The 57,671-nt window shown below is 51.5% G+C and carries 47 protein-coding genes, 4 tRNA genes and 1 pseudogene (2 of these 52 only partly in view); 46 read left to right on the plus strand and 6 right to left on the minus strand.

All coding sequences use genetic code 11. The features are described from left to right. The 19 genes and pseudogenes from G614_RS0103285 to G614_RS0103385 form a co-directional block, all read left to right on the plus strand. Positions 1-45: the 3' portion of an ABC transporter ATP-binding protein gene (locus G614_RS0103285; protein WP_027640783.1), read on the plus strand. 954 nt of this gene lie to the left of the window's left edge; 45 of the gene's 999 nt are visible here — the last part of the coding sequence; the start codon falls outside the window, past its left edge; its stop codon occupies positions 43-45. After that, the gene (locus G614_RS0103290) at positions 45-1,031 is read left to right on the plus strand and encodes an ABC transporter ATP-binding protein (RefSeq protein WP_027640784.1); all 987 of its coding nucleotides are present in this window, start codon (positions 45-47) and stop codon (positions 1,029-1,031) included. Before G614_RS0103285 ends, G614_RS0103290 begins: the two co-directional genes overlap by 1 nt. A gap of 4 nt (positions 1,032-1,035) precedes the next feature. After that, positions 1,036-1,488: pseudogene (locus G614_RS0103295) on the plus strand (hypothetical protein); the annotation flags it as partial. A 100-nt stretch (positions 1,489-1,588) separates the two neighbouring features. Continuing rightward, positions 1,589-2,524, plus strand: a complete 936-nt coding sequence (locus G614_RS0103300; protein ID WP_027640786.1) for a S66 peptidase family protein — start codon at positions 1,589-1,591, stop codon at positions 2,522-2,524. A gap of 202 nt (positions 2,525-2,726) precedes the next feature. Beyond that, positions 2,727-2,800, plus strand: a tRNA-Arg gene (locus tag G614_RS0103305). A gap of 36 nt (positions 2,801-2,836) precedes the next feature. After that, positions 2,837-2,910 (plus strand) — tRNA-His (locus G614_RS0103310). A 207-nt stretch (positions 2,911-3,117) separates the two neighbouring features. Further along, complete coding sequence (locus G614_RS0103315) at positions 3,118-3,756, plus strand: orotate phosphoribosyltransferase (RefSeq protein ID WP_027640787.1); 639 nt, start codon at positions 3,118-3,120, stop codon at positions 3,754-3,756. A gap of 266 nt (positions 3,757-4,022) precedes the next feature. Then, the gene (locus G614_RS0103320; RefSeq protein ID WP_027640788.1) at positions 4,023-4,895 is read left to right on the plus strand and encodes a tyrosine-type recombinase/integrase; all 873 of its coding nucleotides are present in this window, start codon (positions 4,023-4,025) and stop codon (positions 4,893-4,895) included. Between the two features lie 451 nt (positions 4,896-5,346). Then, positions 5,347-6,594: a bacterial transcriptional activator domain-containing protein gene (locus G614_RS0103330; RefSeq protein ID WP_027640789.1), complete on the plus strand. Its 1,248-nt coding sequence runs from the start codon at positions 5,347-5,349 to the stop codon at positions 6,592-6,594. Positions 6,595-6,783: 189 nt separating this feature from the next. Beyond that, complete coding sequence (locus G614_RS0103335) at positions 6,784-12,123, plus strand: Cna B-type domain-containing protein (RefSeq protein WP_027640790.1); 5,340 nt, start codon at positions 6,784-6,786, stop codon at positions 12,121-12,123. Next, a complete protein-coding gene (locus tag G614_RS0103340) occupies positions 12,116-12,775 on the plus strand; it encodes a hypothetical protein (RefSeq protein ID WP_027640791.1) in 660 nt (219 codons plus the stop codon). Before G614_RS0103335 ends, G614_RS0103340 begins: the two co-directional genes overlap by 8 nt. Positions 12,776-12,778: 3 nt before the next feature. Further along, on the plus strand, positions 12,779-13,531 hold the full coding sequence (locus tag G614_RS0103345) for a BsaA family SipW-dependent biofilm matrix protein (protein WP_242827991.1): 753 nt from the start codon (positions 12,779-12,781) through the stop codon (positions 13,529-13,531). Positions 13,532-13,548: 17 nt separating this feature from the next. Next, complete coding sequence (locus G614_RS0103350; protein ID WP_027640793.1) at positions 13,549-14,514, plus strand: BsaA family SipW-dependent biofilm matrix protein; 966 nt, start codon at positions 13,549-13,551, stop codon at positions 14,512-14,514. A gap of 117 nt (positions 14,515-14,631) precedes the next feature. Further along, positions 14,632-15,567, plus strand: a complete 936-nt coding sequence (locus G614_RS0103355; protein WP_027640794.1) for a BsaA family SipW-dependent biofilm matrix protein — start codon at positions 14,632-14,634, stop codon at positions 15,565-15,567. Positions 15,568-15,582: 15 nt separating this feature from the next. Further along, positions 15,583-16,080: a signal peptidase I gene (locus G614_RS0103360; RefSeq protein ID WP_027640795.1), complete on the plus strand. Its 498-nt coding sequence runs from the start codon at positions 15,583-15,585 to the stop codon at positions 16,078-16,080. A 50-nt stretch (positions 16,081-16,130) separates the two neighbouring features. Further along, complete coding sequence (locus G614_RS0103365; RefSeq protein WP_027640796.1) at positions 16,131-17,777, plus strand: BsaA family SipW-dependent biofilm matrix protein; 1,647 nt, start codon at positions 16,131-16,133, stop codon at positions 17,775-17,777. Continuing rightward, the gene (locus G614_RS0103370) at positions 17,774-18,505 is read left to right on the plus strand and encodes a class B sortase (RefSeq protein ID WP_027640797.1); all 732 of its coding nucleotides are present in this window, start codon (positions 17,774-17,776) and stop codon (positions 18,503-18,505) included. Before G614_RS0103365 ends, G614_RS0103370 begins: the two co-directional genes overlap by 4 nt. A 154-nt stretch (positions 18,506-18,659) precedes the next feature. Continuing rightward, positions 18,660-18,731, plus strand: a tRNA-Gln gene (locus tag G614_RS0103380). Positions 18,732-18,858: 127 nt separating this feature from the next. After that, positions 18,859-19,926, plus strand: coding sequence for a P1 family peptidase (locus tag G614_RS0103385; RefSeq protein ID WP_027640798.1), 1,068 nt, complete (start codon positions 18,859-18,861; stop codon positions 19,924-19,926). On the opposite strand, the gene G614_RS0103390 is transcribed toward G614_RS0103385, so the two are convergent. Continuing rightward, positions 19,923-22,052 carry a sigma 54-interacting transcriptional regulator gene (locus G614_RS0103390; protein WP_027640799.1) on the minus strand — a complete coding sequence of 710 codons (2,130 nt, stop codon included), beginning with the start codon at positions 22,050-22,052 and terminating at the stop codon, positions 19,923-19,925. The two genes, G614_RS0103385 and G614_RS0103390, sit on opposite strands and share 4 nt — an antisense overlap. A gap of 234 nt (positions 22,053-22,286) precedes the next feature. Between G614_RS0103390 and G614_RS0103395 the strand changes: the two genes are divergently transcribed. The 12 genes from G614_RS0103395 to G614_RS0103455 all read left to right on the plus strand — a co-directional run bounded on the left by G614_RS0103395 (position 22,287) and on the right by G614_RS0103455 (position 34,021). Next, positions 22,287-23,972, plus strand: coding sequence for a glutathione ABC transporter substrate-binding protein (locus G614_RS0103395; protein ID WP_027640800.1), 1,686 nt, complete (start codon positions 22,287-22,289; stop codon positions 23,970-23,972). 100 nt (positions 23,973-24,072) lie between these two features. Continuing rightward, positions 24,073-24,993 (plus strand): ABC transporter permease subunit, encoded by a 921-nt coding sequence (locus G614_RS0103400; RefSeq protein WP_027640801.1) that lies wholly within the window; start codon positions 24,073-24,075, stop codon positions 24,991-24,993. Positions 24,994-25,009: 16 nt separating this feature from the next. Then, entirely contained in the window at positions 25,010-25,888 is an 879-nt protein-coding gene (locus tag G614_RS0103405; RefSeq protein ID WP_027640802.1) for an ABC transporter permease subunit, read from the plus strand. An 11-nt stretch (positions 25,889-25,899) separates the two neighbouring features. Further along, the gene (locus tag G614_RS0103410; protein ID WP_027640803.1) at positions 25,900-26,895 is read left to right on the plus strand and encodes an ABC transporter ATP-binding protein; all 996 of its coding nucleotides are present in this window, start codon (positions 25,900-25,902) and stop codon (positions 26,893-26,895) included. Next, a complete protein-coding gene (locus G614_RS0103415) occupies positions 26,895-27,887 on the plus strand; it encodes an ABC transporter ATP-binding protein (RefSeq protein WP_027640804.1) in 993 nt (330 codons plus the stop codon). The genes G614_RS0103410 and G614_RS0103415 overlap by 1 nt, the downstream gene beginning before the upstream one ends. Then, positions 27,884-28,684 (plus strand): M55 family metallopeptidase, encoded by an 801-nt coding sequence (locus G614_RS0103420; protein ID WP_027640805.1) that lies wholly within the window; start codon positions 27,884-27,886, stop codon positions 28,682-28,684. The genes G614_RS0103415 and G614_RS0103420 overlap by 4 nt, the downstream gene beginning before the upstream one ends. Positions 28,685-28,712: 28 nt before the next feature. Continuing rightward, positions 28,713-29,801: a M42 family metallopeptidase gene (locus G614_RS0103425; RefSeq protein ID WP_027640806.1), complete on the plus strand. Its 1,089-nt coding sequence runs from the start codon at positions 28,713-28,715 to the stop codon at positions 29,799-29,801. Positions 29,802-29,814: 13 nt separating this feature from the next. Continuing rightward, on the plus strand, positions 29,815-30,558 hold the full coding sequence (locus tag G614_RS0103430) for a gamma-glutamyl-gamma-aminobutyrate hydrolase family protein (RefSeq protein WP_027640807.1): 744 nt from the start codon (positions 29,815-29,817) through the stop codon (positions 30,556-30,558). Between the two features lie 110 nt (positions 30,559-30,668). Next, positions 30,669-31,280: a GTP pyrophosphokinase gene (locus G614_RS0103435; RefSeq protein WP_027640808.1), complete on the plus strand. Its 612-nt coding sequence runs from the start codon at positions 30,669-30,671 to the stop codon at positions 31,278-31,280. 123 nt (positions 31,281-31,403) lie between these two features. Then, on the plus strand, positions 31,404-32,297 hold the full coding sequence (gene rfbD, locus G614_RS0103445; protein WP_027640809.1) for a dTDP-4-dehydrorhamnose reductase: 894 nt from the start codon (positions 31,404-31,406) through the stop codon (positions 32,295-32,297). After that, a complete protein-coding gene (locus G614_RS0103450) occupies positions 32,287-33,567 on the plus strand; it encodes a dicarboxylate/amino acid:cation symporter (RefSeq protein ID WP_027640810.1) in 1,281 nt (426 codons plus the stop codon). Before rfbD ends, G614_RS0103450 begins: the two co-directional genes overlap by 11 nt. 142 nt (positions 33,568-33,709) lie before the next feature. Then, entirely contained in the window at positions 33,710-34,021 is a 312-nt protein-coding gene (locus G614_RS0103455; protein WP_027640811.1) for a hypothetical protein, read from the plus strand. A 68-nt stretch (positions 34,022-34,089) separates the two neighbouring features. On the opposite strand, the gene G614_RS0103460 is transcribed toward G614_RS0103455, so the two are convergent. Beyond that, positions 34,090-34,163 (minus strand) — tRNA-Arg (locus G614_RS0103460). A gap of 430 nt (positions 34,164-34,593) precedes the next feature. On the opposite strand from G614_RS0103460, the gene brnQ reads away from it, so the two are divergent. Continuing rightward, positions 34,594-35,952 carry a branched-chain amino acid transport system II carrier protein gene (gene brnQ / locus G614_RS0103465; protein ID WP_027640812.1) on the plus strand — a complete coding sequence of 453 codons (1,359 nt, stop codon included), beginning with the start codon at positions 34,594-34,596 and terminating at the stop codon, positions 35,950-35,952. Between the two features lie 35 nt (positions 35,953-35,987). Then, the gene (gene recJ, locus G614_RS0103470) at positions 35,988-37,718 is read left to right on the plus strand and encodes a single-stranded-DNA-specific exonuclease RecJ (RefSeq protein WP_027640813.1); all 1,731 of its coding nucleotides are present in this window, start codon (positions 35,988-35,990) and stop codon (positions 37,716-37,718) included. Between the two features lie 84 nt (positions 37,719-37,802). Here recJ and G614_RS0103475 read toward each other — a convergent pair whose 3' ends face one another. Then, positions 37,803-38,162, minus strand: coding sequence for a hypothetical protein (locus G614_RS0103475; protein WP_027640814.1), 360 nt, complete (start codon positions 38,160-38,162; stop codon positions 37,803-37,805). Between the two features lie 266 nt (positions 38,163-38,428). Here G614_RS0103475 and glyA point away from each other — a divergent pair, with 266 nt between their 5' ends. The 4 genes from glyA to G614_RS0103505 all read left to right on the plus strand — a co-directional run bounded on the left by glyA (position 38,429) and on the right by G614_RS0103505 (position 43,289). Next, positions 38,429-39,676 (plus strand): serine hydroxymethyltransferase, encoded by a 1,248-nt coding sequence (gene glyA / locus G614_RS0103480; RefSeq protein ID WP_027640815.1) that lies wholly within the window; start codon positions 38,429-38,431, stop codon positions 39,674-39,676. Between the two features lie 147 nt (positions 39,677-39,823). Continuing rightward, complete coding sequence (locus G614_RS0103490) at positions 39,824-40,984, plus strand: CdaR family transcriptional regulator (protein ID WP_027640816.1); 1,161 nt, start codon at positions 39,824-39,826, stop codon at positions 40,982-40,984. 157 nt (positions 40,985-41,141) lie between these two features. After that, complete coding sequence (locus G614_RS0103495; protein ID WP_027640817.1) at positions 41,142-42,287, plus strand: glycerate kinase; 1,146 nt, start codon at positions 41,142-41,144, stop codon at positions 42,285-42,287. A 324-nt stretch (positions 42,288-42,611) separates the two neighbouring features. Then, positions 42,612-43,289 carry a hypothetical protein gene (locus G614_RS0103505; protein WP_027640819.1) on the plus strand — a complete coding sequence of 226 codons (678 nt, stop codon included), beginning with the start codon at positions 42,612-42,614 and terminating at the stop codon, positions 43,287-43,289. 150 nt (positions 43,290-43,439) lie between these two features. On the opposite strand, the gene G614_RS0103510 is transcribed toward G614_RS0103505, so the two are convergent. Together G614_RS0103510 and G614_RS0103515 are read right to left on the minus strand one after the other, a co-directional pair. Beyond that, a complete protein-coding gene (locus G614_RS0103510; RefSeq protein WP_027640820.1) occupies positions 43,440-44,615 on the minus strand; it encodes an amidohydrolase family protein in 1,176 nt (391 codons plus the stop codon). A gap of 106 nt (positions 44,616-44,721) precedes the next feature. Then, positions 44,722-45,744, minus strand: coding sequence for a 2-keto-3-deoxygluconate permease (locus tag G614_RS0103515; protein WP_027640821.1), 1,023 nt, complete (start codon positions 45,742-45,744; stop codon positions 44,722-44,724). 315 nt (positions 45,745-46,059) lie between these two features. Between G614_RS0103515 and G614_RS0103520 the strand changes: the two genes are divergently transcribed. The 5 genes from G614_RS0103520 (at position 46,060) to G614_RS0103540 (ending at position 52,460) form a co-directional block, all read left to right on the plus strand. Next, a complete protein-coding gene (locus G614_RS0103520; RefSeq protein ID WP_044917380.1) occupies positions 46,060-48,045 on the plus strand; it encodes a sigma 54-interacting transcriptional regulator in 1,986 nt (661 codons plus the stop codon). 311 nt (positions 48,046-48,356) lie between these two features. Continuing rightward, positions 48,357-49,361, plus strand: coding sequence for a PdxA family dehydrogenase (locus G614_RS0103525; protein ID WP_027640823.1), 1,005 nt, complete (start codon positions 48,357-48,359; stop codon positions 49,359-49,361). Positions 49,362-49,379: 18 nt separating this feature from the next. After that, positions 49,380-49,829, plus strand: coding sequence for a tripartite tricarboxylate transporter TctB family protein (locus tag G614_RS0103530; RefSeq protein WP_027640824.1), 450 nt, complete (start codon positions 49,380-49,382; stop codon positions 49,827-49,829). A 15-nt stretch (positions 49,830-49,844) separates the two neighbouring features. Then, positions 49,845-51,350, plus strand: a complete 1,506-nt coding sequence (locus tag G614_RS0103535) for a tripartite tricarboxylate transporter permease (protein ID WP_027640825.1) — start codon at positions 49,845-49,847, stop codon at positions 51,348-51,350. Between the two features lie 117 nt (positions 51,351-51,467). Continuing rightward, complete coding sequence (locus G614_RS0103540) at positions 51,468-52,460, plus strand: Bug family tripartite tricarboxylate transporter substrate binding protein (protein ID WP_027640826.1); 993 nt, start codon at positions 51,468-51,470, stop codon at positions 52,458-52,460. Between the two features lie 84 nt (positions 52,461-52,544). Here the strand turns inward: G614_RS0103540 and G614_RS0103545 are convergent, their stop codons facing one another. After that, positions 52,545-53,489 (minus strand): sugar phosphate isomerase/epimerase family protein, encoded by a 945-nt coding sequence (locus G614_RS0103545; RefSeq protein WP_236945725.1) that lies wholly within the window; start codon positions 53,487-53,489, stop codon positions 52,545-52,547. A gap of 335 nt (positions 53,490-53,824) precedes the next feature. Between G614_RS0103545 and G614_RS0103550 the strand changes: the two genes are divergently transcribed. The 4 genes in view from G614_RS0103550 to G614_RS0103570 are tightly spaced (at most 54 nt apart) and all read left to right on the plus strand, a layout consistent with a single transcriptional unit that may run on beyond the window. After that, positions 53,825-54,940 (plus strand): Bug family tripartite tricarboxylate transporter substrate binding protein, encoded by a 1,116-nt coding sequence (locus G614_RS0103550; RefSeq protein WP_027640828.1) that lies wholly within the window; start codon positions 53,825-53,827, stop codon positions 54,938-54,940. A gap of 54 nt (positions 54,941-54,994) precedes the next feature. After that, complete coding sequence (locus G614_RS0103560) at positions 54,995-55,447, plus strand: tripartite tricarboxylate transporter TctB family protein (protein ID WP_027640829.1); 453 nt, start codon at positions 54,995-54,997, stop codon at positions 55,445-55,447. Between the two features lie 16 nt (positions 55,448-55,463). Then, complete coding sequence (locus G614_RS0103565; RefSeq protein WP_027640830.1) at positions 55,464-56,948, plus strand: tripartite tricarboxylate transporter permease; 1,485 nt, start codon at positions 55,464-55,466, stop codon at positions 56,946-56,948. 4 nt (positions 56,949-56,952) lie between these two features. Then, positions 56,953-57,671, plus strand: the 5' portion of a protein-coding gene (locus G614_RS0103570) for an NAD(P)-dependent oxidoreductase (protein ID WP_027640831.1). 241 nt of this gene lie beyond the right edge of the window; 719 of the gene's 960 nt are visible here — the first part of the coding sequence; its start codon is at positions 56,953-56,955; its stop codon lies beyond the right edge, outside the window.

Below are 57,671 nucleotides of genomic sequence, written 5' to 3' on the forward strand. Positions count from 1 at the left end.
CACAATGAATCGGTGAAAGCCCGGATAGGGGAGGTGAAGCTGTGATGGCTCAATGTGCTGATACCAATAACTGTATTGAAGTAAATGATTTGAAGATGCATTTCAGACTGAAAAGCGGTCTTTTTTCCAAGCCAAAGGTGTTAAAGGCAGTGGACGGCGTATCTTTTTCCATTGCGAAGGGCCGCACCATGGGATTGGTGGGGGAATCCGGCTGCGGCAAGACCACGGTGGGCCGCACCATCCTTAAGCTGTACCAGGCAACGGCGGGTCAGATTCTGTATCAGGGAACGGACATCACCGGACTGAGCGACAGCCAGATGGTTCCCTACAGGAAGAAGATGCAGATGATATTCCAGGACCCTTACACCTCCCTGGACCCAAGGAAGAACATAGGTGACATTATAGCCGAGCCCATATGGGCCATGAAGCTGCACACGGGGAAGGATAAGAATGACCGCGTCAGGGAGCTGATCGAGATGGTCGGCCTGAAACCGGATCACTTAGGCCGGTATCCCCATGAGTTTTCAGGCGGACAGAGACAGAGAATCGGCATTGCCAGGGCATTGGCTGCGGAGCCGCAGTTCATTGTCTGTGATGAGCCCATATCGGCTCTGGATGTATCCATTCAGGCCCAGGTCATCAATATTCTGGAGGAACTGCAGGATAAGTTCCATTTCACCTACCTGTTCATTTCCCATGATTTATCCATGGTGCGCCATATCTCGTCGGAGGTAGGGGTCATGTACCTGGGCAGCCTGATTGAGTACGCCCAGGTGGATGAGCTGTATGACAACATGCTTCATCCTTACACCCAGTCCCTGATTTCCGCAGTGCCTGTGGCGGATCCGAAGCTGGCTAAGGGGAACCAGAGAATCATTCTGGAAGGGGATGTGCCCTCGCCCATTAATCCGGCTCCCGGCTGTCCCTTCAGAAGCAGGTGCCGCTACGCAAAGGATATCTGCTCCCAGGTAAAGCCGGAGTTAAAAGCAGTCAATGGCAATCATAAGGTGGCCTGCCATCTTTTTGATTAGACCAATGTGGTGCATGGCTGTTTCCATGCTGGCAGGGTGCGGCGGACAAGTTTCTGAGAAACCGGCTGAGAGCGGGGCAGCGGGGCAGACCACCCAGGCTTCGGGCGGGAAGGAAGACGGCTTCGGCAGCGAGGGCGGAAAGGTCATGACCTGCGCCATGCAGAAGGAGCCCGAGACACTGGAATCCCCTCTGACGGCCGGCGACTTCGAGTATGCCTGGAAGCGCACCCTGGCGCAGGATACAGTCTCTCCCGGCGCATGGTATCTGTTCTATCTGAAGAACGGCGAAGCATATAATGAGGGAAAAGCATCTGCCGGGGATGTGGGCGTCAAGGCACAGTCGCAGTACGGCGGAAGCGACGAGCTTAAGTCCTATGATCTGATAGGAACCTGCTATTATGACTTTAACTGCGGGAAAGACTACCTGTCGGATGCGCGGGTGAGGAAGGCGTTAGCCTCACGGCATTCCCACCAATCTGGACTGCTTCCTTTTCCGCATGGAGTAAAATTGCTTTCTGACACGCTCCGGATTAAAATGAAAGGACGGATTGAGACAGATGGTATTTCCGGAGAGATTGAGGGAAGGGGACACGGTGGGTCTGGTGTCTCCTGCATTTCCTGTAAAGGAAGAAGATAGGGATGGCTGCGTAAAGCTGCTGGAGGACATGGGGTACCGGGTAAAGCTGGGGACATGTCTTGAGAACATGTATAATTTCCACAATTATCTGGCGGGGGATGCCTGTGCCCGGGCAGAGGACATAAACCGCATGTTTGCGGATTCACAGGTGAAGGCGGTTTTCTGCGTGCGGGGAGGCTATGGCAGTTCTCAAATCATGAAATACCTGGATTTTGAACTGGTGAAGCGAAATCCCAAGATTTTCGTTGGATACAGCGACATAACAAACCTTCACTCTGCATTCCAGATGTTTGGGAATCTGGTTACCTTCCATGGTCCAATGGTGTGCTCCAACATGCTGAAGGACTTTGACGCCTACACCAGGTCCAGCCTGTTTGCGGCCCTCAATATGGAGGGGAAGCTGGAGTTTCGGAATCCGCCCGGGGAGGAAGGCTTTAAGACCATCCGGGGAGGGATGGCAGATGGCATTCTGGCAGGCGGCAATATATCCGTACTGGCCAGGGCCTGCGGCACCTTCTATCAGCTGGACACCAGGGATAAGATTCTGTTTCTGGAGGATGTGGAGGAAGGAATCGCTTCCCTTGACATGTATATCACGCAGATGGAATATGCGGGGATGTTTGAACGCGCGGCGGGAATTCTTCTTGGAGATTTTACGGACTGTACCAATGACCGGTATGACGGCACCTATCAGATTGAAGAATTCCTTCATGACCGCTTTGGAACCTGTGACTTGCCTGTGATGTATCATATCAGGTCAGGCCACGACAAGCCCATGGGAACCCTGCCCTTTGGCACCATGTGCCGCATGGATGGGGACAATAAACGGATTCAATTTTACCGGCAGCCACGGTAGATTTCGCGGTAAAATATGGCTTTGGCGCAGCCTTTTTCAGCTCCGGAATCCGGGATTTGGAAAAGGCTGCAAAAATGACTGCAAAAAAGGACAAAAATTTAAAAAAAGTGCTTGCAATCTCCATAGACATATGATAAACTATAGCTCGTTGACAGCAGTCGGCATGAAAGTGCAGGGTCACATCAATGCTGTCAGAAGTTGTGAGTCTGTAGCTCAGCTGGATAGAGCAACGGCCTTCTAAGCCGTGGGTCGGGGGTTCGAATCCCTTCAGGCTCATTGAGCGTAAGCTCTGATGTTTCATAACTTAATATGGTGGGTATGGCGAAGTTGGTTATCGCGCCAGATTGTGGCTCTGGAGGCCGAGGGTTCGAATCCCTCTACTCACCCTTTTCCCCTTTCCGGGTACGGAGAGGGGATTTTTTTATTTGATATTCCGGTATGCTGGCGTACGGTTTACCAGCTGGAGATACATCCCTTTATTACCCTGAAGGAGACAGCTGCTTACTGCATACAACCCTTGTATCAGACGTGATTCTCTAGTATAATAATAGATAGATACTGATGTTTAGAACCACTGAAAGGGGGGCGTCTTTATGGATAACAAGTATGTGAAGATACATGCAGCGGGCTGTGAGGCACCGCTTAAGGTCACACCCGGACACTTTGCCACCAACCATGCCCATATCAATTATTATATTGATATGACTACTCTGAAGACAAGGCTCAGTGAGGCGCAGGAAATTGCCAGAAGCCTGGTGGGGATGTTTCTCTATGACACGGCTGTGGACACCATTGTGTGCCTGGAAGGAACCCAGGTGATCGGAAGTTTTCTGGCCGAGGAGCTGACCAGCGCCGGAGTTCTTTCCATGAATGCCCACAAGACCATCTACATCGTGACGCCGGAGTACAACAGCAACAGCCAGATGATATTCAAGGAAAATATACTGCCCATGATACGGGGGAAGAATGTGATCCTGCTGACTGCATCGGTCACGACCGGGCTTGCCCTGAATAAGAGAATTGAGTCTGTTCTCTATTACGGAGGTGTACTGAGAGGGATCACGGCCATATTCAGTGTTCTGGATGAGATGAACGGGTATAAGATCACTTCTATTTTTAATAAAAAGGATGTTCCGGATTATGCGTTCTATGATTACAGGGACTGCCCGTTCTGCAAACAGGGGAAGAAGCTGGAAGCCCTGGTGAACTCCTATGGGTATACCAGCCTGTAAGAATAAAGCGCCATGATAGGGAATCATACCAATCAGCATATGCCGGACCTGTGTCCGGCATTTTCCTTTGATCGCGTTTCCTTTGCAAAGGGAATCCGCTGCTTGATTTTTTTGACATCTTAATGAAATTTATTTTTACATAAAAAGCGGAAATGCAGGTATGATTTATGAAATAAAAACCAAGCTAAAAGGAGGCCTTACACGGGCTTCCTTTTCTATATTTGCCCGGCAGGGGAAGGAACATAAACAATCAAGGAGGAATGGATATGCCGAAGAGAATGATTTCAGGCGGAGAAATCGATGAGTACTGTCTCTGGCTGCAGCATAATGAAATGAGTCAGGGGACCATCCATAAATACAGATATTATCTGAAACAGTTTGAGCTGTTTATGGACGGGGGAGCGGTTACCAAAGAAAGGGTTATGATCTGGAAAGAAAAACTTAAGGGAAATCTGTCGCCGGTAACTGTCAATGGTGCGCTGGCTGCTGTCAATGGATTCTTCCGGTACCTGGGATGGAATGACTGCCTGGTCAAGTTTATAAAAGTAAAGCACCATGTATTCTGTTCCAGACAAAAGGAGCTGAACAGAGAAGAATACTTTCGGCTTGTGGAAGCTGCCCGGGAAGATGGGAATGAAAGATTGTGTCTTCTGATTCAGACCGTGTGCTCTACAGGTATCCGCATATCGGAGCTTTCCTATATCACGGTTACGGCAGTGGAAAAACAGATTGCAGAAGTGGACTGTAAAGGAAAGGTCAGGACCATCTTTCTCACGCAGCAGCTGTGCAGGCTTCTTAAGGAGTATGCAGAGAAAAGAAAGATCCGATCCGGCACCATCTTTGTGACACGGAATGGAAAACCCCTGGATCGCAGCAATATATGGCGTGAGATGAAGAAGATCGGAATAAAGGCAGGAGTTGATCCGGAAAAGATATTTCCCCATAATCTGCGCCATCTCTTTGCAAGGGTGTACTACAGCCAGGAAAAAGATCTGCTGAGGCTGTCGGACATACTGGGACACAGCAGTGTCAACACGACGCGGATCTATACAATGGAAAGCGGGGAAAATCACGTCAGACAGTTGGAGAGAATGGGCCTGCTCATAGACCGTTACAACAGAATTCCTCTTTTGTTGTAAACAGAGGGGTAGCATTTACGATTATTATACTACATATTTTTTATGTTTGCCATAGAAATGTGATTGGCTTATATATTTTTTTAAATCATCGGCACAATAAATAAGCTGGTTAAATCCAAATTTTTTCCAGCCTGTTTCTTGTGCTCTTTTTTATTTTTTTCCCGGATGATCCGGAGGATTGAAAGGATGGGAGAAGGTGACAATAAGGAATTTTACAACAAAAGAGGAATTCTGTTGTAATTGGTAGCCAGGGTACTTTAAGTGAAGGGGAAGAAGAGATGGGCAGTGAATGGTTTAGCGGAGTGGGTGACATGGTGTTGAAGCTAGTGGTAAATTTCAGGAGTGCCCTGGAACTGATGCGCATGATCAGCATGATACAGCTGTAGACCAGGAGCGCGGAGCCTTCCGGCGCAATAAGCTCCGGCATATGATGATAAAGGAGGCGGACCGTATGGGCGGTAAGATTCTGCGTGTACAGATGCTGGGTAAATTTACAATGCGTTATGGGGAGGACCGCATACTGTTTCATAAAACAGGCAATGCAAAATCCGTGCGTCTTCTTCAGATGCTGCTGCTGTCCGGTGAGCAGGGCATTGCAAAAAGTGAGATCATGGATTTCCTCTATGGGTGGAGCGAGGTGACTGACGCGGGAAACCGCAATAAAAATTTGAACAATCTATGCTACCGGCTCAAAGGACAGCTGGCGGCTTCCGGCCTTCCGGAGGAGGAATATGTGGTCATACAGGATGGGGTATGCAGTTGGAAGAGCAGTTTTAAGGTTGAACTGGATGCAGCCTATTTTGAAACGCTGGTCCATAAGGCAGAGGGGAGCCAGGGCCGGGAACGGACCGCGCTGTTCCTTCAGGCCAATCAGAGCTATTACGGAGAGCTGCTTCCCATGTACCAGTCCGATATGTGGTTCTATGAGAAGAGTGAGTCTTTTAAGCGCCTTTATGAAGAGACGATCCGGGAGTTGGAGCAGGCATTTAAAGCCGATAATGACTACCAGAACCTGCTGAAACTTTACACCAGGGCATCTGCGGTCTATCCCTTTGAGAATTGGCAGACAGAGCAGATACGGTGCTGCCTGGAAATGTACCGGTATGAGGAAGCCATCGATATTTATAACAGGACCATGGAACTCTACGCAAGGGAGATGGGGAATCCTCCGGCGGAGGAGATGCAGAAGTGTTTTGAAGACCTGGAACTTTTTGAACGGAAGCACAAAAGAAGCATTCAGGCATGGCACACAACGGACCGGCATTTTATGGGCAGGGAAGGGGATATCACCAGGGCCATATTTGAGGAAGGCATCATCACGGGGGCGTATTACTGTACCTATCCAAGCTTTATTGACTACTGCCGCCTGCTGCTTCGGGCCAGGGAGCGACATGACCTGAACCCGGTGCTGATGTTCCTTACTCTGGGTCAACAGGAAAAAAGAAGAGGGCAGGACAACCGCATATACCAGATGGAGCTGCTGAAAGACGTGATCGGCAGTTCCCTGAGAAAAGGGGATGCGTATACACGGTACGGAAACCGCCACTATATCCTCCTTCTCACCAGGATCAGCAAGGAATCCTGCAGCATTATATTTCAGCGGATCGAATCCGCCTACAATAAGGTACCGGGCAGCCGGGGAGAGCTGTGGTACCACGTGAACATGACCCAGGAACTGGAAAAGAACATGCTGGAATAAAACTTATATCGCCATTGCAATGTGGCGATATTTTTGAGCCGTATATAGAAAAATGGGAAAATGCACCAGATGTGGCAGGTTGCAGGATACCCCCTTTGATAAAATTAACATTATGGAAAGATCACTTTGTCCATTAAGGGTAATATTAAGGAAAATATAAGAGTTTGCAAAACATACAGGAGGTAAATGATGAATCGGAGATTGAAAGCGGGCTGGAAGAGGATAACGTCTGTTTTTTTGGCGTTTACCATTGTAAGCATACTGATACTGGGCAATTCCGGGATTGCATTTGCCGAAGGATATGACGACAGGTTTTACCGGGAGGAGACGGATCTGTCGGAGCTTGGCGATTTTTCCAAGGCCACGGTCAGCAATGCCAGCTTCAGAAATACAAAAAAGGATGATGTTGTTATCAGCATATTCTCAGAAGAGGGGGATTATCGTTCCGGAGGTCTGGTTACCCTGGATGTACACCTTAAGAATGAGACGGGAACCATGATCACAGATGGCTCCCTGACATATAGCGCCAAGGGAATTCAGGAGGGTTCGGCGGAGTTTCTTCTTTTGGAGGAATCAGGAGAGGATGAGTTTGATGCCGGCATACCGGACAATGGTATTTTGGATGATGGAGCACCGGAAAATGATATGCTGGATAATGAAACACCGGAAACGGGTATGCCGCAGGAGCGTGACCAAGATGAAGGTCTGGCTGGAGAAGACTCCGGTGAAAGTGAGGAGCGCAGGGAAAGTCAGGTTGAGATCATACCTGAGGATACGTTAACGGATCAGGGTATTCCGGAAGAGGAGGATAGCACAGAGGGACTGGAGCGGATTGAAGGGATCGAACTGGTTCCCGGACAGATTTATTCAGTATGTTTTACATTTGCCATTGATGAAGATATTGAGGGGGTACGGAACCAGCAGGTAAAGTTCCAGTTTAACGGAAAAGGTGAAGAAAGAAGAATACGTGTCCGCGAGAGTTTTTTATATACGGTCAATTATCTGAACATAGATTCGGTTGAATTTCATGATGGAAACCGTATAGGAACAGGTGAAACGGTCACCATGGGAATCCATGCAGCCATGTTTGATTTTGACGCAATTCTGGAGGATTCCTTTAAGGATGTGGCAGATGCTGCGCCTGCTACACCGTCAGTGGCTGTTCCAATCGTTCCACCGGCTACGCCATCTGAAGCATTGCCGGCCACACCGTCGCAGGCCCGGCCGGATATATCTTCAAAGCCGGTACCAGAGACGCCGGAAGTAGATCAGGGCATACCGCAGGAAGCTGAGTCCCAGGCGCCCACGGAGGCAGTTGCAACAGAACCAGAGGAAAACGTGACTCAGGTACCCACAGAATCGTCACCAGCTGATCCGGAGGAACAGGCACCCACAGAGGCAGTGCCAGCAGATCCAGAGAAAACCACTGCCCAGGCGTCAGCCGAAGCAGCACCTACGGAAGCAGCAGCCACAGAAGCAGCATCCACCATGTCATCAGAACCCGTCCAAGAGGTTTCAACAGAGACAGGAGTGACAGAGCATGACCAACGTGAAAAAATGGGGTCTGAATCCATAGTTAAAATTGAAACAAAGTTGGAAGAACCGGTATCAAGCGCCCAACCGGAAGACAAGACTGATAAGACCGGAAACGAGGTGACTGACAATGACGCAACCGGCGATGATGCGACTGACAATGACGCAACCGGCGATGATGCGACTGACGATGACACAGCCGGCGATGATGCAGCTGACGATGGCGCAGCCGGCGGTGACACGATTGAGAGCAATACGATCCAGAGCGCCCCAAATGAGAGCGATCCGTCAGGAGGACGTAAAGACACAGCTGCGGAAGATGCCAGGGAAACTCAGGAAGATGCAGATGAGGAGGAAAGCGAAGATTATACGGTAGACCTTGGAAAAGTAAATTACAGGATTGAAATGTATAACGCCAAGTTAAATAGCTTTAAGGTGAGAAAGGCATTGGTGGATGATGTAAGGGAGAATATGCTGATCTGTTCCTTCCGCGTGTCCGGGGATGTGAACCCTGGGATCTACTTTGGCAAGATCACCCAGGAGAGCAGGGTAAAAGGAAAGACCTGTAAATCCACCCAGGGATTCTCACTGATCGTAACAGGTGATGGGGAGATCTCCCTGGAAGACCAGATTGGGGATGCTGCTGTAACGGTCAGCGGGCCAGTGGATTCCTTCCCTGAGGCAGACCAGCTGGCTGTGAGAGTCTCCGAAGTAGAGCAGGCTCAGATGACCCAGGTGGATGAAGCACTGGAGAAAAAGTCTCAGGAAGAGGGGATCTCCATTCAATCCTACAAAGCCCTGGATATTAAGCTCTACGCGGATGGCGTCGAGGCTGAACCGGTAGGCCCCATCAATGTAGCCTTTAAAAACCTGGAGCTGGAAAAACGTGATCCTGCGGCTGCGTCTGACGCGCTGCCTGATGCACCGGCCGCTGTCCAGACGCTGTCCCAGCAGGAGGAAACGGCAGATCCCAGCGAACGGATCCAATCCGGGGGAGAGGAAATCAAAGTCTATCATCTGGATGAAACGCAGGTTGTGGCAAATGAGATGAACAGCACGGTGGCATCTGACGGAACAGTGGTTATGGAGACAGACCACTTTTCCATATACATTGTGGTCAATGTGCCGGAAGTAAAAGAAGTGCCTGTGACAGTGGAACACTGGGCACAGTTGGATCAGATGACCTTTGACAGTAATGGGAAAATAAAAGAATCCGTCTCCGGGAACAGGCTGTATCCGGGAGCCCAGAGCGGAAGCACGTATGCAAAGCAGGAGGTAAAGATATACAGCGATGATAACCTGACCCTGCCCAATGGATCAGGCACAGGGGTGGATTATTCAATTGCGGTTTCCAACTGGAGTAAGGTTGCTTTGGGCGGTAATTATACGGTGAAAAGTGTGACCATAACCAATGCAAACTACCCCAATGGACAGACCTTTACGGAAAATGCAGCAGACCAGAAGATCTATCTCGCTGCCACCAACAATAAGATAAAAATCAACTATGTGCCTACTTCAGGCACCATAAAGGGATATACGGGTTTCCACGATTACAATGTTACGGTGGAGGGAAAGACCACGGATGGGAACCATGGAACCCTTAATACCAGCAAGGTGGGAATAAACAATACCTCCCTGGGCAGCAGTACCACCCGTATCGGAGTGGGGATCGGAGGGACCGGTCAGGCACAGATACGCCATGGTTATACAGGCGCACCAAACAAGGCAGGTTCCGTGGTGACAGGGATTCCCCAAGGAACCCTGGCCGCGGACAATATGATTAAGTTTAATTATCAGGATCCGGGCCTTTTTGCAACCCGGGACATTACCACCAGTGAAACATATAAGGACGGCAAGAAGGTAACCTATTATGCCAAGAAATACCTGCCAAACTATCAGCTGGGCTTTGAACGCCAGGGGGATACCTATACGCTGAAATCCGTATACGACAGTTCGGGAAAAACACTTTCAAAAAACCTGGATCAGATCGTCTATACATGTAACAGCTGGAACGGATCCAAGAAACTTTATTCCAACCTGTTCTGGCCTTTGGACAGTGTCAGTTACAACAACGCGGTTAACGGAAAAAACAGGGATCCTCTGTTTGGCTATAACCATTACGGGTTCCCTCAAAATGATGAGGATGTGAACAACAAGGGGATCACCCACAACTGGTTTTTCGGAATGCGCTATGACTTTGAGTTTGTCCTGGGAGATTACACAGGGCCCATGGACTACTATTTCAGGGGAGATGATGATTTCTGGCTGTATGTGGACGGCAATCTGGTAAGTGACGTTGATCTGGGAGGAATCCATTCCGCGGAGGGCTCCTATGTGGATCTGAAGTCATGGATGCAGAACAAGGGTCTCCTAAGCGATAAAAACCAGAAGCATACCATGTCGGTCTTCTTTATAGAGAGAGGAGGAACCGGTTCCTGCTGTTACATGAAATTCACACTTCCAAGCATCACATCAATTCCAACCCCGGAATCCGAGACGGTTTCCCGTACGGTCCAGAAGCTGTGGCTGGATGGAAACAATGAGGATAAGAAACGGCCCGAATATATCTATGTCCAGCTGAAACAAAATGGCGCTTCCTACGGAAGTGCGGTCAGGCTGGAGGCCTCCAATGGCTGGAAGTATACGTGGGATAACCTGCCCAAATATAAGGAAGTGAATTCAGATGAGGAGCATGTTTATACCGTAGAGGAAGTCGGAACAATTGTTGGTTATACATCAAGTGTCAATGGGATGACCATCACTAATACCCGGCTCACGGATATCAATGTGAGGAAACAGTGGGTTGGAGGTGCCGGAGAGGGTTCTGTTCAGGTGGGATTGTTTAAGGACGGAAGTAAAAGGACAGGAGACATTATCACACTGGACAGCTCCAACAACTGGTCCGGCGCATGGCAGAACCTGCCGGGGTATGACTCCGGAGGGTCAAAGATCAATTATGTTCCCTATGAGGTAGACTCTTCCGGTAACAAGGTGGAAGCCGGCAGCACGGTGCAGATTGGGGAGGGACAATATATTGTCACTTACAGCAGTGATCACTCTGTGATAACCAATACTTATAATCAGAAGGACCTGACAGTGAAAAAAGTATGGGTGGATTATGAAAATACCTACCATACGCGGCCTGAGATATTGGAGGTCCAGCTGTATCAGAATGAGGCAGCCTATGGCGGACCTGTAAAACTCAGTGATGCCAACCAATGGACAGCAGATTGGAAAAACCTGCCTGTAAAAGCGGATGGAAGCTCCCCGCCATATGTTTACACGGTGAGAGAGCTGGACCGGACGGGACGGCCCATAGAGGATGGCAGTACGGCAGTACTGTCCTCCGGATACTCCTACACAGCATCCTATGATTCCAGCGGTACGGGTACTTCCGCCAATCCGTTTAGAATAACCAATACCCTTTTGGCGGCAAAGCTGAGGATCAAAAAGACAGTGGAACAGAACGGACTTGAAAATGAGCCCATTGATCCCACCTATAAATTCGTGATACAGGTCCTGGACAGTAAAGGAACTGTCTATACGCAGACAGCTCTTGGAAATGGAGAGGAAAGCGGGGCAATCCTTGTAATTCCGCCGGAGGAAGGCCAGATCTTTTCCATTGCGGAGATAGTGCCCATGGAATACACCATGACACATATGGAAAGCCAGCCGGCAGGTGCGCTCTCAGAAACTGACAATGGGGATAAAGTTACAGTGAAACCAGGGGACGATATCCTGGTCATCCTTACAAACACCCCTGATCACGAGAGCTATTTCCATCACACCGCATCAGTCACAAATGTAAAGGGATTTTCAAATGGGGAGGGATCGGATTTCAGGCCGGAGAACCCGTTTACAGAATATCATGGAAGTGACAATCCGCAGTATATGGCATCGGCCTTTACCTCGGACTGCATCATGGCGTTTGTTGAGGACAAAGGTGTAGCGCGCGGCCAGAGAAAGCTGGAGAAAGGAGATGATCTTTATGGATAAAAGAAAGGTCTTATCCAGGCTGCTGCCAATGATCGTGCTGGTATCCGTATCCATTGCCGCCGGGGTAACAGGCGCCACGGTTATCCACTCCATGCAGCTGGAAAATCCCATAAAGACGCCTGTGGTAGAGGGAGGGATAACAGAAAACCTGGACCAGGGGGCGAAGGAGGTTTCTTTTACCAATAATGGGGAGGCGGATGTATTTTTAAGAGTTGCATTTGCACAGTCATGGGTTGCACATGATGGTACAGTGCTCCCTAATAATATAGTAGATGCATCCGGTCAGGCTTTGCCCGTGGCTGTTCCCAGCCTTTCATTGGACGGCAATTGGGAAGGCGGGGAGGATGGGTGGTATTACTACAAAAAGGTGCTTCCCGGTTCCGCATCAGGCATGCAGGACCGCAGTACGGAAAAGCTGGTCCGGGGCGTGGATTTTATGGATCTGACAGGGATAGAGGATCAGCGGTATAAAAATGCAGAGTATAAATTCCATTTTACGATGGAGATCGTGCAGTCCAGCGATGACTGGAATGTCAGCAGGAAGGCAGTGCAGCGGCTTTTTGACAGGGACATTTCAGTGATGCCGGATAACTGGGACGGAGATAAATATGGATGCAGTATTAACTGGAATGTTGATTCCGGAAAAAATTAGGAGGTGGTTGTTTTGAAAGGATTAGAGATCCATACATGGCTGAAAAACAAAAAGACAGCCTGTCTCCTGATACTGGTCATATTGCTCCTGTCATTTGCAGTCACATTGGCATATTACAGTGATATCCTGACCCTGGCCAATCCCCTGGGAACTTCCCACAGCGGGGCGGCCATGGTGGAAAGTTTTGACCCGGAGAGTTCGTTCCTGCCCGGGGAGACAGTGATTAAAAAAGTTTCGTTTCAAAACACAGGTAAAATGGACCTGTTCCTGCGTGTCGAAGTACCTCCCCAGGAGAACTGGTACCGGAAGGGGCAGGGGAGCAGCCCGCCTGTTATCCTTGAAAAAGAAGCTGGCTATGACACGGATCATGTGATCAAACATTGGAATCCGGGAGTCTGGGTCGATCCCGGCCAAACAGAGGGAAATGTAGATTATATGAACATGGAGACTGAGTTCTGGTCAAAGTCATACACGGATAGGAACGGAAAGAGCTACCGGTATTATAAACAGATCCTTCCGGCAGGGGAAACCACGGACTGTATCCTTGAGAGCATCAGCCTGAGCGATGAAGTGTCAAATGACCGGCATGACGTGGATTACAGCGATAAGATTTATAAACTGACCTTCCATGCAGAGGCGGTTCCTGTTGAGGAACATGATTCGGCCGTGGGGGTACAGTCACAGTGGAATATGGTGGTTCAGGAAGACAGCAGTGGTGTACTGACATGGAGTCAGGGCAGCCGGGCCGGTGAATGATACAGGAGGACAGGAGAATGAGAATAAACGGAAAAGTCATAGCAGCGGCCGCAATGCTGGCAGTGGCCGGGCTCGGCGGGACATTTGCTTACTTTAACCAGACTCTGACAGCCGCCAACATATTTGACACAGGGAAATATGATACGGAACTGGTTGAAGAGTTTAAGCCTTCGGAGGGCGAGAACTGGGGGCCTGGAACCAGTGTGAACAAGGATGTGACGGTCCGCAACACAGGCACCCTTCCCGTGGTGGTGCGGGTGAAATTCCAGGAAAAGTGGGTCAGGGGACAGGAGGAATTCTATTTTACAGACACCTCTCTGGAAAAGGAGCGGCCGGCTGCCATTGGAAGCCCATCCAATGCCAACAATGCATTTGAGAACGTTTACCAGGGTGACCCGGAAGACGGCATTGCCAATCCTGACGCGGATGACTCAGTGGTATTTAAGAGCATGGCGCCGGATGGCGGCTGGGTTTATAATCCGGCGGACGGATATTATTACTATATGTATGTCCTTCCCGGGGCAGTAGAGAAGGAGGATGGCAGCCAGGACATTGCGGAGACAACCAAGCTCCTCGATGGCGTGACCCTGGCGGAAAATGTGGATATGGGTTCATACAAGGAGACCCGGTATTATGCCACCACGGGTCAAAGGCCGGAGAATGAAAGCGGCGACTGGGTGGAATTCGCCACGGCCAGCAATGCATCCAGCCCTCTTGGATATGATTACATTTCCACCAGGGAAATGAATGAGCGCCTGAAGGCGGATGGAAGCCAGATAACCTTTATGAAATCAGTCACTGATCTCAGGGATGCCAAGCTGGCAGGGTACAGTGGCGCTGATTATACACTGGTGGTGGCAGCCCAGACCGTACAGGCAACGGACCAGGCCGTTAACACAGTATTTGGAAATGGCGGTGTCTTTGATTTTAAGCAGCTTGGATGCGATTGGAAGCTGATCAGCGAGTCAGAGATCCAGAAGTAAGTTCAGTTGTCCAAAAGAGAATGATTAAACAGGTTATTACCGCCTATGTTTTTTAGATGGACGGACCAATATAACAAAATGGAAGCATTATAATATGAAAAAGCAGGAGGAAAAGACATGAAGAAGTTAAATAAGAAAGCAGCGGCAGGAATCGGGCTTGGAGCATTAGCCCTGGTGGGAGGAACATTTGCATACTATTCACAGACAGCGTCCCTGGATAACCCGCTGAGCACAGGCAAATATACCACCCAGCTGGTGGAGGATTACACACCGCCAACGGAAGATTTAAAGCCGGGCGCTAAGTGGGATAAGAATGTAGGTGCGGAGAATACCGGAGATTATCCCGTCCTTGTCAGGGTAAGCATGAAAGAAAACTGGTCCTACAAGGGAGCGGCGGACCCCTACAAAACCATATTGAGCGATTCAGACCTGTTTGACAACGGAACCTATGCCGGCGGAATCTTTGACGCAGCCCAGGTTAATGATACCGATGGCCTGACACCGGCAGAGGACGGCACCGTGGTACATAAGAACATTCTGACTGATGCCGGCTGGATCGATGGAGGGGACGGATACTGGTACTGGAACGGCGTTCTGGAGAAAAAAGGGTCCGCCAAGTCCAGCACCACCCACCTGTTGGAAGGGCTGACCATGGCCACGGATATTGACCTTGGCTACTATGAGACAAAAGAGTACTATGCCATTGCAGCAACACAACCGGATCTGGATAATACCAATGCCTGGACATTGATTGACTGGACCCAGGTTGATGATGAGAACAATGACGGCCTTAAAGATATACGCGACTTGGCAGCTGTTACAACTATCCCTGAGGGAGAGAGTCTGTTCCGCAAATCCGAATCCAATTTAGACAGCGATAAGAAGGGCTACGGAGACTCCAACTACACACTGACCGTTACCTCTGAGTTTGTCCAGGCCACAAAGGATGCAGTGACCGATTCCTGGGCAGGATTCAATCTGGATCAGCTGACCAATGTACAGGTTAATGCAGAGGACGGCGTAAATCTTGAGAATAAAACTGTTACACCATAATACAGAGGCCGATGAATGAACGTTCTGAAACAATTGTTTAATATCCTTTCATGGCCCGTGTATCTGTGTATTGCCGGATACCTTCTGATTGCAGCTCCCATGCTGGCCGGTTACCGGCCGGTGGTGGTGCTCAGCGGAAGTATGGAGCCCGCCTTTCCTGTTGGAAGCGTGATTTACTATAAAGCGGCTTCCTTTGAGCAGATTCAGGAGGGAGACCCCATCACCTTCCATGCGGGTGAGGATGGCTCGCTGGTCACCCACAGGGTAGTGGAAAAGCAGGAGCTGAGCCGTGATTTTATCACCAGGGGCGATGCCAATGAGACTGCGGACCCAAACCCGGTTTCATATGACCGCGTGGCAGGCAGGGCGGCTGATGTGAGGATTCCTTATGCCGGATATTTTGTCACCTATGGCAGAACACCTCAGGCAATTGGGGGCATGGGAGGAATCCTGGTGATCGGGATATTACTTGATTTTATCTGCCCGGGAAAGAAGCGGGAGGAAAAGGCATAAACGCCTGTTGGCAGTATAGCTGTAATCCGTTTGGACAGGAGATTGATGTTATGAAAAAAGGCAAGATCATGTTATTGGGCCTGGCAGTTCTGGCGGCTGCATCGGTGGGAACTACCTGGGCGGCGTGGTCCCAGGTAATACGGACCGGCAATGAATACAGGGTTCCCAGGTACAAAACCAGCCTTGAGGAGCATTTCCGCCAGCCGGATGACTGGCAGCCAGGTATAACCACACAAAAGCAGGTATGGGTATCCAACAACCTGAAAGCAGAGGACGGCAGCCTGGAGAGCGGTGTGCCTGCCATTGCCAGGGCGGAGATCCACCAGAGCTGGATACGGCGGGAAAATGTTTACGTCCTGGATAAGGATGGCAATGAGACAGCGGTCCCTCCACTTGAGGGGGAGGCGCTGCCCCCTGACTTTGTGACAGACCAGGGAGAGCGCCAGTACGCGGCGGTCCCTGCTTTTAATAAAGGATCCGTTATGGTGCTCCGGTCCGGAATGGCGCAGGATGCCGGCATACGCCTGAATCTGCCCTATGCAGACAAGGTGGAGGATGCCAGGGGAAGATGGCTCCTGGTGGATGAGGATCCGTCGGAGACGGGGAATTACGTGTTGTATTACATAGGGGTGATACAGCCGGGGGAAGACTCGCCGGTGTTTCTGGAAAGCGTGACCATGAACCCCCTTCTGGAGAACACCATAACGGGAAAAGACACCTGTTATGAGAAGACAGAGGATGGTTACAAGCAGATTACCGTGACCCATACCAGCGCCAAGTACGGGTATGACAGCAGCAGGTACACCATGGATATAAAGGCCACCACGGTGCAGGCCACCAAGGCAGCGGTGGAGCATACGTTTACCGGCGGATTTAATCAGGAAGTGATCCGCTACCTGGCCGATCAGGTGGCGGATCCCGGCGTCTATGACGCCTCCGGCCTGGAAAAGAAGCTGACCCTGGTCTACAACTGGGGAAGCCAGAGACTTGAGTACGTACCCTACCGCTCCGGAACCGGGGAGGAGGAAGGAAACTGGTTCATGAGTTTTACAGACATGGTCCCGGGAGGTATCTACAAAGACCGCCTGAAGGTGGAGAACACCACATCCAACCAGACTGCCAGGGTCTATATGCGGATCGCTCCAAGAGAGCAGGAGAAGATAAAAGACGAGCTCCTGGAAAAGATCACCATGAAGGTCACATTCCAGGGCAGTGTCCTCTATGATGGAAAGGTGACCGGCGCCAGATACGGGGAAGGTGAAAACCTTCAGGAGCTGATTCCCCTGTGTTATCTGAAAAGCGGGACATCTGAGGAGATCCAGGTGGAGCTGCAGCTGGATCCCTCCATTACCTGCGACCCGGTAACGGGAGCGTGTATCTATGCCGATCAGCTTGCCAAGATCGACTGGGAATTCATGCTCCAGACATTCTCGGAAAATGGCGGTGGAGGGGGCGGCGGAGGTGGCGGCGGCAGAGGCGGAGGCGGAGGCCGAAGAAGCGTAACCACCATTGACGATGCAGAGGTTCCACAGGCTGTCATGATCCCTGATCCGGAGATACCGTTGGCCGCACTTCCAAAAACAGGGGACACCACCCCGCTGTTTATGCTGGGAGCCATGACCGCAGTCAGTTTCCTCCTGCTTTCCGCACTGGGAATCTTATGGATCAGGACGCGCAGAAAAGAGGATAAAGCGTGAAGGATAAAAAGCAGGGGATGAGGCCCGTTGTCCTGCCCCTGTCCTTCCTGGCAATCCTGGGAATCTTCCTGGTGTCCGCCGGCCTGCTGTGCCGCTCCCTGTATGAATACAGGAAAGGGGAGAAGGAGTACGGGGAACTCCGGCAGTATGCAGCCAATGCCTCTGATCCGGAAACAGATCCCCAGTCTCCGGGCAGCCTGTCTACCGGGGAGCGGGAACCCATGCTGGCCATTGATTTTGAGACCCTTAAAAAGCTTAATCCCCATATCGTTGCGTGGATCCATATTCCGGGGACACCGGTAAGCTACCCTGTGACCCAGGGGGAGGACAATTCCTATTACCTTACAAGGACATTTTCCAAGGCATATAACGGAGCCGGATGCATTTTCATGGATTACAGAAGCAGTCTGCCCTCAGAGGGCGGGAACACGGTTCTCTATGGGCATAATATGAAAAACGGCTCCATGTTCGGTTCCCTGAAGCGTTACTGGGACAATGAATATTATAGGGAGCACTCCTCCTTTTACCTGTACACGGCAGAGGGGGATATTTTCCTGTGCCATATTACGGGCCGCCGCACGATCCCTGCGCAGACCGATTTTTTTTCCGGGGTGCAGGATAAAGAGGATGAAAAGGGTAGAGACGCCAGGGTCACACTGGTGACCTGTGTGGCGGGGAAAAATGAGGAACGGCTGGCAATAGAGGCAGATGCAGAGCAGATGGAATGAAAGATGGCAATGGCGGCATTGCTGGCGTGGATACAAATCAGGAATCAAATCAGGAATCAAATCAGGAATTCTGCAAAAGTGGGTTTCAAAAACTTGCAAACCGATAAATTCTATGGTATTATAATTTGGCATGCCGGATTACTATATGGCTTGTTGGGCCGTCGCCAAGCGGTAAGGCACAGGACTTTGACTCCTGCACTCGAGGGTTCGAATCCCGCCGGCCCAGTACGATGGGGAAAGTCCGCAGGGACGCCAGTTTGAAGGCGTTTCTGCGGGCTTTTCTTCTATAATAATGTACTGCGCATGATAATATAATCCACATAAGGCCAGAGGATGTGGGAGGAGGAAAGAAGATGGAGAGAAAGAGAATCAGGGATTTTGGCATTGTGCCGGGCGTCATGAAAACCGGGCCTAAAAATAAGATTACAGACGTGCCGGGCGTGCTGGTAGGCCATAAGACAGTGAGAAATGGGGACAACAGGACCGGCGTCACGGTTATTGTACCGGGACCTGGAAATGTATTTGACCGCAAGTTTATAGCTGCGGGATACGTGCACAATGGATTCGGCAAGACCTGCGGCCTGGTACAGGTGGAGGAGCTGGGAACCCTGGAGACTCCCATTGCCCTGACCAATACCCTGAACGTGGGTCTGGCAGCCGACGCCCTGGTGGAGTATACCATCAGGCAGTGCGCAAAGGACCAGGTGGAGGTCACGTCCGTAAGCCCGGTGGTGGGTGAGTGCAATGACTGCAGGATTAACCGCATTCAGCACAGGGCTGTGTCCATGGAAGATGTGATGGAAGCATTTTCCCGGGCAGGTGAGGATTTTGAGGAGGGTGATGTGGGCGCAGGCACGGGAACCGTGTGCTATGGCCTGAAGGGAGGAATCGGTTCCGCCTCCAGAATCATGAGAATCGGCGGAAAAAATTACACGCTGGGGGTTCTGGTGCAGTCCAATTTCGGGGCAACAGAAGACTTGGTAATAGACGGCATCCGGGCCGGTGAACGGATTCTGGTGGAAAAGGAAAGGCGCAGGAAGATGGCCACCGCAGAACAGGACCAGGGCTCCATTATGACCGTCATCGCCACGGACCTGCCTGTCAGTGACCGTCAGCTTAAGCGCATTATCCGCAGGGCAGGTGTGGGCATCGCAAGGACAGGCGCCTACACCGGTCACGGCAGCGGCGAGGTGATGATTGGGTTCACCACCGCAGGCCGTCTTCAGGGAAAGGATGGTCCGGAAATCATGACAAGCACCTGCATCAGGGAGGATCTGATTAACGTGGCCTTCAAGGCAGCGGCGGAAGCTGTTAATGAAGCCATCCTGAATTCCATGACAGCAGCCGGACGTGCCGAGGGACTGGCAGGGGAGGTGTATTACAGCCTGTCGGAGTTCCTTCCGCAGATTCTTAAAAATTAATGACGAAGGGACATAAGTCCCTGCTCTGTTATCTCGCAGCCTCCCCTGGTGCGGTTGATGCGGATAAGTCCTTCTTCAGATAATTCTTTCAGCAGCCCTCGCAGGCGGCCGTCGCTTAATTCCACTCCGGCCTCTGCCAGGGTATTTTTTATGGCTCCCCGGCCGATGCGGGGGGAGGCGGCTATGGCAGCCAGCACCCTGAGGCGGACCGGGCTGTGGTCCCGGTCGGATTTTCGCATCTGGTTCCTGATATAGGAGGGAAGCTGTGCCAGTATCAGGGGATGGGCAGCATAGTGGGAGAAAAAATAACGGGTCAGGTTATAAAGCTCCTGGACATTGCCGGGGTAATCGTAGCCCAGCAGGAAGTCAAAGAGACTGGAGGACAGGATGTCCTTGGCCATAAGGCTCTTGTTGTGGAACAGCTCGCGGAAGAACTGGTCCATGAGCAGAGGGATGTCCTCCCTGCGTTTCCTGAGGGGCAGGGTGTCGATGGAAGCCGCATTCAGCAGGAAGAACAGCTCTTCCCGGAAGGTGCCCTGCTGTACCATCTCGTACAGGTCCTGCCCCGCCGTGGCGATGATGCGCACATCAAAGGGGGAGAAGTGGGTTCCGAAGACATTTCCGGTTCGGTTGTCCTGAAGAATGTGAATCAGGAGCCCCTGAATCTCGGGAGACAGGTATTCGGCGCTGTCAATGAGCAGGGTTCCGTGGTTGGCCTCTTTGAACAGTTCCAGCATCTGGGAGAGCGGATCAGAGACAATCAGGGCTGCTCCTGACAGGCCGGAGGTTCCGTCCGGGTCTGATAAAACGCCCGGGCCGGGAGCGCTGTTTGGGCCGGAAACTCCATTTGGGCCGGAAACCCAGCCTGGTCCGGAAGTCCCGTTTATCCTTGCGGCCACATTAAGCCCCATGGGCATATTCAGACAGACAAAGGGATGCTGCCTCCTGGAGGAGGTCCTGTGTATGGCCCTGGCCAGGAGCTTTTTCTGGGTTCCGCTCTCGCCCTGAATCAGCACAGGGAAGTCATAGAGGGAGAGCCTGCGGGCATATTCCAGGATGTTCTTCATGGGCTCCGAGGCAGTGGTAAAGCTGGTGAACATGCTGTCCGCATATCTGGAGTCGGAGAATACAGGGTCCGGAAGCGGAGGGTAATACGCGGTCCCGTCAGCCAGCACAGGACACGGCGTGCTGTTGAGCAGGTACAGGGGCTCGTGGTTGGGCAGCAGCAGTTCAAGGGAGCTGAGCAGGAGAGGCTTTCCGCTGCGGTTCATCACCTTGTAATCCGCGCTGTGACAGAAATCCATGCCCTTACAGGGATGTGGCAGGAACCGGGACAGATTCCGGCCCGTGATGCCTGTCTCCGGCAGCTCCAGGTCCATGGAGAATCTGCGGTTTACCATGTTGATTTCCCCGCGGACCGACAGAAGGCACAGGCCGATGGGAAGATTGCTGATAACGGTCTGGAGAAGCTGCCGGGAATAGATGTAATCCTGGTAATAGGCGCTGGTCAGCTTGGCAATCTGCATGATGCTGTTCACATAGGACTTGGTAATCTGGTTGGACAGGCTGGCGGGAAGATGGAAATACTCGCACAGCTCATTGACAGTGGAGATGTCGATGATGCGGTTGCCGATATCAATGACATTGGTGATATGGCTGGGAACCAGCTGGGGCTCGCCTACGGTGATGGCATAGTGGATGGACTCGTCAGCAAGGATGCATCCCGGATAAAAGGGCTCAAACCGGTACTGCACCACCCCCGCCTCCTTTAGCTGGTCCATGATGGTGACAATGGAGTCATAGGTGTCGTTTACTATGTAGACACGTTCACCGGGCGGTATGCGGATGATTTGGTCCAGACAGGCGTGGTTGAAGGTCCTGGTACAGATAATCTCCATGACCTCCCCTGGGATGGGGATGGGAAATTCAGACTGGACCAGGGGGCTGGAAAAAAGGATGCACTGGTATCCCTTGATTTGCTCCGGACGCTGGACCTGATCCAGACCAATTGTATCAAAGGCAATGTGGGCTCCCAATATCTTGTGGAGATAGCTCTGGAATTCAAGGCGTATGTTGGAATTGATGCTGACTATGAGTACATGGTATTTTGGTTGGCTTCTGTCCATGGTCCGTCCTCCTGTATAATATTAGGTTAATTATAACAAAAAGATTAGGATATAACAACCTAATGACTTTAAATTTTAAATTTTAACGAATGCTTTACGGAAAAAAGAATGATTTATTTGACAAGGCAGCACAGAAACGTGTAAAATTATTGTAGCAAGGATGCTTACGAAATGAGCGTGAGAGCTGTAGGTTTCCAGGCTTTTTTTGTATCATCACAAAAAGGAGGATATTCTATGAAGAAAAGCGGAAAGAAGCTGTGTGCCCTGGCACTGGCTGCAGCCATGCTGGGATTGACGGCATGTGGTTCATCATCAGGCACCACTGATACTACCACGGCGGCTGCAGGCGGGGCGGCAGCTGCGGAAGAAACGACAGCAGCGGCAGCTGTTGCGGAGGGAGAGTCTGTTTCCCAGGATACGGATATTATAGGAGCGGTCAATGTGGACTTTACCACGCTGGACCCGCTGGATACCAGCGACACCCTCTCAGGAGGTGTTCAGCGTCTTATCATGGACGGTCTGTTTGGTTTTGACGATGACATGAAAATCATTCCCATGCTGGCAACTGAGTATACGGCCAATGACAGCGCCACGGAGTTCACCATCAAGCTGAGAGAGGGCATCACATTCTCTGACGGAACCCCATGGAACGCAGAGGCTGCCAAAGCCAACTTTGACCGTTGGGCGGACAAGTCCCTGGGACTTAAGAGAACCACATTGTTATGTAATATACTGGACACCACTACGGTTCAGGATGATTATACAATCGTAGTAAAGCTGTCCTCCCCCTTTGGCGCGTTCATCGAGACACTGGCCCATCCGGCCTGCGTCATCATGAGCCCCAAGGTTATCGAGCAGGGCTCCCAGGCATGCGCACAGGCCCCCATCGGTACAGGACAGTATACATTTAAGGAGTGGATTCAGGGCGACCACCTTACGGTTGAACTGAACAAGGACTGGTGGGGCTATGACGCGGACATCTGCGGCGGCACGCCTTTGGCTGACAGGGACGCCGGCTTCAAGAGCATCACCTTAAAGCCTGTACCTGAGTCCGCCACCAGGGTTGCCATGATTCAGTCCGGCGATGCCCAGCTTATCTGGCCTGTACCGGATGAAAACCTGGCAGGACTTAAATCCGATCCTAACGTAATCGTGGGACAAGACCAGGGCCTGGTAGTCCGTTACCTGATGATGAACAACCAGAAGAAACCATTCAATGACAAGAAAGTCCGTCAGGCCATCAACTATGCTATCAATAAGGATGCCTATGTGGCAGTTGTCAAGAATGGCAACTCCGAGCCCGGAACCTCTGTCATTGCCCCGAAGCTCCAGTACTACAAGGGAAATGATCCTTATCCATACGACATCGAGAAGGCAAAATCACTGCTTGCAGAGGCAGGCTATCCGGATGGCTTCAAGACAACCCTGATGTTTGCCAACACATCTGCAAACATGAAGCAGGGCGAGTTCTTAAAGCAGCAGCTTGCCGAGGTGGGAATCGATGTTGAGCTTATCAGCCTGGAGAGCGCAATCGTGAACGAGAAGATCCAGGATACGGACGCTCCCGGCGCAGAGGCAGAAGTTGATATGTATATCATCGGCTGGTCATCCTCTACCGGCGACGCGGACTGGGGTATCCGTCCTCTGCTGGCAAAGGAGTCTGAGCCTCCTATGAGCTACAATATCTGCTATTTTGAGAACGATGAATTAGACGGATATCTGAAGGACGGCCTGAACACGGCTGACCGTGATAAGAGAGCGGAAGCATATGCCAAGGCTCAGGACCTGATTTGGGAGGAGAGTCCCCTGGTATGTCTGGCAACTGACTTCAACTCCTGGGCAACTTCCAATAAGATGGTAAATGTAAAGATGTTCCCAGATAGCTGCCTTAATATCAGAAATGGTAAGATGACGAAATAAAAGGCTTAAGGGTCTGGCGGAGGGGGATTCTCTGCCAGACCTTTTTAAGAATAAAATACAGGGTGTATACCCAATAATGATATGAAAGGTGAGAGTTTATATGCTGAGATACATATGTAAAAGAATTGTTGGAGTTATACCAACCCTGATTATCGTAGTTACATTTGTATTCTTCTTTGTGCGTCTGATTCCCGGAGATCCGGCCAGACAGGTGGCAGGACCGCAGGCAACCAAAGAGGATGTGGAACTGGTAAGGGAACAGCTTGGTCTTAACAAGCCCCTTCCCCAGCAGTATGTCAGCTACGTGACAGGACTTGTGAAGGGGGATTTGGGCACATCACTGAGAACCAAGCGTCCGGTGCTGACTGAGGTCCAGGGGCGCTACATGAATACGGTGCAGCTTACCCTTTTAAGCCTGACCTGGAGCGTGATTGCAGGCGTCCTTATCGGCGTATGGTCAGGAAGAAACAGGAGCAAGTGGCAGGACTACACAGGAATGACCGTGGCTGTCTCAGGTATATCCATGCCCTCCTTCTGGATTGGGTTCATGCTTATTATGGTCTTTGCGGTCAAGTACAGGCTGCTGCCCACCACGGGGGCCGGCTCCTTTAAGAACCTGATTCTGCCGTCCATCACGCTGGGGGTCAGCATTGCGGCTATTATTGCCCGCTTTACCCGCTCCTCCGTCATCGAGGTAATGAAGGAGGATTACGTGCGTACGGCCAGGGCCAAGGGCCTGCGGGAAAAGACCGTTATCTGGAAGCATGTGTTCCGTAACTGTATGATATCCGTGGTGACGGTTGTGGGACTTCAGTTCGGTTTTCTTCTGGGCGGTTCCGTTGTGACGGAAACTGTTTTCGCGTTTCCGGGACTTGGTTCCCTTCTGATTGAATCCGTGAACTACAGGGATTATCCTGCAATCCAGTCGCTGATTCTTATATTTTCCCTGCATTTCGTACTGATTAACCTGGTTGTGGATGTACTGTACGCAGTGCTGAATCCAGAAATTCAATTGAGCTAAAAGGGGGCGACAAAAGATGGCTATGAATAAATTGTTAACTGAAAAGACGGACATCAATACCCCGTTTTCAGAGTTTGTAAGAAAGTTCAAAAAACAGAAGACAGCCATGGTTGCCATGGTATTCCTGGTATTTCTTGTGGTGCTGGCATTTATCAGCTATAAGATTGCCCCTTATGGAATCAATGAATATGATTACTCTGCCATCATGCAGCCGCCTACGGCCGCCCATCTCTTTGGCACCGATGAATTCGGCAGGGATTTGTTTTCCAGGGTAATCTGCGGAACCAGGATATCCCTCAGCGTGGGTCTGTTTGCCGTGACCGTGGGAATGATTGCGGGAACCATTATGGGACTTCTGGCCGGATATTACGGCGGCATCATTGATTCCATCATCATGCGTATCTGTGACGTGCTGCTGGCCTTCCCGGGCCTTATCCTGGCAATTGCTATTGTGGCCATCCTGGGAAGCGGACTTTATAACGTGGTAATCGCGGTTGCGGTGTTCAACATCCCCAAGTTTGCCCGTCTGGTGAGGGGCAATACACTGGAGACAAAGAACAGCGTGTTTGTCCAGGCCGCCCGCAACATCGGAGCCGGTGACATGCGCATTCTGTTCAAGCATATCCTGCCCAGCGCCATTCCCAATATCATCGTACAGTACACCATGTCCATCGGAACCTCCATCATCACTGCTTCCAGCCTCAGTTTCCTGGGCATGGGCGCCCAGCCTCCCACGCCGGAGTGGGGACTGCTCCTGAGCAATGGACGTAACTACATGCTGACAAGCTGGCATATCACCTTGTTTCCGGGTCTTGCAATCTTCTTTACCGTGCTCTGCTTTAACCTGCTGGGCGACGGCCTGAGAGACGCGCTGGATCCAAAACTGACTGATTAGGAGTGGGACTTATGGAGAATACGAATAATAATATTTTAGAGATTAAGAATCTGCACACCTACTTCTACACGGACAGCGGTGTGATTAAATCAGTGGATGGTGTGGATATTGAACTGAGAGAGGGAAGCACCCTTGGAATCGTGGGAGAGTCAGGCAGCGGCAAGAGCGTGACCGCCCTGTCCGTCATGGGACTTCTGATGGGAACCACGGGAAAGGTGGCTGAAGGGGAAATCCTGTTTGAGGGCCGCGATTTGACAAAGCTGGACGATGAGGAGCGCAGGAAGATGCGCGGGGAAAAGATTTCCATGATTTTCCAGGAACCTATGACCAGCCTGAACCCTGTCATGAAGATTGGGGACCAGATTACGGAATGTATCCTGATGCACAATAACATAAGCAAGCAGGAGGCTTGGGACAAGGCGGTGGAGATGCTGAAGCTGACAGGCGTTCCCAGGGTGGAGCGCATGATGAAGGAATATCCCTTCCAGCTTTCCGGAGGACAGCGCCAGAGAGTCATGATAGCCATGGCGCTGGTGTGCAAACCGAAAATCCTCATAGCGGATGAACCTACCACGGCACTGGACGTTACCATCCAGGCCCAGATTCTGGATTTGATGGAGAACCTGAAGCAGAAAACAGGAACCTCCATCCTGTTCATCACCCATGACCTTGGTGTGGTGGCGGAAGTTTGCGACGACGTGGTGGTCATGTACAGCGGCCGGGTGGTGGAGAAGGGGGATGTGAGGTCCATTTTCGCCAATCCGTCCCATCCGTATACCAGGGGCCTTCTGGCATCCATTCCCAAGCTGGGAGAGTATGCGGAGGAGCTGGAATCCATACCGGGCAATGTCCCGAATCCAAAATACATGCCTCAGGGATGTAAATTCGCTCCCAGATGTTCCTGCGCCTTTGATAAGTGCAGGGAGGAAGAACCCGGCTTCTACGATGTGGGAGGAGGCCATATGAGCCGCTGCTGGCTCTGTGAAAAGAAAGGCGGTGACGCGTGATGGCAGATATCCTGCTGAATGTTGAAGGTATGAAAGTGTATTATCCTGTGAAGGGGGATTTTCGCAGCGGGCGTGAATTCGTCAAGGCGGTGGACGGCGTTTCCTTCGAGGTGCGAAGGGGCGAGGTGTTCGGCATCGTAGGTGAGTCGGGCTGCGGCAAATCCACATTGGGAAGGGGAATCTGCAAGCTGGAGACCCCCACGGCAGGGAAAATCGTCCTGTCCGGGGAGGATATCTCCTCCTATGGCAGAAAGCAGATGCGCTCCGTGCGCAAAAAGGTCCAGATGGTATTCCAGGACCCGTACGCGTCCCTGAATCCCAGGATGTCTGTATTTGACATCATCGCGGAGCCGTTAATCATACACGGTCTGACAAAGAGCAAGAAGGAACTGGAAGACCGTGTAATGGGGCTTCTGAGAAAGGTTGGACTGGATGACTACCACGCCAACCGGTATCCACATGAATTTTCAGGCGGCCAGCGCCAGCGTATCGGAATCGCCAGGGCCCTGGCAGTTGAGCCGGAGCTGATCATAGCGGACGAGCCTGTATCGGCCCTGGACGTGTCCATCCAGGCTCAGGTGTTAAACCTGCTGCACCAGCTTCAGAAGGAGTTTAACCTGACTTATATATTCGTGGCCCATGACCTGAGCGTGGTGGAGCACATCAGCGACCGGGTGGGCGTCATGTATCTGGGGAATTTTGTGGAGGTGGGGGACAAGCGTAAGCTGTACAGCAATCCGCTTCATCCTTACACCCAGGCCCTGCTGTCAGCCGTACCGGTCCCGGACCCAACGGCAAAGAAGGAGCGCATCATCCTGGAAGGAAGCATCCCGTCGGCCTTAAATCCGCCAAGCGGCTGCAAGTTCCACACCAGGTGTCCCAAGTGTATGGACATCTGTAAGGAAAAGGCGCCGGAGCGCTACCAGGTATCGGACGACCATTATGTATACTGCCATCTTTATGATGACAAAATTAAGGAGAACAAGGGATGAAACTCTTTATCAGTGCGGATATAGAAGGGTGCGCAGGGGTGGCCCTGGCATATGAGACACATAAGAATGAAGCTGCGTACAGGGAATTTGCGGAGCAGATGACCAGGGAAGTGGTGGCTGCGTGTGAGGCTGCCCATGAAGCGGGAGCTGACGAGATAGTGGTAAAGGACGGCCACGGGGATGCAACTAACATTGATCCTCTTTGCATGCCGGATTACGTGACCCTGATTCGGGGCAAGAGCGGCCACCCATATAACATGATGTCCGGCCTGGACGATTCCTTTGACGGGGTCATGTACATAGGATATCATGCCCCGGCAGGAAATCCGGGTTTTGCCATCAGCCACACCTCCACGGGCAATAGCCTGTACATCCGTTTAAACGGCAGCTGCATGAGCGAATTCATGCTGAACAGCTACACGGCTGCTTCCCACAAGGTTCCGGTGCTGTTCCTGTCCGGGGACAGGACCATCTGTGACATGGCCAGGGAAATGGTGCCGGACATCACCACGGCCGTGACAAAGACCGGTCTGGGGGCATCCACTTACTGTAAGGCGCCGGGGCAGGTGGAGGAATCCATCCGCCAGGGAGTGAAGAAGGCACTGGCCGGGAATCCTTCCCGGTGCAGGGCAGCGCTTCCGGAGACATTTACATATGAAGTGACCTACAAAGACTGGAAGAAGGCATACCAGATGTCCTTTTATCCGGGAATGAGGGCAGTGGACACATTCACCAACAGGCTGGAGACATCCAGATGGATGGATGTGGTGACGGCCCATTGTTTTGTGGTGTATTAGAGCGCGTTTGAATAAGGAGATAACAGCAATGGATATAGAGATGTTTGGAAAGATATCGGATGCATTTGGCCCCAGCGGGTTTGAAGAGGAGGTGGTGCGCACCGTGGCTGGTTACTGCGGCAAGTACCAGGTGGAAAATGACGCCATGAACAACCTGTATGTGCGCATGCCGGGCAGCGCCGGGGACAAGCCGGTGGTGCAGCTGGACGCCCACCTGGACGAGTGCGGTTTTATGGTGCAGTGCATCCACGACAACGGCTGCCTGGGAATCCTCATGCTGGGAGGCTTTCACCTGACCAGCCTTCCGGCCCACACGGTCATCATAAAGACAAGGGCCGGCAAGAAAATCAGGGGCATCATCATGTCAAAGCCGGTGCATTTCATGAATGACAAGGAGAGGGCTTCCCTGGAGCTGTGTATTGAAAATCTGTATGTGGACATCGGCGCCACCAGCCGCAGGGAAGTGGAGGAGGACTTTGGCGTATCCATCGGAGACCCCATGGTCCCGGAGGTGTCCTTTTCCTATGACGAGGAACACGGGCTCTGCTTCGGCAAGGCATTTGACAACAGGGCCGGCTGCGCCTGCATCGTGGATACCATGAATAAGATATATGACGGCAGGAATGAGCTGGCAGTGGATGTGGTGGGTGCGTTTGCGGCCCAGGAGGAAGTGGGCATGAGGGGCGCCACCGTCACCACCCAGGTGGTGAAGCCGGACCTGGCCATCCTGTTCGAGGGTTCCCCGTCGGATGACTTCTTCTTTTCCGCTGCCCAGGCCCAGGGAAGGATGAAAAACGGCGTTCAGATCCGCCGTATGGACAAGAGCTATATATCCAATCCGGTGTTCATGGAATACGCCATGGAGCTGGCCGGTAAATTCGGTATCCGGTACCAGGAGGCCGTAAGGCGGGGAGGCAGCACCAATGCGGGCAGAATCAGCCTCATAGGAAAGGCGGTTCCGGTCCTTGTGCTGGGCGTGCCTTCCAGATATGTACATTCCCATTATAATTTCTGCGCAAAGGATGACCTGGAGGCGGCTACGGAGCTGGCGGCCCAGGTCATCAGGGGTCTGGACGCGGAACGCATCCGCCACATCCTGCGCCAGGATATACTGTAGGGAGGCGGAGAAGATGGAGCGTCCGATTATCGGTATCATGGGAAATACATACATGACCCAGCCAGGCTTGTTTGACAGCATGGAAAGGGCCTATCAGAACAGCTGCTATGTGGATGCGGTCATGAAGAACGGGGGAATCCCTGTGATTTTGCCGGCGTCTGCCGTCATGGAGCAGACAGAGGAAATCATGGGAATCTGTGACGGAATCCTGTTCCCGGGCGGGGAGGACATGACGCCTTCCTACTATGGGGAGGACCCTCATCCGGCCATCCAGGTATTTAAGCCTGATATTGACGAAGCCCTGATGAGGGCAGGCCGTTATGCCCTGGAGCACGGAAAGCCCATGCTGGGTATCTGCAAGGGAAACCAGCTGCTCAACGTGCTCATGGGAGGTTCCCTGTATCAGGACCTCTCCCTTAAGGGGCCTGACTGCATCAGGCACCTGCAGCTTGGCAGGCGGGATTACCTTACCCACCAGATACGGGTGGAAGAGGGAACCAGACTGTCAAGACTTCTGGGCAGCGGCGTCTGTATGACCAATTCCATGCACCATCAGTCGGTGAAGGAGCTGGGAAAGGGGCTTAGGGCCTCGGCGTATGCAAATGACGGGGTCATTGAGGCCATCGAGGACCAGGATGGTCTGATTGTAGGCGTACAGTGGCATCCCGAAAGCCTTCTTGAGTCAGCCCCTGCCATGAACCATCTGTTCTCTGACCTGTGCGGCAGGGCCATGGAGAGAAAAGCAGGGAGTTTATAATTTCTATAGAAAACCATCACAGAATACTCACAATTTATCTGTATGCTGGATAGAAATGGAGGCTGCCCGCTGCGGCAGCCTGCCTGAGATAGAATGCGGGGGTCCGTGTGATGACAAATGAGCAGTATTATGAATTGATAAAGCCCTACGAGGATGCCAGCCGGGTACTTAGTACCCGGCTGGAAATCCTCAACCACAGTCTTTACGGGGACAGGTCTGCCGCCGGTCCCATACATAATATCCAGGGCCGGATAAAAGAAAAGAAGAGCATGGAATCAAAACTGGCCCGCCTGGGATTTACGGCGGGAGTGACCAATGTCAGGAACCATCTGCAGGACATAGCGGGACTGCGGATTATCTGTTACTTTGTGGAGGACATCTATAATCTGGCGGCGGCGCTGAAAAAACAGTCGGACCTGGTGATAATCAAGGAAAAGGATTATATCCGAAATGCCAAGCCCAACGGATACAGGAGCTATCACATCGTGCTGGGAATACCGGTGTATTTTCTGGACACCATGGAATATTTTCCGGTGGAGGTGCAGCTTCGGACCATGGCCATGGATTTCTGGGCCAGTATGGAACACCGGGTATGCTATAAGAAACAGCCCAGGAACCGGGAGCGGCTGGAACAGGATTTCTGCCGCTATGCCAGGATACTGGAGGAGATTGAAGGGGAATTCGAGACACATAATGAGAGGAGAGGGTCAGATGGAGGTTAAGCAGGCAGGAGGGGGACGCTTCCGTTCCGGTGGGTGTATGAAGTACGTGCAATTGCAGATACTACCTGATGTATATATGGAAAAAATATAGAAATTCAGTTATATATGGAAGGATGGAGCGGAATGCTGAAAGTATGGATATGCGGGGCTGGGGGACGGGTTGGCAGGAAGATGACAGATATTCTGGCGTCCAGGCCAGTGGAGCTGCTTTTGACGGATGTGGATTCGGTGGACATCACGGATTCAGAGGCTGTGATGGAATATGCCCATATCAACAGGCCCCATTATATCGTAAACTGCGCCGGACTGACCGATGTGGCTGTCTGTGAGGCGCGTCCGGAGGAGGCATACCGGGTAAATGCCCTGGGGGCCAGGAATCTGAGCGTTGCCGCCAGAAAGGGTAAGTCCAGGCTGGTCCAGATGTCCACAGACGATGTGTTTGACGGGGAAAGCCAGGTTCCTTATACGGAATTTGACCCGGCCTCACCGCGTACCGTGTACGGCAAGTCCAAGATGGCAGGGGAAAATTTTGTAAGGGAGTTCTGCAGCCGCCATATCATTGTGCGGAGTTCCTGGATATTCGGGGAGGGAAGCCCATACCTGGGACGTATTCTGGAGATGGCAAGACAGGGTAAGAACATCAGGGCTGCCTCGGACCAGATGGCATCTCCCACAGGGGCTGACGGACTGGCTGCCAAGGTCATAGAGCTGATGGAGTACGGTGAGGACGGATTGTACCATGTGACAGGCCAGGGCTGCTGCAGCCGGTATGAGCTGGCAAAGGAGGCTGTCCGGCTGGCTGGCTATCAGGTCCCGGTGGAACCTGTAAATGCCTCTGAGGATACCTTAAGCTCCATGAGACCTTCCTACAGCGTGCTGGACAATATGATGCTGCGCATATCCGATATGCGTCTCCTGCCCCATTGGAAGGAGATGCTGGAAGCGTATATGGAGGGCTGGCGGGCCGGGAGTCAGAGACGGGCTGAGGGAAAGGACGGTATCGGCTATGGAAAATAGGAAAAGGCCGGGGCTTACCACCGCTATCTTCATTGGGCTTGCGCTGGGGGCAGCTGCGGGCATCCTTCTTCATTACGTCGTTCCCGAGGGAAACGTCCGGGACGTACTGCTCATAGACGGTATGTTTTATCTGATAGGAAATGGATTCCTGCGGCTTATGCAGATGCTGGTAGTGCCATTGGTATTCTGCTCCCTGGTGTGCGGCAGCATGTCCATGGGGGATACGAAGAAGCTGGGAAAAATAGGAGTAAAGACACTGGGATTTTATCTGGCAACCACTGCACTGGCCATCACCGCGGCCATACTGACTGCCCATATCATTAACCCGGGAGCCGGGCTGGACCTTTCTGCCCTGGAAACAGCCCAGGTCGCAATCGGTGAGAAGGAGGGGCTGGCGGACACGCTTTTGGCTATCATTCCGGTCAATCCGGTGAGGGCGCTGGCAGACGGGGACATGCTGTCCATCATCCTCTTTGCGCTGATTGTGGGAACCATTCTGGCCGGCCTGGGGGAAGCTGCTGAGACAGTGGGGAATTTATTCAGCCAGTTTAATGATGTGATGATGCAGATGACAGTCATGGTCATGAAGCTGGCTCCCTACGGCGTGTTCTGCCTGACAGCCAGGACATTTTCCGGCATTGGTTTTGACGCGTTCCTGCCCCTGCTTAAATATATGGCAGGAGTCATGATTGCACTGGCCATACAGGGGCTGGTGGTTTACATGGCAATCCTTAAGGGTTTTACAGGGCTGAGTCCTGTCAGGTTTCTCAAGAAATTCCTGCCTGTGATGGGCTTTGCATTTTCCACCGCAACCTCCAATGCAACCATTCCCATGTCCATCGATACCCTGCACAGGAAGATGGGGGTGTCGCGGCGTATTTCTTCCTTTACCATACCCCTGGGGGCCACGATCAACATGGATGGCACAGCCATTATGCAGGGGGTGGCTGTGGTGTTCGCGTCCCAGGCCTTTGGAATCCACCTGTCCGTAGCGGATTATCTGACCGTGATACTGACTGCCACCCTGGCTTCCGTGGGAACGGCCGGCGTGCCGGGGGTGGGATTAATTACCCTTTCCATGGTATTTGCCTCAGTGGGCCTGCCTGTGGAGGCCATAGCCCTGATTATGGGAATTGACCGTATATTGGATATGAGCAGGACGGCTGTCAACATTACCGGGGATGCAGTGTGTACCACTGTGGTGGCATTCCAGGACGGTGGCGTGGATAGGGCCGTATTTGACGATATGGAAGCGGGGAGGGATGGATGACAAGTAGCGGATAACAAGTAGCGGATAACAAGTAGCGGATAATATGTGACGGATAACACTGAGAAACTTCTTGACGTACTTTCCTCTGGATTTTATACTTGTACTATATTGTGTTATTGGTGCGAGCGTGCAGGAGGGGAATATGAATATATTCGGATTTGAGATTAAGAGCAAGGAGGAGCGGGAGCAGGAGGAGAGGGAATATCTGCACCGCATTTTTCCGGGAGGCACAGCCCAGAAGGCGGCTGTGGAGCAGAAGCTTAGGGAAAAGCTCCCAAAGGAAGATAAAAAGGCAGTTATGCTTTACTATATTCTGGTGAAGGATGCCATGACGGCTGGTAATGGTATGAGCTTTGAGGAGGCCGTGGGGAAGGTGTCTAAAAAACAGCGGATTCTTAAGCTGACGCCGGTGATGCTGGAGAAGGTGAGAGAGGTGATGGAGGACAATCAGTAATGGTTGTCTTTTTCGTATTCGCTGAAAATAAAAACCCCGCAAGGCTTGCACCTGCGAGGTTTTCCTCATGCGCCAGAGAAGATTCGAACTCCCGACACTACGGTCCGTAGCCGTATGCTCTATCCAGCTGAGCTACTGACGCATGCTGCTGTTTGATTTGTATCTCTAACAGCGCAAGAGCTATTATAGCTTGTCTGGATAGAAATGTCAATGGTTTTTTGTAAAATAATTTAAAATTCCGTCCTTAGGAAGGGGAGAGGAAGGCTATTGGTATTAAAATAATGGGAATGGCTGACCACACAGCGCTGGCCGCATAGCTGTCACAAATATGCAACCTTCTTGAAAGATGTCGTATTTTGTGGTATTATGTTACGGGCAGAGGTAAGAAAGAGCGGGGGAAGTTTGATTCTTATCTCTTATTTTGTATTAAGCGGGGATAAAAGTTTGGAATAAAGAGGTAGTGGTTAGCCACGTTGTATTTTATCAGTAGGAAAATAAATTTAAAAGGCGAAATGCAGAGAACGGGTTTCATAGCCCCATCGGTGCCTTTCGCAGAAAGGCAGAAAATAAATATGAAGCAGAAATTATCGAAGCAGAATCTTCTGCTTGTAGGATTTACATTATTTTCCATGTTTTTTGGCGCGGGGAACTTGATTTTCCCGCCTTTTCTTGGTGCTCAGGCAGGGGTGATGACCTGGAAGGCCATGTCAGGGTTTCTTCTCAGCGCGGTGGGACTTCCTGTCCTGGGAGTGGCTGCGGTTGCCCTTTCAGGCGGCATTGACAAGCTGGCGGGCAGGGTGCACCCTGCCTTTGCATTCCTGTTTACCCTTCTTATTTATCTCTCCATTGGACCGTGCCTGGCTATTCCCAGGACCTCCAGCACTTCCTTTGAGATGACAGTGTTTCCGGTTCTTGAGCAGCTGGGCGTTTCCCTGGACAGCACGGTAAGGGGGACCGGCTTTACGGTCCGGACCATGGCGCAGTTCGGGTATTCCGTGGTGTTCTTTACGGCTGCCATGGCAGTGGCCTTCAGGCCGGATAAGCTGACGGACAGGCTGGGGAAGATACTGTGTCCCGCATTGCTGCTCCTTATCAGCGTTATTTTTATCGGATGCCTGGTGTGGCCCATGGGGCATTACGGCGCCCCCGGAGCTGTCTATAAGTTTGGCCCCGCTGTGGCGGGTTTCCTGGAAGGATACCAGACTATGGACACCATTGCGGCCCTGAATTTTGGAATTATCATTGCCATCAATATAAGGGCCAAGGGGGTGGACCAGGAGGGCGCGATTGTCAGGGAAACCATCAAGGCGGGAATCATAGCAGGTACTCTGCTGGCCCTTATTTATGCGGCCCTGGCCCACATCGGTGCGCCAGCGGGAGCTGCGGCCGGCAGCATGGATAATGGGGCAAGGATACTTACCTACGTTGCGGGAAACCTCTTTGGAAATGCCGGCATGATGATACTGGGGCTTATTTTCCTCATTGCCTGTTTTAATACATGCGTGGGGCTTCTCAGCTGCTGCAGCCAGTATTTCAATTCTATCATACCTGTAATCGGCTACAGAGTCTGGGTGTTTTTATTTGCACTTATTAGCCTGATTATATCCAGTGCGGGTCTTAATAAGATACTGGCCGTGTCAGTGCCGGTTCTGAACGCCATTTACCCAATCGCCATTGTGCTGATTGTGCTGGCGTTTTTAGGGCCGCTTACAGGAAGGTGGCCGGCCATGTATCCCGCGGCCATTCTGTTTACAGGCGCGGTCAGTGTGGTATATGCCCTGGAACAGAGCAAATTCGTGATTCCCTTCCTCACTCAGGCAACTACGTTCCTGCCCGGATACGGGGCGGGATTGGGGTGGATTGTGCCGGCATTTGCGGGGATGGCGGCTGGTATCATTTACTCCTCGGTCATGGGGGATCAGGAAGAATAGACAAGGACAGGATGAGACAAGGACAGGATGAGACAATGACAGAAGCAAGATGGATGTTATACGCCAAGAAGGCAGACTTTAATAAAATTGCAGAAAAATACCATATCAGCCCGGTTACAGCCAGAATCATACGCAACCGCGGTCTGGAGGATATGGAAGATATAGGACGGTATCTCCACGGCTCCGTGGAGCAGCTTCACGATCCGCACCTGCTGCCGGATATGGACCGGGCAGTGGAGATACTCGGACAGAAGGCGGCTAAAGGCAGGCGTATACGGATTGTGGGAGACTACGATATAGACGGTGTATGCTCCACATACCTTCTCTACCGCGCCTTAAAGAGGATTGGGGCTGAGGTGGATTATGAGATTCCGGACCGCATTAAGGACGGATATGGCATCAATGAATTGATTATAGAGGCAGCGGCGGAGGACGGAATTGACACCATCCTTACCTGTGATAACGGCATTGCCGCCATCAGCCAGATAGCCAGGGCCAAGGAGCTGGGGATGACCGTGATCGTGACGGATCATCACGACATACTGACTGAGGCAGGGGAGACGCCGGAGGGCAGGGAGATACTGCCGCCTGCGGATGCCGTGGTCAATCCCAAGCGCAGGGACAGCCTTTATCCGTTTCCCGATATATGCGGCGGCATGGTGGCCTATAAGCTGGTGCAGGTGCTTTATGAGGTCCATAAAATTCCCAGGGAGGAATGGCTCAGTCTGCTGGAAATCGCAGCCATTGCAACGGTGGGGGATGTGATGAAGCTTCAGGGAGAGAACCGCATCATTGTAAAGGAGGGGCTCTCCAGGCTGGAACATACGTCCAATCTGGGACTTCAGAAACTGATTGAGAAAAATAATCTCCAGGCAGGGACCGTCACGGCCTATCACATTGGCTTTGTCATAGGACCGTGCCTGAATGCCAGCGGACGGCTTCAGACGGCCAAGATAGCCCTTGGGCTCCTTCTGTGTGAGGATGAGGCTGCGGCGGACCGGATGGCAGAGGAATTAAAGGCCCTTAATGACCAGCGCAAGGACATGACCCAGGAGGGGATTGAACAGGCGGCAGCCATGGTGGATGAGCTGTACCGGGAGGATAAGGTGCTGGTGGTATTCCTGCCGGACTGCCACGAATCCCTGGCCGGCATTGTGGCGGGACGTCTCAGGGAGCGGTACAATAAGCCCTCCTATGTGCTTACGCGGGCTGAGGGCTGCGTCAAGGGGTCGGGACGTTCCATAGAGGCATATCATATGTTCCAGTCTCTGGTGGAGGTACAGGACCTGCTGTTTAAGTTTGGGGGCCATCCCATGGCGGCCGGGTTTTCACTGGAGGAAAAGGATGTGGACGAATTCCGGCGCCGTCTCAACGAAAACGCGCGGGAGCGGCTGACGGAAGAGGATTTCATACCCAAGGTGTGGATTGATGTGGCTATGCCTTTTGAATACATAACTGAACCGTTCATAGAGGAATTGGAGCTGTTGGAACCGTATGGACAGGGAAATGAGAAACCCCAGTTTGCCCAGAAGGGACTGTTTATACGCAGTGCCAGGGTCATGGGGCGTAACAGGAATGTGGTGCGGGTAAGCCTTGTAAATGAGCGGGGAACAGCCATGGACGGCGTGATTTTTACGGAGGGAGATTTGTTCATGGAGGAAATGGGTGACCGCCGTGTCATGGATATTATCTACTATCCGGGAGTAAATGAGTATAACGGAAACAGGAATCTGCAGATTGTGGTGAAGAATTGGAAGTTCCATTAGAAAGTTTTTAGGAAGTTTCATTCATCAGGAATAAAAAAGGGGTGCTGCCGCAGCGGACAGCACCCTTTTTTACGCGAAAGAAGATTAGTTCTGAGCAGCCTCAGTTGTTTCCTCTGCAACCTCAGCATTAGCCTCGCTGGCAGCCTCTTCCTTGGAAGCCTCAGTCTCATCAGCCTCGCTGGACTCTTCTGCGTCAGCAGCCTCGGTAGACTCCTCAGCATCAGCAGCCTCAGTGGACTCCTCAGCGTCATCAGCCTCGGCAGACTCCTTAGTGTCAGCAGCCTCAGCAGTGGTCTTCTCAACAGCCACAGTAGCCTCTGCTGTGGTCTCTACAGCAGTAGTGGTCTCAGCCTTGTTGTCGCTGCCGCCACAAGCGGTCAGGCTTCCTGCGATCATAGCTGCTGCCATAATAGCGGTCATGGATTTTGCGATTGTCTTCTTCATAATAGTATCCTCCTCTGAAAGCCTCCCGGTGAGACTTTCTAAATGAATTTTTATGGAACGAGTTTGATAATAGCCTATAATTGTGACCGAATTGTGACTAAAGTTTAAAGAAAGTACTACAATTATTATGGAATTCTTAAGAAAAACGGTGGCAAAAAATTAACAGACAAAGAGGAAGCGGCTTTGTCGTATGTCTTGCAATTTGCTGTCATATAGGTTATAATCAGCAGAAAAAGGCTGTCATTGCGAAAGGAAGAGGTAAGATAATGGTTAATGAAGTAATGGATTTTATTACCGGATATGACAAGGAAGTGGGCGAGGCCATTCAGGCTGAATGCGCGCGCCAGAGACGCAACCTGGAACTAATCGCATCAGAGAATATCGTGTCAGAGCCTGTCATGATGGCTATGGGGACGGTTCTCACCAATAAGTACGCGGAAGGATATTCGGGAAAACGTTATTACGGCGGATGCCAGTGCGTGGACGTGGTGGAAACCCTTGCCATTGAGCGGGCTAAGAAGCTGTTCGGCTGTGATTACGCCAACGTACAGCCTCATTCAGGCGCTCAGGCCAATATGGCGGTGTTCATTGCCATGCTGAAAGCGGGGGACACGGTCATGGGCATGAACCTGGACCACGGCGGCCATCTCACCCACGGAAGTCCTGTGAATTTTTCCGGCCTTTACTTTAATATCGTACCTTATGGAGTCAATGACCAGGGTTTCATCGACTACGATGAGCTGGAGCGGATTGCAAAGGAAGCCAGGCCAAAGCTTATCATAGCAGGCGCCAGCGCCTATGCCCGGACCATTGATTTCAGGCGGTTTCGTGAAATCGCTGACGAAGTTGGCGCTTATCTCATGGTTGATATGGCCCATATCGCCGGCCTGGTGGCTGCGGGCGAACATCCCAGCCCCATTCCTTATGCAAACGTGGTGACCACCACCACCCACAAGACATTGAGGGGTCCAAGGGGCGGCATGATTCTGGCAAACAAGGAGGCGGCTGAGAAATTTAATTTCAACAAGGCCATTTTCCCGGGAACCCAGGGAGGTCCGCTGGAGCATGTGATTGCGGGAAAGGCAGTGTGCTTTGGAGAGGCATTAAAGCCTGAATTCAAGTCATACCAGCGCCAGGTGACAGCCAATGCAAAGGCTCTTGCCGGGGCTCTTAAAAAACAGGGATTCAAGCTCCTTACGGACGGCACGGACAACCATCTGATGCTGGTTGACCTGCGCGGCATGGAGGTGTCGGGCAAGGAACTTCAGAACCGCTGCGATGAGGTGTATATCACCCTGAACAAGAATACGGTTCCCAACGACCCCAGAAGCCCCTTTGTCACTTCAGGCGTGCGCATCGGGACACCGGCCATTACCACCAGGGGCCTTAAGGAAGAGGACATGCCGAAGATTGCCGAGTGCATTTGGCTGGCTGCCACGGATTTTGAGAATAAAGCGGATTATATCAGGGGCGAAGTGACAAAGCTCTGTGACAAATACCCCATTTATCAGTAGATCCGGGGAAATGTGATAAACAGAAACATGAGGGAACAGGAATGAATATGGGGAGCTGCGGCGCTGGGGGTGTCCCCGGCGCCGCAGCCCCCTTTTGGCATATAGGCGGCTGCAAAGCAGGCAGGATGGTTAAGGCAGGTGGAATGGATGGAACAGACAGGTCAGGCGCTGAGGCTTTCACAGCAGGGAGCCCAGGCCATTGTGGAGGAAGTGGGGGCCATTGTGGGCCAGCATATTAATATGATGGATCCGGAAGGCTGTGTCATAGCCAGTACGGACCCGGAACGAATCGGCACACTGCATGAGGGTGCCAGGAAAATCATCAGGGAGCATCTGGATGAGCTGTATGTGAGGGACGAGGAGGCTACGTTCACCTCCCGTCCGGGGCTGAACCTGCCAGTATATCAGGCCGGAAGCATTGCCGGCGTCATCGGCATCACGGGCCGGTATGAGGAAGTGGCCGGCTATGGCCGGATTGTGAAAAAGATGGTGGAAATCCTGATTCGGGAAAATGTTTGGCAGGATGAACGCCGTATGGGGCAGCGGGTGCTGAACCGTTTTCTGGAGGACTGGGTCCTTGGAAGCGGACTCCTTCAGCCCAGGGTACTGGAGGAGAGAGGCTTTGCGCTGGGAATCGACATTTCTGTTCCCAGAAGGGTCATGGTGGCAGGCGTCAGAAACTTCCAGGAATACGCATCCACCGCGTCGGGCCAGAAGCTGCTGGAGCAGGCAGAGGCGGAAGCTGTTTCCCTGGCAGGGGCGGGATGTCTGGTGTTCCGCAATGCCGGCCGGCAGATTTTCCTGGTTCAGGGTGCTTCCGACCGTCATATGGAACAGCTGGCCGGGCGCATACGCTCCTGTGTGCAGAAGAAACTCGGCATAGGGCTGGTTATGGGAATCGACGGCAGGGCCAGGGACATCCATGTGGCATATGGCCAGGCCAACAAGGCATGGCGCTCAGCCGGTATGTCCAAACGGGACGTCATGACGTATGACAGCGTTACCCTGGAGCTGTTTACGGAGGATGTGGCTGAAAGCGTGAAGGCAGAGTACCTGCGCAAGGTATTTAAGAACTGCGGTTATGAGGAGCTGTGTCAGTGGATGGGGCTTCTCGAGGCGTATTTCGGAGCCGAGGGTTCCTTAAAGGCTGCTTCGGATGCCATGCACATCCATAAGAATACATTGACCTATAAGCTCAGGAAGCTGGAGGAATTGACAGGATATGATGTGCGTGTACTGAGCCAGTCGGCGGTGTTTTACATGGCGATGGTGTTTTTCAGGGATGTGAAGGAAATGATGCAGGATTAGGCGGCGGAACGGGAAACAGAATGGGGGATGGCCGGAAGATTTGTTGTGCTGAGGAATAATTAATGTGCCGAATATGTGTTTTCTGGAACATTGACGCGGCAGCCTGGAAACAGTACAATAGATTTAAGAAATTCAATCACAATTGGGAGGCGGAACCATGAAGTTTTTATTTGCATCAGATTCATTTAAGGGGACCTTGTCGTCAGAGCGCATTACACAGCTTCTGGAGGAGGCGGCAGGGCGTACATTTCCGGGCTGTGAGACAGCTGGCGTGCCTGTGGCTGACGGCGGTGAGGGAACCATTGACGCCGTGATTTCAGCGCTAAACGGTACATGCCGCAGGCTGACGGTCCATGGCCCTCTGATGGAGGACCAGCAGTCCTTTTACGGGGAATTTGAAGGGGACTCCGCCATCATAGAGATGGCAGCTGCTTCCGGGCTTCCTTTGGTGCCTGCGGACAAGCGCAATCCCCTGAACACCACCACCTATGGCACCGGTGAATTGATTAAGGATGCCCTGGACCGGGGGTACCGGAAGATTTCCATAGCTATTGGCGGCAGCGCTACCAATGACGGCGGTATGGGGGCCATGCGTGCTCTGGGTGTAAGATTCCTGGATGACCAGGGAAATGAGCTGGAGGGCAGAGGCCGGGATTTGACCAGAGTGGCTGATATTGACGTGAGCCGGATTCACCCGGCTGTGGCCCAGGCCAGGTTCACTGTAATGTGCGATGTGACCAATCCCCTTACGGGACCGGACGGAGCCACCTATACATTTGGAAAGCAAAAGGGCGGTACACCGGAAATCCTGGATGTGTTGGAGGGCGGAATGGTGCGGTATGCGGCCCTGCTGAAGGAAAAGCTGGGCGTGGATGTGGATAAGATTCCCGGAGCAGGCGCTGCCGGTGGATTAGGGGCGGCATTCTGCGTGTTCCTGAAGGCCAATCTTAAGTCCGGTATTGACACGGTACTGGATTTGGTTCATTTTGACAGCCTCTTAGAGGGTGTGGACCTGGTGATTACCGGAGAGGGCAGAATGGACTGGCAGTCTGCCTTTGGAAAAGTGCCAAGCGGAATCGGAAAGCGCTGCAGGGAGAGAGGCATCCCGGTGGCAGCCATCGTGGGAGGCATGGGTGACAAGGCTGAGACGATTTTTGATTACGGCATTGACAGTATTATGACCACGATAAATGGCGCCATGGATATCGAGGAGGCTCTGGAGCGGGCCGAAGAGCTGTATATCAGTGCCGCTGACCGTACATTCAGGATGCTGAAGGCCGGAATGAGCCTGGGGCGTAAATAGGCTGAAGCAGGTGTGGCATAAGGCTGCTGCCTGAGATGGATTCATTATCATATGGATTCATTTCAGACAGCGTTTTTTATTACGCCAATGTTATTTATGTCCATGCTATTGACTTGACCGGCGGTAAGTGCTATTTTACATATATAAATCTTAAGGACGTTCTGTCCGAGATAATCTTAAGGGAGTTTCTCCCCTGTATCCCTGTGTTATATGGTTGAATGTTTTTAAAATGTCAGGCGGTGGTTCTATGGATATGTGATTCAGGATATGTGATTCGTGTCTTGCAACGGAAGTAAAGCTTTTGTATAATAAAAGGAGAATAGGATGAAGAAAATGAATGACCCTGGCAGGCCTGTCATGAAACCTCTGGCAGAGCTTACCCTGCTGGACCGTTTTTTATTTGCATGTGTCATGGAGGATCGCGGGACCATGGAACTGGTCCTTTCCATCATACTTGGTGAGGAGATTAATCTGGCGGAGCATCCCCAGGCAGAGAGGGAAATGCGGACAGTGCCCTGGCTGCGTTCCATCCGGATGGAGTGTCAGGAGGAAAACGGCCTTTTTCTGGAAGACGGGGCGGTCAGGATATTTCTCAATACCCATGGAACTGTGCCGGAGGGAATAAGCGGAGAGCTGATAGAGCTGCTTCATTACATAGAGCGCACCTCTGAAACAGAGGCGGCCAAAAGCAGCAGTCCGCGGATTAAGGAACTGCACAGGCGGGTCAGCCAGGTCAAAGTCAGTGAAGAGATTGGAGTGAGATATATGCAGGAATGGGAAGAACGGATGTATCAGCTTCAGGATGCTAAGGCGGAGGGAAGGGAAGAAGGAAGGGAAGAAGGAAGGGAGGCCGGACTTGAGGAAGGTATAAGGGCCTTCGTCTTGGATAATCTGGAGGAAGGGAAAACAGAAGGACAGATATTGGATAAACTGGTGCGGATGTTCTCTTTGAGCCGGGACACAGCCGGGGAGTATTTGAAGCGCTATAAGGGGACTGCCTGAGCCGTATATCCGGGCAGCGTTCCTTTTGCATCCCGTCTTATGATGAAATGTGTTATGACAGAAGGCGCAGTTCCGGTGACAGTAGTCACTTGAAACTGCGCTTCTGAAACTGCATTCTGAAACTATACTTTCTGTATACCCAGGTGTCCCCTAAGGCTGTCTGTAAATCACGCCGCCCTTCATCACCAGTCCTACCTGTGAAAGGCGGGATACATCCTCCAGGGGGTTTCCCTCCACGGCAATGATATCTGCTTCCAGGCCGTTTTCCAGCTTTCCGATTCTGTTTTCCAGGCGGCAGACTTTGGCCGCGTGGGAGGTGACGCCCTGGATGGCGGTTACAGGGTCGGCTCCAAGTTCCACGGCATATCCTACCTCCCGGTACAGAAGGCCGTGATAAGCGTCTGTTCCCAGGACAAAGGGGAGACGGGCCTTGATGATGCGGGTCACATTTTCGCGGACCCGGCTGCGGTTCTGCCTTACCTTCAGGGCATTGGCGGGTGAGAGGAATTCCTCCCGGCTGGGGTCTAAGAAAATACCGGAGGTCAGGTCCACCACACAGCGGGATGCAGCCAGCCGCTCCACGTCCTGTTCCGTAGCCATATACATGTGCTCAATCACATCCACCCCTCCGTCAATGCAGTCTTTCAGGCCCTGGCCGCCGATACAGTGGGCGGCAGTGGGGATGCCCAGGCGTGCGCCTTCGCTGACTGCAACGGAGATTTCCTCCAGGCTGAGAAAGCTCGGCACAAAGGTGCTGAAGGGATCCGGAACACCGGGGGTTATGAAAAGCTTCAGCAGGTCTGCGCCTTTTTTCAGGTTCTCGCGGCAGGTATGCCGGATTTCCTCGGCTCCGCAGTGGGGCATTCCGATGTGGCCCGCTCCGTGGCTTCCCTTCATGCCGATGCCCGCTGCCAGGAGACGGGGACCATCAACCTTTCCGTCCTCAATCAGCTTCTTCAGGGTCACGTCTATGTAGTACTTATCCCCCATGCACCGGGCTGTGGTTACACCGCTCATCAGGTCTTCCTTAAGTCCCTTTAATGCCAGCAGGGTCAGCTGGCATTCGTTGCTCCAGGCCAGCAGTTCCAGGTGTTTCGGAAGGGTGGCATCGATGCACAGGTGGTTGTGGCACTCTATCATGCCCGGCATCAGGGTCATGTGCGGAAGGCTGATTTCTTCTGCATCTTCTATGGACAAGGCCTCCCTGGCCTCCTGGGGCAGGATTTCCCCGATTATTCCGTCCTCAATGATAAGGGAGCCGTTCTCCATGGGAGTAAGCTGTTCCCCGCATAAAATCATTCCTGCATTTAATATGGTTCGGTTCATGTCTGTCTGTTTCCTCCGTCTGTCAATATCATCTGTTTCATCACCTATCTAATGGTCCGCCTAATCATTGTACAACTAATAGGCTTATATCTAATCACTATCCGATTTAGTCAAAATCAGCAGTTGCCGCGGGCTGGGCTTTGCAGCCCTCCGGCTCAGGGGCGGGTATGTCTGTGACTATGCCGTGGGCCTTATTCCACTTACGGGACACCTTGGCCAGCCAGGATACCAGCAGCGGGCAAAGCAAGGCTGTGATTACCACGGCGGCAGCTGTCTGGGCAGTGGCAGTTTCCACCTGGGGCTGGAAGGATGGATCGGCCATGGCTACGGCTGTGGGCGTGGTAGTGGCCACCCCGGCCGTGGTGCCGATGGCAGCGCCCATGGGGTCCGCCTTCCTGCGGAGGGCGCTGTAGAGGAAGAAGGTGAGAAGGCCGGTGGCCAGCACAGTAAGGAGACCCAGCACAATTCCGGAAATACCCGCTCTGAGAATATTGTTGAAGTTCATGCCCGCACCCAGGGCAAAGCCGTTAAATGGGGGAAGAAGAATCATGCCGGTGGCCAGAATTTTTCTCCACTCGTGGTCCAGATTGCCGATGATGAACCCGATAACCATGGGGATGATGCTGGCAATGATGTCTGTAATGGGGAAGTTGCCCATGCCGGAAGCGCCCAATGCAATCATGGTAAAAAAGGGACCGTCATTGAGTGCAAGGATGGAGGTGGCTCCCACATCTGTTTCATCGCCAAATTCGCCTGCCAGGGTGGCGTAGATAACGCCGTTGGAATTTGTTACGGCTCCGATGACAGCCAGGGGCGCCAGTCCCAGGAATCCTGCTTCGCCAAACAGTGCATTGAGCAGAAGTCCCAGGCCAAAACCGATAAAGAACTTAAGGGCGGTGAGGACAACGCCTTTCCATACAGTGCTGCCGGCCATCTTTACATCAATAGTGGCGCCGCTGCAGAACAGAAACAGGCCAATCAGGGTGGGAACCCCGTTCTTGAACAGGCCTGAAGTAAAACCGCCGATGGTGAGGGCGTTGGGGAAAAAGGTATTCATTGCACATCCAAGGAGGAGGGGAATCACCATCACTCCTGCCGGAAAACGTTTCATTGTCGCTAATATCCTCATAAATCTCTTCTCCTTTACGTGGGCTGCCATGCTCACTGGCCATATGAGCTGCGTCAGCTTCTGGTTGTTTTTACATGCCATTGCAATGCTGCTGACTGATTAAAAAAGCAATTGTTGTGCCAAAAAAGCATTTGCGGAGGAAACAGAATAGAATTTTATTTAAAACAACTAAAAAAGTATGAGAGAATATGTACTATTTGCATAAGAAAAAAGGGGAAACAGATAAAAAGTTGGAATATATAAAATTGCATATAGATTGCGATTTAACAATTAAATGCAATTTTATGATTGCAAAAATACAATATACAGGATAATATGGACAATGGGAGGTATATGAACGTGATTAAAATTGTATTTTTTGCACCATATCCGGATATTCTGCCTGTCATTGAGCAGGTATTCCGGGAACGGCCTGAATCGGAAGCCATCCAGTATGAGGTAATACAGGATTTCTACAATAACAGGCTGGAACAGGTGGTGGCGGACGTGGTCATAGCCAGGGGATTTACGGCCCATACCCTGAAGCGCAAGAACATTCCATGCGCAGAGCTTAAATCCACGGGATACGATGTAATGAAGGCAGTTAATGAATGTATGCAGAAGGGGAATATTGAAAGGATTGCCGTGGTGGGAGCCTTCAATATGGTGTATGGGGCTGAGCAGATGTGCCACCTGTTTCCCAATCTGGAGCTGAGCTGTTATGCGGAGGACGACGAAACCAAGCTGGAGATGGCGGTGTACCAGGCCCTGAAGGACGGGAACCAGGCTATCGTGGGGGGATATTCCACGGTCCAGATTGCAGAGCGTCTGGGGATGCCGGCCGCCATGATTCATTCAGGAATCGAGGCAGTAAACCATGCCATTTCAGAGGCCATAGCAGTGGCCCATCTCACCCGCTATGAGAGACAGAAAAGGGATGAGATAGCAAATATCATGAATTACTCCTTCCAGGGAATCATTTCCGTCAACCGGAAGGGAATCATAACCCTTGCCAATACATGCTGCCATGCCTATATGAAGGACAGGAAGATTTCGCTGGCAGGAGAGCATATAAAGGATTTCTTTCCGGATATTGATTTTGACAGTGTTATCCGGGATAAACAGAAAATCCTGTCAGAGGTATGCAGGTTCGGAGGAAAACAGGTGCTGGTCAATTGTGTGCCTGTGGCCGGTGACTCGGAGGAGTTCGGCTGTGTGCTCACCTTCCAGGGAACGGAACAGATACAGGCAGAGGAGGGGAAGCTGCGCAAGCGGATGCATTCGGACGGCTTTACGGCCAAGTATGACTTTTCCCACATACTTTACAGGGACAGCTGCATGGAGGCGGTTATCAGCCAGGCCGTGAAATTCAGCTACTCAGATTCCAACATACTGATTCATGGGGAAACGGGTACGGGAAAGGAACTGTTTGCCCAGAGCATTCACAACTCCAGCCGCAGAAGGAAGGGGCCTTTTGTGGCAATTAACTGCGCGGCATTGCCGGAGAATCTGTTGGAGAGCGAACTCTTTGGCTATGTGGAAGGGGCCTTTACCGGAGCGTCCAAGGGCGGAAAAATGGGGTTTTTTGAGATTGCCCATAAGGGAACCATTTTTCTGGATGAGATAGGCGACATATCACCAAAGCTTCAGAGCCGTCTTCTGAGAGTCATACAGGAAAGGGAAATCATCCGTCTGGGCAATGATACGGTGATTCCCATTGATGTGCGCGTTATCTGCGCTACCAACAGGGATTTAAAGAAAGAGGTGGCACAGGGGAATTTCAGGGAGGATTTGCTGTATCGTCTGGATGTGCTTGAACTCAATCTTCCGCCCCTCAGAAGACGGAAAACAGACATCCTTTATCTGGCGGACCGGATGGTGCGTTTTGAACACGAGAGAACAGGAAGCAGGCTGGAGACAATATCCCAGGAGGGCAGGGAACTTCTGATGCGTTATGGCTGGCCGGGTAATGTGAGGGAAATGCGCAATTTCTGTGAGCGTATCTGCATTCTCTGCGAGAAAACAAGGGCAGGGGCAGAGGACGTACTCCAGGCTCTTCCGGGAGAGTGGGAAAATGGGAAACCGGCAGACAGCCGGCATGCAGATGGCAGTTCCAACGGTATGGTTTTGCCGGCATCCGGGAATCATGTACCGGCATCGGCCGCGGGCCGCCGCGTCCCCCGTCTGGAGGATGCGCAGAGGCAGGCAGTGGAGGATGCCCTTGAGATGTGCGGTTATCACAGAGGCAGGACAGCCGCGTATCTGGGGATTAATAAGAGCACTCTATGGAGGAAAATGAAAAAATATGGCATTGAAGGTTAGGCGGATGACATTGAAGGCCAGGCTGATGGGATGATTTGAAACAGAGAAACACTGTGAAACAGAAAAACGTTATGAAACAAAAATAAAACGTGGTAGAGATGATGAAACATTTATGCCGTGAAAAGTACGAATACATATGGGGATAAATGATGACGTTATATGCAAAATGCATAACGAAAATAAAGGGTTCCCGGAAGTAAAATATAAAAAATCGTTCTTCCTGAAAAGTTTGGCACGCTTTTTGCTTTTAATATAGGCATAAGTCAAGAGCAGAAATAAAAACCAAAAATAGAAGGAAGGATGATTTTTTTATGAGCGGTAAACCAATTTTAGGAATCTTATTAGGAGATGCAGCCGGCGTAGGGCCGGAAATCATTGCCAAGCTGGCAGCTTCCAGATTTTATGATGAGTACTGCCGTCCGGTGGTAATCGGAGATGCCAGGGTATTTGAGAGAGGTGCCAGGATATGCGGCCTGGAAATCCCGGTGCAGATTATAAACAAGGTGGAGGAAGCAGACTGGACCAAGGGAATGCCTGTCCTGGACCAAAGGGACGTGGACCCTGAGCAGGTTCCGTTTGCAAACATCAGCATTGACAGCGGGCGCGCATGCCTGAACATGTTAAAAACAGCCATTGAGCTTTACCAGGCCGGCAGCATTGACGGATTCTGCTTTGCTCCGTTAAATAAGCAGGCGATGATTCAGGCCGGGTGTCCTTTTGAGAGCGAACACCATTACATGGCCCACCTCTTTGGACACACGGATCCATTTGGGGAAATCAATGTGCTGGGAGATCTGTGGACCACAAGGACAACCAGCCATATTCCGATCAGCAAGGTCAGCGAGAGCCTTACCGTGGATACCATCATGAGAGCCATAAGGCTGGCAAATGTTTCTCTTAAGAATTCCGGCATTGAGAAGCCAAGGCTTGCCCTGGCTGCCCTGAATCCTCACTGCGGCGAGGGCGGAAAGTGCGGCAGGGAGGAAATCGATGTGATTGCACCGGCCATTGAGAAGGCAAGGGAGATGGGAATTGACGCCAACGGACCCTTCCCGTCCGATATTCTGTTCATCAAGGCATTTAACGGGGATTTTGACGGAGTGGTGACCATGTATCATGACCAGGGTCAGATTGCGCTTAAGCTGAAGGGATTTGACCAGGGCATCACCATTGCGGGAGGCCTTCCGGCGCCAATCGTCACATGCGCCCATGGCACGGCCTACGATATTGCAGGAAAGGGAATTGTCAAGACTTCGGCATTTGAGAATGCGGTCAAGATGGCTGCCAAGATGGCTGTCCATCTGAAAGGCTGCTGATAAAAGGGAGGGGTTTACATGAAAAAAATAGGTACAAAGCAGATTGTACCCTTGGTGTTGGCGGCAGTTGCTGTGGTATTCGCTGTGGTTGGTTTTACACAGCTGGGGTTCTGGAAGGATGTGGACGGGCCTCAGCCCGGTTTCTTCCCGGCCATCATGGCTATTGTTATGTTCCTGGCAAGCATCGCTTCTTTCTTCCGGTCCCTGAAGGAAGAGAAGGCTGCCAGGTATGAGCGGGATGAGATGGTGGTTATAGCCGGGGGAGCGGGAATCATAGCAGGTTCCTTTATCATAGGTTTGCTGCCCAGCTGCTATTTGTTCGTGATACTGTGGCTGAAGGTGTTTGAGAAGTCCGGATGGAAGGAAACCCTCATTGTCCTTGCTGTCTGTATGGCCATTTCCATCGGCGTGTTCCGGCTGTGGCTGGGGGTCCATTTTCCAATGGGGCTTTTCGAAGCATTCTTGTAGAAGGGGGTAAACAAAATGGAAAATATTCAACTGTTAATGCACGGCTTCTCCACGCTGTTCACCTTCAGCAATGTGGGTGCCGCCCTTTTGGGAGCGGTTCTGGGCCTTGTGGTGGGGGCAATGCCCGGTATCGGAAGTCTGGCCGGTGTGGCCCTGCTGCTTCCGCTGACCTACAAGTTTAACCCGACCACTGCCATCATTATGCTGGGAGCTTTGTATTACTCCAATATGTATGGCGGTGCCTTCAGCGCAATCCTGTTAAATATTCCTGGAGATTCACCGGCCATCTGCACGGCCATGGACGGCTACCCAATGGCTTCCAAAAAGAAGCGTCCCGGACAGGCGTTGTTTACGGCTAATATGGCCTCCTTTATCGGAGGAACCATCGGTATCATCATCCTGACCTTTACAGGACCTGCCCTGGCGGATATCGGCCTTAAGTTCGGCCCATCTGAGATGACGGCCCTGCTTCTTATCGCCATGACGTCCATCAGCTGGCTGGTGGGAGAGAATCCCATCAAGGGAGTGGTGATTACCATGCTGGGTATTCTGCTGGCAAGCATTGGCATGGACACTCTGTCAGGCTCGCCCAGATATGATTTTGGCAGCATGTATCTGCTGGGAGGCATTCCATTTACGCCATTCATTATCGGTACAGTGGGCTTTTCACAGGTTATCAAACTGGTCATGGAGCGCAGCAATGAGGTGAAATCAGAGCCTCACATGAAACTCACCATCCGGGGGAGCCTTCTGACAAAGCATGATTTTAAACGTCTGCTGCCGCCTGCCCTGCGCTCCGGCGTCATGGGAACCTTTGTGGGCGTGCTTCCGGGAGCAGGGGCAACCACCGGCGCCTTCATGGGATATGCGGCCCAGAAAAAGTTTAAGAACGAGGAAGAGCTGGGAACCGGCGCCATAGAAGGCATTGCGGCCAGCGAGGCTGCAAACAATGCGGCCGCGGCCGGCGCATTTGCACCGCTTTTGGCCCTGGGCATACCGGGAAGCGGCACAGGCGCAGTGCTTTTAGGCGGCCTGATGATGTGGGGACTCAATCCGGGACCTCTCCTGTTTACCAATGAACCGGAATTCACGTGGGGCCTTATTGCATCCCTGTTCCTCTCCAACATATTTGCACTGGCAGTGGCAATCGGCGTTATTCCGTTTCTGATTCAGATATTGTCCGTGCCTGTGAAGTACATGATTCCCATTATTACCATTGTGTGTGTGGTAGGGTCCTACAGTTCCAGCTATTCCATGTATGGTGTGCTGATTATGTTTCTGTCAGGCATACTGGGATATCTGCTGGTGAAGAATGATTATCCCACGGCTCCCATGCTTTTGTCCTTTGTGTTAGCTAAGCTGCTGGAGTCCAATATGCGAAAGGCATTTATCATATCTGGGGGAAGCCTGAGCATTTTCTTTACAAGACCCATTACATGTGTGCTGATGCTGATTTTCCTGGGGTTTATCTGTACGCCTGTGGTAAAGGCCATACTTAAAAAGGCAAAGGCATCCAGATAAGGCTGGAATGATTTTGCAGCTGATACAGCAAACGTAATATTCCAAAAATAAAATAACGAAGGTAACATGCAGGTTTGTTCATACATTCATGAACATGGATTGAGGAGGTATTTAATAATGAAGAAAAGAAGTATTGTAATGGCAATGGCAGCTCTTATGGCAGTATCAGCAGTAACCGGGTGTACAGGCAAGGCAGTCAGCAGTGACGGCACATTCACACCAAAGGAAACCATTAACTGGACCGTTACATCCAGTCCGGGCGGCGGCAGCGACATCTATACACGAATGATATCCGATATCATGACAAAGGAAAACCTTGTCAATGGACAGCCCATCATTGTCACCAATAAGACGGATGGAAGCGGTGAAATCGGCAGAAACGAAGTGGCTACCACCAAGGGGAGCAAGGCTGACTATACCCTTCTCACATTTAACAGCGGCGATTTAATGCCCATGGTCCAGAATACAAAGAACCGTTCTTCCAATTTCCGTATCCTGGCTGTTATGGCTGTTGACAAGCAGCTTATTTTCAAGGGGGAGCAGACAAAGTATGCTGATTTCAAGGAGGCAATCGAGGCTGCCAAGAACGGTACAAAGATCGTCATCGGCGGGTCCAAGGGAGATGATATCGCTACCTATGATGCCATGCTGGAGGAAATCGGAATCAGCAAGGATGTGATGTCCTATATCACCTATGACTCCACTGGCGACGCCATCACGGCAGCCCTGGGAGGCCATGTGGAATTTGTTATCTCCAAGCCTGCGGCTGCTTCTGAGTATGTGACAGCCGGTTCCCTGATTCCTGTGCTGGCACTGTCCACGGAACGGTATACCGGCAACCTGGCAGACGCCCCTACACTGAGCGAAATCGGAGACTATGAAAATGTGGAAGTCCCTGTATGGCGCGGCGTGGCAGCCCCTGCGGCCATGAGTGATGCTGCTGTGGCTTACTGGAGCGGGCAGCTGGGCAAGGTGGCTGAGACCGATACATGGAAGAATGATTATCTGGAAAAGAACAAACTGATTGGCAACTATATGGATACTGCCGCCGCAACGGAATACGTGACAACCTATGAAAAGGACTTCATGGCTGCCAACGGAATCCAGTAAGACTGAAAAATGATATGAATACGCTGTAAAATGGGCTGCTGCACCAATGAAAAAAATCAGGTGCAGCAGCCCATTTAAAATACATCAGTGATTACAGTGCTGCTCCAGTGCGGCCATAAATGCGGAGGATACCTTTTCGTACATAACCCTGGCTGAGGTGCGTCCGGATACACCGGGATAGGGCCGGACTTCCAGGGAGATGGTGGGACGGACCGGGCCGGGAAAAGCGGGGATATAACCGGATGTCAAGAGTGCTTTGAATTGGAGAGTCAGTTCCTGACAGTCATAACAGCCATGCTGGACCCCTATTGGCGGATGGGTGTGGCCATAGAATTGGCTGGTTTGTTCCAGTACGGCATTGCCCATGTGAACGTGAGCAAGACCGGCTTCCATACAGGACTTCACCGCGCCGCCAATTTCCTCGCCCATCAGTGGAAGGTGGGCAATATCCAGTATGAGTTTAGCGTTGGAAGCGCCCTTTTCCTGCATATCCTTAATGAAAGCTGCACATTCCCACGTGGGGCCCAGAATCAGATTCTTAAAGCGTCCGCGCTCAATCGGCTCGATGGATACCGTCATATTATACTGTGCGGCGTGTGCGGCGCATTTCAGGAAAAATTCACTGTACCGTTCCAGAAGGACTGGGCGTCTGCTGTCTCCCTGATCCGGTGTTCCGGTCAGGACGATGAGGGAGCAACCCGCCTCAGAAGCATAGTCAATCTGTTCCTTCATGGCTGTCAGGGCATGTTGTCTGAAGGCTGGGTCATCGCTGGATGCGTTATACATCCCATCCAGTTGGAAATATCCCGGAGTATTATAGTTGAGTACTTTGTTGTGTTCCTTCATCCGTTTGATTTCTGCCTTTCTCAGTCCGGCATCGGATGGGAGAAAGGTCTCGAAGCATTCATATTCGGGAAACTGGCAGCACTGGTCGACTGCACTGAAATGTTCCAGCTCATCCTCAAAGGACAATGGATACAACATGGAAGGACTGATGCCAAAACAAACATAATCACTAAAGAACATCATAAAAACTCCTCTCTCAATTTGTTCCCAGCTAATGGAAGGAGAGAAAAAGAGGTGTACAAAAGCACAGTTACAATCATAACACATTCTAAAAAATAAAGTCAATATTGTTAATAAGAAAATAATATATTTAAACAATATGTATAAAGTGCACAAAAATATTGGGGAAATTAGGGAGATGTGTTGGTTGACAAACCAGAACAGTATTGCTAAAATGGCCTTACCAGCTAATACATGTAGGACAACCGTTAACCCATAACTGACAACATATAGCGGCTAACGAAATACATATACAGGTTTGCGGTTATACATGAAAAGAAATGAAAAGGAGAGAGGATATGAGAAAGAAAACATGGAATACCCTGGCTGCAGGCGCATTAGTGGCAGTTATGGCTTCTTCTGTCATCACAGGATGCCAAGGAGGACAGTCCACAGCAACGGCAGCGGCCACAGCAGCGCAGGAAACCGATATCCAGGTAGAGGAAGCAGGCAAGGCAGATACTGAAACCACGGGGGGAAGCAAAGGCTCAGGAGACGTCCACGGCACAGATATGACACCTATCGATAACTATCCGGCCTCATCTCTTACCATCACCTGTCCCGCAGGGGCCGGTGGCGGAACAGATCTTCTGTTAAGGGCTATGGCACCAGCTATGGAGGAGTACCTGGGGGTACCGGTTATGGTTGTGAACAAGCCGGGCGGCGGTTTTGCTATCGGCTATGCTGCTGCATTACAGGATTCCAATGACGGCAGCAGTATTTCAGTAGCACTCTCAGAACTTCTGGGCCTGCCATATGTAGCCGATGTTAGCTTTGACTATACAGATTTTGAGCCTATCTGCAATTTTAATTCCACCTTCGGCGCTCTTTCTGTTAATTCCAGCGCGCCCTACGATACGGTGGAGGAGTTTGTAGAGTACTGCAAGGCGAACCCCAATACAGTAAGAATCGGAAATTCCGGAATCGGCGGCGTGTGGCATATCCTGGCGGCATCCTTTGCACAGGAAGCAGGTATCGAGGTGGTACATGTTCCCTTCGATGGCGGCGGGCCTGCGGCGGTAGCCGTGGCAGGCAACAATGTGGAGGCGGTTCCGGTAAGCGCCCAGGAAGTGCAAACATATGTGGAGGGCGGAATGGTAAAAATTCTGTGTTCCTTCTCTCCGGAGCGTCTGCCTGAACTTCCGGATGTTCCTACGGGTACAGAGTGCGGTTATCCGGCACAGATGACGGTGTTCAGGGGCTTTTTGGCACCCAAGGGCATGTCTGAGGATGTAAAGGCCATGATTGATGCAGCTACCAGATATGCTTTGGCAGACGAAACGGTCCAGGAATTCATGAAAGCCCAGAATTACACGAATAATTATATGAATGCAGATGAATTAAAGGAAATGATGGACAGAGAAAATGCGGTATATGCTGAACAGTCCAAGGCATTGGGCATTGCTGTCAAGTAATTGAACCCCAAGGGCTGCCACAGGCAGCCCTTTCTACACAGATGGAGGTACTTTATGAAGAAAATTGCAAATGTGATTGCATGTGTTTTCACTGCAGTCAGCCTGTATGCGTTTTTTACAGCAAGAACGTTTCCGCCGGGCTCCAACGGAGCCCTGGGCCCGGGATTCTTTCCCCAGGTCCTGGCGGTCCTGGTTATCTTTCTATCGGTTCTGGAGCTCGTCGGTTCCCGCAATGCCGTGATTCCTGAGAATCAGAGAGAGGTTACTCTGTTTAGGAAAGAAAACCTGAAGGTATGGCTGTCTGTGGCAGCCGTGATTGTGTACATATGGACCCTCAAATATATAGGGTTTAAGATTATGACTCCCATCTATCTCTTTACCATGCTGTTCTTTTTCAAAGTCAGGAATAAGCTGGTACTGGCGGGTGTTCCCTTAGGAATCACCATGCTGTTGTATTATGTGTTCTCCGTGTTGCTGCATGTGCAGCTTCCACAGGGGGTATTTTAGAGAGGGGGCAGGATAAATGTTTGTAACAGTTATATCTAATATTTTAAATCCCGTATGTCTGCTGTCAATACTGGGCGGGGTGGCTATGGGGATATCCTTTGGGGCAATGCCTGGTCTTACCTCCACAATGGGAGTGGCCCTCCTGATGCCAATCACCTTTTCTATGGCGCCTCATGTTGGAATGCTGATGCTTATAGGCATATTCTGCGGAGCCATCTATGGCGGCTCTATCACAGCAATTCTAATCAATACCCCAGGCACTCCTTCTGCCGCAGCCACAGTGCTGGACGGTTATAAATTCACAGAGCGCGGGGAGGCGGGGAGAGGACTGGGCATATCTACGGTGGCTTCCTTTGGAGGCGGGATTATAAGCGGGATTGTCCTGATTCTGGTTGCGCCTCAACTGGCCCAGATTGCCCTTAAATTCAATGCTCCGGAATCCTTTGCCCTGGCATTTTTCGGACTGAGCATTATAGCGGGCATCTCCGGCAAAGACATGGTGAAGGGCCTTATGTCCGGCATGTTAGGCCTGCTGCTATCCTTGATTGGTATGGATAATGTGACGGCCTATACACGCTTTTCCTTTGGCTCCACCTATCTTATGGGCGGGCTGTCTTTCATACCTGTGCTGGTAGGTCTCTTTGCTATGAGCCAGTGCTTCCTCACGGTGGAGGAAATCTATGTGGAGCGTACAAAGGCTGCCAGGACCAGGAATCCCCTTCCTTCTCTAAAGGACTTAAAGACAATTGCTCCCACCATACTGAGGGCTGGACTGACGGGAACCTTTATTGGAATTATTCCGGGTGCAGGCGGGGATATCAGCGCCTTTGTATCCTACGATATGGAGCGCAGGGGGTCAAAGCATCCAGAAAAGTTCGGAACCGGTATCCCGGAAGGGATTGCCGCGCCTGAGGCGTCCAATAACGGCACAACAGGCGGGGCTCTGATTCCGCTGCTGACCCTGGGGATACCGGGAGACGCCAACACCGCTGTTATGCTGGGGGCGCTGATGATGCACAATTTGACTCCGGGTCCACAGTTGTTTCTGACGAAAGCTGAGACAGTGTATACATTGTTTGCAGGCTTTATGGTAGCTAATGTAATTATGCTTGTTCTGGGTTTTTTAGGACAGCCCTTGTTTGTGAAGATTGTATCGATTCCCAAACGGATTCTGGTTCCTGTGATTATCGTAATGTGTACCGTTGGCTCCTTTGCCATCAATAACAATTACTACGATATCATAATTATGCTGATTGCAGGAATCGTTGGTTACTTTATGTCAAAGGGGGGATATCCTCTTTCCCCTATTGTGCTGGCACTGATTCTGGGACCAATGGCAGAAGGTAATTTCCGAAGAAGTCTGGTTATGTCCCAGGGAAGCTATTCCATATTCTTCCAGAGGCCCTTCTCGGCAGCGTTCATTATCATAGGCATCCTGTCGCTGTCATGGCCTATCATATCACATATGCGGAGAAAATGGCGGATGGCACAGAAAGGATAAGCAGATGAAAAAAATAGTATTTAGCCACAACATACCAAAGGAGTATTATCAGGAATATACGCAGGGGCTTCGCGTAGTTACACCTGAAAATTCCATGGAGAGCTTTTCCAGGGAGGAGGCTGAGAGAGTCATAGAAGATGCAGATATCTTTATCTGTATTGGGGATTATACCTGTGACCAGGCGCTTATAGACAAGGGCAACAGCCTCAGGATCATAGGAAATATGGGGTCAGGCTATGATAATGTGGAGGTGGCCTATGCAAAGAAAAAAGGCATACGGGTGCTGAATGCTCCGCGTTCTGTGGTGGATTCCACGGCTGAGATGACGATAGGGCTCATGATGAGCGTATGCCGGGGAATCGTACAGTATGACCGTGAACTGAGAAAAGACCGGGTCTGCACGAGACAGCTGTTTTTCCGCAGGGATATGCTCCTAAACGGCAAGACGCTGGGTGTCATTGGTTTTGGAAGGATTGGGCAGGAGGTGGCCCGCAAGGCATATGGACTGGGTATGAAAATTGTCTTCTATCAGCCGGTGCCTGCGCCAGATGAGGCGGTCAGGGCATGCGGTGCTAAGGCAGTGGGCCTGGATGAGCTGCTGGAGACATCGGATGTCGTCACAATCCATATTCCATATACAGAAGAAACCCGTCACTACATAGACATGGAGAAGCTGGGACATATGAAGGAGACTGCCTATCTGATTAATGCGTCAAGAGGCGC

It is taken from the genome of [Clostridium] clostridioforme AGR2157 (genome assembly GCF_000424325.1).
GTDB classification, from domain to species: Bacteria; Bacillota; Clostridia; order Lachnospirales; family Lachnospiraceae; genus Enterocloster; species Enterocloster clostridioformis_A.

Coding starts and splice junctions, on each gene's coding strand:
- G614_RS0103290 (WP_027640784.1), top strand. CDS start 45: ATGGCTCAATGTGCTGATACCAATAACTGTATTGAAGTAAATGATTTG.
- G614_RS0103300 (WP_027640786.1), top strand. CDS start 1,589: ATGGTATTTCCGGAGAGATTGAGGGAAGGGGACACGGTGGGTCTGGTG.
- G614_RS0103315 (WP_027640787.1), top strand. CDS start 3,118: ATGGATAACAAGTATGTGAAGATACATGCAGCGGGCTGTGAGGCACCG.
- G614_RS0103320 (WP_027640788.1), top strand. CDS start 4,023: ATGCCGAAGAGAATGATTTCAGGCGGAGAAATCGATGAGTACTGTCTC.
- G614_RS0103330 (WP_027640789.1), top strand. CDS start 5,347: ATGGGCGGTAAGATTCTGCGTGTACAGATGCTGGGTAAATTTACAATG.
- G614_RS0103335 (WP_027640790.1), top strand. CDS start 6,784: ATGAATCGGAGATTGAAAGCGGGCTGGAAGAGGATAACGTCTGTTTTT.
- G614_RS0103340 (WP_027640791.1), top strand. CDS start 12,116: ATGGATAAAAGAAAGGTCTTATCCAGGCTGCTGCCAATGATCGTGCTG.
- G614_RS0103350 (WP_027640793.1), top strand. CDS start 13,549: ATGAGAATAAACGGAAAAGTCATAGCAGCGGCCGCAATGCTGGCAGTG.
- G614_RS0103355 (WP_027640794.1), top strand. CDS start 14,632: ATGAAGAAGTTAAATAAGAAAGCAGCGGCAGGAATCGGGCTTGGAGCA.
- G614_RS0103360 (WP_027640795.1), top strand. CDS start 15,583: ATGAACGTTCTGAAACAATTGTTTAATATCCTTTCATGGCCCGTGTAT.
- G614_RS0103365 (WP_027640796.1), top strand. CDS start 16,131: ATGAAAAAAGGCAAGATCATGTTATTGGGCCTGGCAGTTCTGGCGGCT.
- G614_RS0103385 (WP_027640798.1), top strand. CDS start 18,859: ATGGAGAGAAAGAGAATCAGGGATTTTGGCATTGTGCCGGGCGTCATG.
- G614_RS0103390 (WP_027640799.1), bottom strand. CDS start 22,052: ATGGACAGAAGCCAACCAAAATACCATGTACTCATAGTCAGCATCAAT.
- G614_RS0103395 (WP_027640800.1), top strand. CDS start 22,287: ATGAAGAAAAGCGGAAAGAAGCTGTGTGCCCTGGCACTGGCTGCAGCC.
- G614_RS0103400 (WP_027640801.1), top strand. CDS start 24,073: ATGCTGAGATACATATGTAAAAGAATTGTTGGAGTTATACCAACCCTG.
- G614_RS0103405 (WP_027640802.1), top strand. CDS start 25,010: ATGGCTATGAATAAATTGTTAACTGAAAAGACGGACATCAATACCCCG.
- G614_RS0103410 (WP_027640803.1), top strand. CDS start 25,900: ATGGAGAATACGAATAATAATATTTTAGAGATTAAGAATCTGCACACC.
- G614_RS0103415 (WP_027640804.1), top strand. CDS start 26,895: ATGGCAGATATCCTGCTGAATGTTGAAGGTATGAAAGTGTATTATCCT.
- G614_RS0103420 (WP_027640805.1), top strand. CDS start 27,884: ATGAAACTCTTTATCAGTGCGGATATAGAAGGGTGCGCAGGGGTGGCC.
- G614_RS0103425 (WP_027640806.1), top strand. CDS start 28,713: ATGGATATAGAGATGTTTGGAAAGATATCGGATGCATTTGGCCCCAGC.
- G614_RS0103430 (WP_027640807.1), top strand. CDS start 29,815: ATGGAGCGTCCGATTATCGGTATCATGGGAAATACATACATGACCCAG.
- G614_RS0103435 (WP_027640808.1), top strand. CDS start 30,669: ATGACAAATGAGCAGTATTATGAATTGATAAAGCCCTACGAGGATGCC.
- rfbD (WP_027640809.1), top strand. CDS start 31,404: ATGCTGAAAGTATGGATATGCGGGGCTGGGGGACGGGTTGGCAGGAAG.
- G614_RS0103450 (WP_027640810.1), top strand. CDS start 32,287: ATGGAAAATAGGAAAAGGCCGGGGCTTACCACCGCTATCTTCATTGGG.
- G614_RS0103455 (WP_027640811.1), top strand. CDS start 33,710: ATGAATATATTCGGATTTGAGATTAAGAGCAAGGAGGAGCGGGAGCAG.
- brnQ (WP_027640812.1), top strand. CDS start 34,594: ATGAAGCAGAAATTATCGAAGCAGAATCTTCTGCTTGTAGGATTTACA.
- recJ (WP_027640813.1), top strand. CDS start 35,988: ATGACAGAAGCAAGATGGATGTTATACGCCAAGAAGGCAGACTTTAAT.
- G614_RS0103475 (WP_027640814.1), bottom strand. CDS start 38,162: ATGAAGAAGACAATCGCAAAATCCATGACCGCTATTATGGCAGCAGCT.
- glyA (WP_027640815.1), top strand. CDS start 38,429: ATGGTTAATGAAGTAATGGATTTTATTACCGGATATGACAAGGAAGTG.
- G614_RS0103490 (WP_027640816.1), top strand. CDS start 39,824: ATGGAACAGACAGGTCAGGCGCTGAGGCTTTCACAGCAGGGAGCCCAG.
- G614_RS0103495 (WP_027640817.1), top strand. CDS start 41,142: ATGAAGTTTTTATTTGCATCAGATTCATTTAAGGGGACCTTGTCGTCA.
- G614_RS0103505 (WP_027640819.1), top strand. CDS start 42,612: ATGAAGAAAATGAATGACCCTGGCAGGCCTGTCATGAAACCTCTGGCA.
- G614_RS0103510 (WP_027640820.1), bottom strand. CDS start 44,615: ATGAACCGAACCATATTAAATGCAGGAATGATTTTATGCGGGGAACAG.
- G614_RS0103515 (WP_027640821.1), bottom strand. CDS start 45,744: ATGAGGATATTAGCGACAATGAAACGTTTTCCGGCAGGAGTGATGGTG.
- G614_RS0103520 (WP_044917380.1), top strand. CDS start 46,060: ATGGACAATGGGAGGTATATGAACGTGATTAAAATTGTATTTTTTGCA.
- G614_RS0103525 (WP_027640823.1), top strand. CDS start 48,357: ATGAGCGGTAAACCAATTTTAGGAATCTTATTAGGAGATGCAGCCGGC.
- G614_RS0103530 (WP_027640824.1), top strand. CDS start 49,380: ATGAAAAAAATAGGTACAAAGCAGATTGTACCCTTGGTGTTGGCGGCA.
- G614_RS0103535 (WP_027640825.1), top strand. CDS start 49,845: ATGGAAAATATTCAACTGTTAATGCACGGCTTCTCCACGCTGTTCACC.
- G614_RS0103540 (WP_027640826.1), top strand. CDS start 51,468: ATGAAGAAAAGAAGTATTGTAATGGCAATGGCAGCTCTTATGGCAGTA.
- G614_RS0103545 (WP_236945725.1), bottom strand. CDS start 53,489: ATGATGTTCTTTAGTGATTATGTTTGTTTTGGCATCAGTCCTTCCATG.
- G614_RS0103550 (WP_027640828.1), top strand. CDS start 53,825: ATGAGAAAGAAAACATGGAATACCCTGGCTGCAGGCGCATTAGTGGCA.
- G614_RS0103560 (WP_027640829.1), top strand. CDS start 54,995: ATGAAGAAAATTGCAAATGTGATTGCATGTGTTTTCACTGCAGTCAGC.
- G614_RS0103565 (WP_027640830.1), top strand. CDS start 55,464: ATGTTTGTAACAGTTATATCTAATATTTTAAATCCCGTATGTCTGCTG.